This is a genomic window from Streptomyces sp. NPDC057287, from assembly GCF_042667905.1.
Lineage (GTDB): Bacteria > Actinomycetota > Actinomycetes > Streptomycetales > Streptomycetaceae > Streptomyces.
The window spans coordinates 54,359-110,354 of record NZ_JBHUYV010000001.1 but is presented as its reverse complement, the minus strand read 5'-3'; the positions used below and the strand labels follow the sequence as shown (position 1 = coordinate 110,354).

50 protein-coding genes, 3 tRNA genes, 1 pseudogene and 1 riboswitch (2 of these 55 cut by a window edge) are annotated in these 55,996 nt (G+C 70.7%); of the genes and pseudogenes, 24 read left to right on the top strand and 30 right to left on the bottom strand.

Annotation, left to right across the window (positions count from 1 at the left end; all coding sequences use genetic code 11):
- On the bottom strand, nt 1–340 hold the 5' portion of the coding sequence (locus ACFUNE_RS00565; RefSeq protein ID WP_383560632.1) for an FGGY family carbohydrate kinase. 1,109 nt of this gene lie to the left of the window's left edge; only the first 340 of its 1,449 coding nucleotides appear in the window; its start codon is at nt 338–340; the stop codon falls past the left edge of the window.
- Between the two features lie 65 nt (nt 341–405).
- On the bottom strand, nt 406–708 hold the full coding sequence (locus tag ACFUNE_RS00560; protein WP_376368607.1) for a YtxH domain-containing protein: 303 nt from the start codon (nt 706–708) through the stop codon (nt 406–408).
- 181 nt (nt 709–889) lie between these two features.
- Between ACFUNE_RS00560 and ACFUNE_RS00555 the strand changes: the two genes are divergently transcribed.
- The 6 genes from ACFUNE_RS00555 to ACFUNE_RS00530 all read left to right on the top strand — a co-directional run bounded on the left by ACFUNE_RS00555 (nt 890) and on the right by ACFUNE_RS00530 (nt 3,679).
- Nucleotides 890–962 (top strand) — tRNA-Asn (locus ACFUNE_RS00555).
- 5 nt (nt 963–967) lie between these two features.
- Nucleotides 968–1,040 (top strand) — tRNA-Asn (locus tag ACFUNE_RS00550).
- A gap of 210 nt (nt 1,041–1,250) precedes the next feature.
- Nucleotides 1,251–1,324 (top strand) — tRNA-Ile (locus tag ACFUNE_RS00545).
- Between the two features lie 300 nt (nt 1,325–1,624).
- A complete protein-coding gene (locus ACFUNE_RS00540) occupies nt 1,625–1,888 on the top strand; it encodes a hypothetical protein (protein ID WP_383560630.1) in 264 nt (87 codons plus the stop codon).
- A gap of 98 nt (nt 1,889–1,986) precedes the next feature.
- Nucleotides 1,987–2,331 carry a hypothetical protein gene (locus ACFUNE_RS00535; RefSeq protein WP_383560627.1) on the top strand — a complete coding sequence of 115 codons (345 nt, stop codon included), beginning with the start codon at nt 1,987–1,989 and terminating at the stop codon, nt 2,329–2,331.
- Between the two features lie 1,003 nt (nt 2,332–3,334).
- The gene (locus ACFUNE_RS00530) at nt 3,335–3,679 is read left to right on the top strand and encodes a DUF6281 family protein (RefSeq protein ID WP_383560625.1); all 345 of its coding nucleotides are present in this window, start codon (nt 3,335–3,337) and stop codon (nt 3,677–3,679) included.
- Between the two features lie 257 nt (nt 3,680–3,936).
- On the opposite strand, the gene ACFUNE_RS00525 is transcribed toward ACFUNE_RS00530, so the two are convergent.
- Entirely contained in the window at nt 3,937–6,612 is a 2,676-nt protein-coding gene (locus ACFUNE_RS00525; protein WP_383560622.1) for a LamG-like jellyroll fold domain-containing protein, read from the bottom strand.
- A 732-nt stretch (nt 6,613–7,344) separates the two neighbouring features.
- Between ACFUNE_RS00525 and ACFUNE_RS00520 the strand changes: the two genes are divergently transcribed.
- The 3 genes from ACFUNE_RS00520 (at nt 7,345) to ACFUNE_RS00510 (ending at nt 10,279) form a co-directional block, all read left to right on the top strand.
- A complete protein-coding gene (locus ACFUNE_RS00520; protein ID WP_383560620.1) occupies nt 7,345–8,310 on the top strand; it encodes a matrixin family metalloprotease in 966 nt (321 codons plus the stop codon).
- A gap of 27 nt (nt 8,311–8,337) precedes the next feature.
- A complete protein-coding gene (locus ACFUNE_RS00515) occupies nt 8,338–8,724 on the top strand; it encodes a DUF6281 family protein (protein ID WP_383560618.1) in 387 nt (128 codons plus the stop codon).
- Between the two features lie 1,150 nt (nt 8,725–9,874).
- Nucleotides 9,875–10,279 (top strand): FKBP-type peptidyl-prolyl cis-trans isomerase, encoded by a 405-nt coding sequence (locus tag ACFUNE_RS00510; RefSeq protein ID WP_383560615.1) that lies wholly within the window; start codon nt 9,875–9,877, stop codon nt 10,277–10,279.
- Between the two features lie 213 nt (nt 10,280–10,492).
- Here ACFUNE_RS00510 and ACFUNE_RS00505 read toward each other — a convergent pair whose 3' ends face one another.
- The gene (locus tag ACFUNE_RS00505; protein WP_383560613.1) at nt 10,493–11,671 is read right to left on the bottom strand and encodes a glycoside hydrolase family 76 protein; all 1,179 of its coding nucleotides are present in this window, start codon (nt 11,669–11,671) and stop codon (nt 10,493–10,495) included.
- Between the two features lie 241 nt (nt 11,672–11,912).
- Nucleotides 11,913–12,005: riboswitch (TPP riboswitch) on the top strand.
- On the opposite strand from ACFUNE_RS00505, the gene ACFUNE_RS00500 reads away from it, so the two are divergent.
- Entirely contained in the window at nt 11,996–13,411 is a 1,416-nt protein-coding gene (locus ACFUNE_RS00500; protein ID WP_383560610.1) for a purine-cytosine permease family protein, read from the top strand. Its footprint overlaps the riboswitch before it by 10 nt.
- Before the next feature lie 334 nt (nt 13,412–13,745).
- Here ACFUNE_RS00500 and ACFUNE_RS00495 read toward each other — a convergent pair whose 3' ends face one another.
- Nucleotides 13,746–13,874, bottom strand: a complete 129-nt coding sequence (locus ACFUNE_RS00495) for an LPFR motif small protein (protein WP_267883626.1) — start codon at nt 13,872–13,874, stop codon at nt 13,746–13,748.
- Between the two features lie 212 nt (nt 13,875–14,086).
- On the opposite strand from ACFUNE_RS00495, the gene ACFUNE_RS00490 reads away from it, so the two are divergent.
- On the top strand, nt 14,087–15,067 hold the full coding sequence (locus ACFUNE_RS00490) for a TIGR03557 family F420-dependent LLM class oxidoreductase (protein ID WP_383560608.1): 981 nt from the start codon (nt 14,087–14,089) through the stop codon (nt 15,065–15,067).
- Nucleotides 15,068–15,212: 145 nt separating this feature from the next.
- Nucleotides 15,213–15,881, top strand: a complete 669-nt coding sequence (locus tag ACFUNE_RS00485) for an HAD family hydrolase (protein ID WP_383560605.1) — start codon at nt 15,213–15,215, stop codon at nt 15,879–15,881.
- A 115-nt stretch (nt 15,882–15,996) separates the two neighbouring features.
- Here the strand turns inward: ACFUNE_RS00485 and ACFUNE_RS00480 are convergent, their stop codons facing one another.
- The gene (locus tag ACFUNE_RS00480; RefSeq protein WP_383560602.1) at nt 15,997–17,526 is read right to left on the bottom strand and encodes a PQQ-dependent sugar dehydrogenase; all 1,530 of its coding nucleotides are present in this window, start codon (nt 17,524–17,526) and stop codon (nt 15,997–15,999) included.
- 390 nt (nt 17,527–17,916) lie between these two features.
- Between ACFUNE_RS00480 and ACFUNE_RS00475 the strand changes: the two genes are divergently transcribed.
- The 5 genes from ACFUNE_RS00475 (at nt 17,917) to ACFUNE_RS00455 (ending at nt 23,492) form a co-directional block, all read left to right on the top strand.
- Nucleotides 17,917–19,185, top strand: a complete 1,269-nt coding sequence (locus tag ACFUNE_RS00475) for an MFS transporter (protein ID WP_383560600.1) — start codon at nt 17,917–17,919, stop codon at nt 19,183–19,185.
- Between the two features lie 480 nt (nt 19,186–19,665).
- Entirely contained in the window at nt 19,666–20,769 is a 1,104-nt protein-coding gene (locus ACFUNE_RS00470; protein WP_383560597.1) for an LLM class flavin-dependent oxidoreductase, read from the top strand.
- Nucleotides 20,766–21,629, top strand: coding sequence for an ABC transporter permease (locus ACFUNE_RS00465; RefSeq protein WP_383560595.1), 864 nt, complete (start codon nt 20,766–20,768; stop codon nt 21,627–21,629). The genes ACFUNE_RS00470 and ACFUNE_RS00465 overlap by 4 nt, the downstream gene beginning before the upstream one ends.
- A gap of 38 nt (nt 21,630–21,667) precedes the next feature.
- Complete coding sequence (locus tag ACFUNE_RS00460) at nt 21,668–22,702, top strand: ABC transporter substrate-binding protein (RefSeq protein ID WP_383560592.1); 1,035 nt, start codon at nt 21,668–21,670, stop codon at nt 22,700–22,702.
- A complete protein-coding gene (locus ACFUNE_RS00455; RefSeq protein WP_383560590.1) occupies nt 22,689–23,492 on the top strand; it encodes an ABC transporter ATP-binding protein in 804 nt (267 codons plus the stop codon). The genes ACFUNE_RS00460 and ACFUNE_RS00455 overlap by 14 nt, the downstream gene beginning before the upstream one ends.
- Nucleotides 23,493–23,645: 153 nt before the next feature.
- On the opposite strand, the gene ACFUNE_RS00450 is transcribed toward ACFUNE_RS00455, so the two are convergent.
- The 6 genes and pseudogenes from ACFUNE_RS00450 to ACFUNE_RS00425 form a co-directional block, all read right to left on the bottom strand.
- Nucleotides 23,646–24,443 (bottom strand): VOC family protein, encoded by a 798-nt coding sequence (locus tag ACFUNE_RS00450; protein ID WP_383560587.1) that lies wholly within the window; start codon nt 24,441–24,443, stop codon nt 23,646–23,648.
- 82 nt (nt 24,444–24,525) lie between these two features.
- A complete protein-coding gene (locus tag ACFUNE_RS00445; RefSeq protein WP_383560584.1) occupies nt 24,526–25,860 on the bottom strand; it encodes a carboxyl transferase domain-containing protein in 1,335 nt (444 codons plus the stop codon).
- Nucleotides 25,861–25,876: 16 nt separating this feature from the next.
- Nucleotides 25,877–27,346, bottom strand: a complete 1,470-nt coding sequence (locus ACFUNE_RS00440; RefSeq protein WP_383560581.1) for an acyl-CoA synthetase — start codon at nt 27,344–27,346, stop codon at nt 25,877–25,879.
- 24 nt (nt 27,347–27,370) lie between these two features.
- Nucleotides 27,371–28,296: pseudogene (locus ACFUNE_RS00435) on the bottom strand (IS701 family transposase).
- 173 nt (nt 28,297–28,469) lie between these two features.
- Entirely contained in the window at nt 28,470–29,954 is a 1,485-nt protein-coding gene (locus ACFUNE_RS00430; RefSeq protein ID WP_383560578.1) for a hypothetical protein, read from the bottom strand.
- 318 nt (nt 29,955–30,272) lie between these two features.
- Nucleotides 30,273–31,484 carry a nitrate/nitrite transporter gene (locus ACFUNE_RS00425; RefSeq protein WP_383560575.1) on the bottom strand — a complete coding sequence of 404 codons (1,212 nt, stop codon included), beginning with the start codon at nt 31,482–31,484 and terminating at the stop codon, nt 30,273–30,275.
- A gap of 159 nt (nt 31,485–31,643) precedes the next feature.
- On the opposite strand from ACFUNE_RS00425, the gene ACFUNE_RS00420 reads away from it, so the two are divergent.
- Nucleotides 31,644–32,075 (top strand): Lrp/AsnC family transcriptional regulator, encoded by a 432-nt coding sequence (locus ACFUNE_RS00420; protein ID WP_014156425.1) that lies wholly within the window; start codon nt 31,644–31,646, stop codon nt 32,073–32,075.
- On the opposite strand, the gene ACFUNE_RS00415 is transcribed toward ACFUNE_RS00420, so the two are convergent.
- From ACFUNE_RS00415 to ACFUNE_RS00405, 3 genes are all read right to left on the bottom strand, one after another.
- A complete protein-coding gene (locus tag ACFUNE_RS00415) occupies nt 32,053–33,558 on the bottom strand; it encodes a GAF domain-containing protein (RefSeq protein ID WP_383560572.1) in 1,506 nt (501 codons plus the stop codon). The two genes, ACFUNE_RS00420 and ACFUNE_RS00415, sit on opposite strands and share 23 nt — an antisense overlap.
- A gap of 18 nt (nt 33,559–33,576) precedes the next feature.
- On the bottom strand, nt 33,577–34,614 hold the full coding sequence (locus ACFUNE_RS00410) for a rod shape-determining protein (protein WP_383560569.1): 1,038 nt from the start codon (nt 34,612–34,614) through the stop codon (nt 33,577–33,579).
- A 132-nt stretch (nt 34,615–34,746) separates the two neighbouring features.
- A complete protein-coding gene (locus tag ACFUNE_RS00405) occupies nt 34,747–35,319 on the bottom strand; it encodes a hypothetical protein (protein ID WP_383560567.1) in 573 nt (190 codons plus the stop codon).
- A 122-nt stretch (nt 35,320–35,441) separates the two neighbouring features.
- Between ACFUNE_RS00405 and ACFUNE_RS00400 the strand changes: the two genes are divergently transcribed.
- Entirely contained in the window at nt 35,442–36,146 is a 705-nt protein-coding gene (locus ACFUNE_RS00400; RefSeq protein WP_383560565.1) for a hypothetical protein, read from the top strand.
- Nucleotides 36,147–36,194: 48 nt separating this feature from the next.
- Here the strand turns inward: ACFUNE_RS00400 and ACFUNE_RS00395 are convergent, their stop codons facing one another.
- A complete protein-coding gene (locus ACFUNE_RS00395) occupies nt 36,195–36,629 on the bottom strand; it encodes a MarR family winged helix-turn-helix transcriptional regulator (RefSeq protein WP_383560563.1) in 435 nt (144 codons plus the stop codon).
- Nucleotides 36,630–36,742: 113 nt separating this feature from the next.
- On the opposite strand from ACFUNE_RS00395, the gene ACFUNE_RS00390 reads away from it, so the two are divergent.
- Nucleotides 36,743–37,762 carry an NADP-dependent oxidoreductase gene (locus ACFUNE_RS00390; RefSeq protein WP_383560561.1) on the top strand — a complete coding sequence of 340 codons (1,020 nt, stop codon included), beginning with the start codon at nt 36,743–36,745 and terminating at the stop codon, nt 37,760–37,762.
- 164 nt (nt 37,763–37,926) lie between these two features.
- Here ACFUNE_RS00390 and ACFUNE_RS00385 read toward each other — a convergent pair whose 3' ends face one another.
- Nucleotides 37,927–38,400 carry an MSMEG_6728 family protein gene (locus ACFUNE_RS00385; RefSeq protein WP_383560558.1) on the bottom strand — a complete coding sequence of 158 codons (474 nt, stop codon included), beginning with the start codon at nt 38,398–38,400 and terminating at the stop codon, nt 37,927–37,929.
- A gap of 129 nt (nt 38,401–38,529) precedes the next feature.
- Between ACFUNE_RS00385 and ACFUNE_RS00380 the strand changes: the two genes are divergently transcribed.
- Together ACFUNE_RS00380 and ACFUNE_RS00375 are read left to right on the top strand one after the other, a co-directional pair.
- Complete coding sequence (locus tag ACFUNE_RS00380) at nt 38,530–38,958, top strand: organic hydroperoxide resistance protein (RefSeq protein ID WP_383560555.1); 429 nt, start codon at nt 38,530–38,532, stop codon at nt 38,956–38,958.
- Nucleotides 38,959–39,142: 184 nt separating this feature from the next.
- Entirely contained in the window at nt 39,143–40,660 is a 1,518-nt protein-coding gene (locus tag ACFUNE_RS00375) for an alpha-N-arabinofuranosidase (protein ID WP_383560552.1), read from the top strand.
- Between the two features lie 64 nt (nt 40,661–40,724).
- Here ACFUNE_RS00375 and ACFUNE_RS00370 read toward each other — a convergent pair whose 3' ends face one another.
- The 7 genes from ACFUNE_RS00370 to ACFUNE_RS00340 form a co-directional block, all read right to left on the bottom strand.
- Nucleotides 40,725–41,891: an aldose epimerase family protein gene (locus tag ACFUNE_RS00370; protein WP_383560549.1), complete on the bottom strand. Its 1,167-nt coding sequence runs from the start codon at nt 41,889–41,891 to the stop codon at nt 40,725–40,727.
- A 27-nt stretch (nt 41,892–41,918) separates the two neighbouring features.
- Nucleotides 41,919–43,163, bottom strand: coding sequence for a multiple monosaccharide ABC transporter permease (gene mmsB / locus ACFUNE_RS00365; RefSeq protein WP_383560547.1), 1,245 nt, complete (start codon nt 43,161–43,163; stop codon nt 41,919–41,921).
- Nucleotides 43,160–44,710, bottom strand: a complete 1,551-nt coding sequence (gene mmsA / locus ACFUNE_RS00360; protein ID WP_383560544.1) for a multiple monosaccharide ABC transporter ATP-binding protein — start codon at nt 44,708–44,710, stop codon at nt 43,160–43,162. Before mmsA ends, mmsB begins: the two co-directional genes overlap by 4 nt.
- A 32-nt stretch (nt 44,711–44,742) precedes the next feature.
- Entirely contained in the window at nt 44,743–45,852 is a 1,110-nt protein-coding gene (chvE, locus tag ACFUNE_RS00355) for a multiple monosaccharide ABC transporter substrate-binding protein (RefSeq protein WP_383560541.1), read from the bottom strand.
- A gap of 130 nt (nt 45,853–45,982) precedes the next feature.
- On the bottom strand, nt 45,983–46,966 hold the full coding sequence (locus ACFUNE_RS00350) for a hypothetical protein (protein ID WP_383560538.1): 984 nt from the start codon (nt 46,964–46,966) through the stop codon (nt 45,983–45,985).
- 111 nt (nt 46,967–47,077) lie between these two features.
- The gene (locus ACFUNE_RS00345) at nt 47,078–48,097 is read right to left on the bottom strand and encodes a zinc-binding dehydrogenase (RefSeq protein ID WP_383560535.1); all 1,020 of its coding nucleotides are present in this window, start codon (nt 48,095–48,097) and stop codon (nt 47,078–47,080) included.
- Nucleotides 48,094–49,248 carry a mandelate racemase/muconate lactonizing enzyme family protein gene (locus ACFUNE_RS00340; RefSeq protein ID WP_383560533.1) on the bottom strand — a complete coding sequence of 385 codons (1,155 nt, stop codon included), beginning with the start codon at nt 49,246–49,248 and terminating at the stop codon, nt 48,094–48,096. Before ACFUNE_RS00340 ends, ACFUNE_RS00345 begins: the two co-directional genes overlap by 4 nt.
- A gap of 111 nt (nt 49,249–49,359) precedes the next feature.
- On the opposite strand from ACFUNE_RS00340, the gene ACFUNE_RS00335 reads away from it, so the two are divergent.
- The gene (locus ACFUNE_RS00335; RefSeq protein ID WP_383560531.1) at nt 49,360–50,145 is read left to right on the top strand and encodes an EI24 domain-containing protein; all 786 of its coding nucleotides are present in this window, start codon (nt 49,360–49,362) and stop codon (nt 50,143–50,145) included.
- 53 nt (nt 50,146–50,198) lie between these two features.
- Here ACFUNE_RS00335 and ACFUNE_RS00330 read toward each other — a convergent pair whose 3' ends face one another.
- Nucleotides 50,199–51,191 carry an aldose epimerase family protein gene (locus ACFUNE_RS00330; protein WP_383560529.1) on the bottom strand — a complete coding sequence of 331 codons (993 nt, stop codon included), beginning with the start codon at nt 51,189–51,191 and terminating at the stop codon, nt 50,199–50,201.
- A gap of 11 nt (nt 51,192–51,202) precedes the next feature.
- The gene (locus tag ACFUNE_RS00325) at nt 51,203–52,117 is read right to left on the bottom strand and encodes an SGNH/GDSL hydrolase family protein (protein WP_383560527.1); all 915 of its coding nucleotides are present in this window, start codon (nt 52,115–52,117) and stop codon (nt 51,203–51,205) included.
- 362 nt (nt 52,118–52,479) lie between these two features.
- Here ACFUNE_RS00325 and ACFUNE_RS00320 point away from each other — a divergent pair, with 362 nt between their 5' ends.
- Nucleotides 52,480–52,974, top strand: coding sequence for a DUF3145 domain-containing protein (locus ACFUNE_RS00320; protein WP_383560524.1), 495 nt, complete (start codon nt 52,480–52,482; stop codon nt 52,972–52,974).
- A gap of 189 nt (nt 52,975–53,163) precedes the next feature.
- On the opposite strand, the gene fabF is transcribed toward ACFUNE_RS00320, so the two are convergent.
- From fabF to ACFUNE_RS00300, 4 genes are all read right to left on the bottom strand, one after another.
- Nucleotides 53,164–54,426 (bottom strand): beta-ketoacyl-ACP synthase II, encoded by a 1,263-nt coding sequence (gene fabF, locus ACFUNE_RS00315; protein ID WP_383560521.1) that lies wholly within the window; start codon nt 54,424–54,426, stop codon nt 53,164–53,166.
- Nucleotides 54,427–54,505: 79 nt separating this feature from the next.
- On the bottom strand, nt 54,506–54,754 hold the full coding sequence (locus tag ACFUNE_RS00310) for an acyl carrier protein (RefSeq protein ID WP_383560519.1): 249 nt from the start codon (nt 54,752–54,754) through the stop codon (nt 54,506–54,508).
- 63 nt (nt 54,755–54,817) lie between these two features.
- Nucleotides 54,818–55,849 carry a ketoacyl-ACP synthase III gene (locus tag ACFUNE_RS00305; RefSeq protein ID WP_383560518.1) on the bottom strand — a complete coding sequence of 344 codons (1,032 nt, stop codon included), beginning with the start codon at nt 55,847–55,849 and terminating at the stop codon, nt 54,818–54,820.
- Between the two features lie 13 nt (nt 55,850–55,862).
- Nucleotides 55,863–55,996, bottom strand: partial view of an ACP S-malonyltransferase gene (locus ACFUNE_RS00300; RefSeq protein ID WP_383560515.1) — the final stretch only. Its footprint extends 781 nt past the window's final position; 134 of the gene's 915 nt are visible here — the last part of the coding sequence; its start codon lies off the right edge, out of view; its stop codon occupies nt 55,863–55,865.

The following is a 55,996-nucleotide window of genomic DNA, read 5'->3' as shown; positions in this document are numbered from 1 at the left end:
AGGGCTGGCGCCCGCCGAGTCCGTCGATCAGGTCGGCCGCGGCGGCCTGCGCCCGCCGGTCGTTGCCGAGCAGCGCCGGACGTACGAGATTGCCCTGGTGGTCCAGCGGCACCAGCCCGTGCTGCTGCGCGGACACACCGATGGCCTGCACGCCTTCGAGCAGCCCTCCTGAGGCCGCCTCACCGAGTGAGAGCAGCCACGCCTGCGGATCCACCTCGGAGGCCTTGGCCTCGATGGGATGCGCGGCGTACCCCTGCCGCAGTACCGCACCGGTGTCCGAGTCGCAGACGACGATGTGCGTGAAGGCGGATGAACTGTCCAAGCCGGCCACTATGCCCATGGACAAGATTCTGCCGCACGCGGGACCGTTCCCGTACCGGGCGGTACCCGGTACGGGAACGGGCCTCAGGTGTTGGTCGTGCCCCAGTCGTCGCTGCCGTTGTGGCCGCTGCGCTCACGCAGCGAGCGCACCCGGTCGGAGACGGACACGGGGACCTTGTCCCCGACCTTCTCGCTCACCGAGTGGTACGCCTTGCCGGCGAAGTCCCGACTGCCGTGCGCGGCGGACTCCGCCGCGTTCCGCACAGCGGGATTCTCGGCCAGCTGCTGCGCCGCCTTCTTCAGCTGCTCGTAACGCTCGCGCCCGGCTCGCGTGCCGAGCACGTAACCGAGGGCCACTCCGGCGATGAACGTGAGCCGGTACCGCATGGCTGCCACCCTTCCTTCGCTCCGTGCGACATGTGCTGCCCGCCTACCCGCAGACACCCGAGATCACCCCGGGAGATACCGATTGGCGGAGCACCCCCCTGCTTGCGCTAATGTATGTGTCGCAGCGAACGCGCGCCGCTCGGCAGCAGCCAGGCAGGTACGATTCGAGGCAACGCAGCAATCCCCTGTAGCTCAATTGGCAGAGCAGCCGGCTGTTAACCGGCAGGTTACTGGTTCGAGTCCAGTCGGGGGAGCGCGATCCCCTGTAGCTCAATTGGCAGAGCATTCGGCTGTTAACCGGAGGGTTACTGGTTCGAGTCCAGTCGGGGGAGCGAACGGAAGAGGGCCCTTCGGGGCCCTTTTTCGTGTGCCCCGCAGAGGTGGTCCGTGACTCTTTCGGGGTGATTCCGCATCGTCTGGAACCGGGCAGCACGCTGCACTGTCTTCATGGTCACGCGAAGCCGACCATCGCCAGCAGGAGATCGTATGACCGGCTATGCTGCGGCAGACGGCGCGTACACGTGTACGCGCCACGCCGTAACGGGGCGGTAGCTCAGCCGGTTAGAGCAGCGGACTCATAATCCGTCGGCCGTGGGTTCGAGTCCCACCCGCCCCACCGAGCATCCCCAGGCAGAATCGTTCTGACCTGGGGAAACGCGTTTTTCGGGGGCGCATTAGGTGTGGCGTTCGCCTCGCAGAGGTGTGGCGGATACGAGTCCTCGCGCATCGAAGATCAGCTCTGAACGGCTTTGACCTGGGATTTTGTAGCGACGCCCCCGTGGGAGCGTCGTGGAGCGGTCCCACGGCTGCCCGGGAAGGTGATGGGGTGCCCTTGCCCCGTCCGGCGCGGGGGAGACTCGTGTACGAGTGCTGTTGTGCCATACGTATCGGCGGGATCGCGTGGCATACTTCGAGTATGGCAACTCGGAAGATCACGATCACAGTGCCGGATGAGCTGGTCGAATCGATCAAGGGGCGGGTGGATGCCCGGGGAGTGTCTGCCTATATCGCGGCAGCTGCGGCGCATCAGGACGCCATGGACCGGCTCCGCGAGCTGACGGGCCGCCTGGAAGCCGAGTACGGCCCGGTTGCGGCCGAGGAAGAGCGGGCGGCGTTGGAGCGCATCGCGGCCATCGATGACTGGCATGACGAGCAGCGCTCGCCCGACGCCGCGGCGTGAGCCGTTCGAAGCGCGCCAGTGTCCCATCTGCGCGTCGGCGCGCCTTCGTTCTCGACTCCCAAGCGTTGTCGATGACAGTCCAGGGCGACCGTCAGGTGATGGCTTTGGTGAAGGCGGCGCCGCGCCTGGACATCGCCGTCGTCACCAGCGCGCTCACCACGCTGGAGGCGTGGCACCCTCAACAAGGTGCGCGCCAAGGGCTGTGGGAGTGGGCGTTGTCCCGGATTGACGTGGAGCACACGGACGACCGGGTGATCTCCCTGGCTCGCGGCATGTTGAAGACCGCTGGGCTGCACGGGCACAAGTACGCCATCGATGCAGTCTTGGCTGCCGTAGCCGTCAGGACTGCGGAGCGCGGCATCGAGGTCACCGTCTTCACCTCGGATGTCGACGACATGGCCAAGTTCCTGGCGGACCATCCCATTCGAGTGGAAAGGGTCTGACCGCAGGCGTCGGCCCCCTCCGCCCCCGGGTATAGCGGGCCGGCCAACTGCGCGTACGGGTTGTTGACGGTTCTCGGCTCGGTACGGACCTGTGCTGCCCTGGCCGTCCGTGCCCCGGGCCGAGCTCTGGCCACGTATGAACTCGCAGCACTCGCCCCAAGCGCCCTGTCGCCCCGCGGCGGAGCAGCTCCAGCATCGCCAGATCGCCTCCGGTCAGTCTTCTGCGCCCGGTATGGGGGACGGCGAGCTGAGACGTCGTAGGCCATCTCGGCGGGGTCGCGTACGGAGTGCCGACTACGCGGCCGGGCACGAGACGTTCTCAGTCGTCAGCGGCCGACGCGTCATTGCAAGGGGCTTCGTGGGCGGTGCGGACGCGGACCAGTAGTGAGCATTTTCAGCGTGGCCACTGATCGGGTGACAATGGCAGGGCGAGGCCCGCAACGGGCAGGGCTCCCGTGCCCTTGAGTTGTGCGGCAGAGGGCTGGGGCTGTTCAGTACTACGGCAATGTGCGGGACCAGCAGATGCCTGGCCGACCACTCGGTGGGTCTTTGGGGGGCGCCCTGGCGGCTTCTGCTGTGGCCCCCAGCAGAAGGACGTTCCGTGAAAGCCCCCCAGGCCAGGGCCACGTGCCGGGCGGTGTCGCGCCCCACGGCGCCGGGGATCATGCCTGGCTCGTCCTGGCCGCGCCGGCCGGTGCACCAGGGGCAGCGGCCGGCGCCGCCCGGCTGACCCGAGCGTGATCCTGCCGCTCGCCGCCTGCCGCCCGCCGCAGGATCACGCCTCGCTCCGAGGAATGTGCACGGCAGGGGAACCTGATCCGAGGTACCGACGTCGAAGGTCGGAAAACGAGAGCCTCACCGCGGGCACGACCGCATTCCCGTGCTGAACGAGGGTGAGGTCACTCGGCAAGGAGGAGGTGCTCCTCTTCTTTGCAGCACCTACTGAGGGGGGACACACATGAGCTGGACCAGGCGATCCGCCGGCTTGCTAGTGGCGGCGGCCATGGTGACGTCAGTAGCCGCGTGTACGGCCGACAGCGGTGGCGGCGGGGCCTCCTGCGTCGCCCAGTACACCTACCAGGACACGACGTACGAAGACGTGGGCAATGTGAAGTTCACCCCCGGGAAGAAGCTCGGAGTCGCCACCGAGCCACCCTGCGAAGACACCGGCGATCAGGGTGGGGGCGAGGAGCCGGCCGGTGTGACGGGGACTGCCTACGAAGTGGAAGGCATCTCTCCCGAGGTCGCCATCGCTGTGGGGGACACACCGGAGACAGCGAAGTTCTTCGCCGTTCCCTCCGGCTCGGAGTTCCCACCCGAGGTGCAGAAGCTGATCGACGGCTCCTGATCTGCATGCGGAGTTCGGTGTGGTCCTAGGCTGACGCCACACCGGGCCCCGCGGCGGACTGGGCAGCCACGTGAAGGCCGTTCGCAGCCTCGCTAGCCGACGTCGGCACGCCCGGCACGCTCACAGCCGCTGTCGCGGGCGTTCGGGTTGCGGATCCGCCACCGGGGCTGCTCGGTGCCTCCGCGCGAAAAAGGTGCCCCGCTCCCTGTTGAGCGGAGCGGGGCACCTTTCAGCGGTCGAATTCCCTCGGAGAGGGCTCAGTTGAGGGCCGCGACCTCGGTGGCCGTCAGGGTGCGCGGGAAGACGTGGACGTCCGCGACGTTGCCGGGGAAGGCGTCGTACGGGGCGGTGGACGAGGCGGAGTTGACGCAGCCGCCGATGGTCAGGGGCAGGCTGGAGTCGTACTGGGGGGCCGTGTTGCGGGTGGAGTCCTGGAGCACGCCGTTCTGGTAGATGCTCATCAGGCCGCTGGTGGAGTCGCCGCTCACCGGTGCCTTGTAGGTCGCGACGATGTGTGCCCAGGTGCCGACCGGTCCGGAGTTGGCGTCACCCTCGACGCTCACCCAGTCGGTGTCGGATTCGTTGGTGGTCGTGGTCTGGAACATCCAGCCCTTGTTGGTGGGGTCGTAGCCGATGTAGAAGGCCTGGTGCTGGGTGGTGCCCTGGCAGATCGCGGTGGCCGCCACCGCCGACTTGATCTTGACCCAGGCCGAGACCGTGTAGTTGCCGTGGGTGTTGACGGCGGCCTGCTTGCTCTTCAGCAGCCCGGTGCTGCCGTTGAAGGAGGCCGAGCCGGTGAGGGTGGTACCGGTGGGCTTGTCGGTGGTCCAGCTCGCGCCGCCGGAGAGGGTGAACGGGTTGAGGCCGGCGGTGTCGGTACCGGCGGTGCTCAGCTTCCACTCGTTCTCGGGCATGCCGGCCGTCCACCCGGTGGGCACGGTGGCGCTGGCCTTGCCGGCCTGGGCGGCGTCCATCGCGTACGGGTAGACGTGGACGTCGGCGACCTTGCCGGGGAAGGCCTTGTACGGCGTGGTCGCGGTGGCCGAGTTGACGCAACCGCCGACGGTCAGGGGCAGGTTGGAGTCGTACTGCGGCGTGAGGTTGGTGGCCCTGCCCTGGTAGCTGCCGTTCTGGTAGAGCGTCATCAGACCGGTGCCGGAGACGCCGCTGACCGGGGCCTTGTAGGTGGCCACCAGGTGCGCCCAGGTGCCCACCGGGCCGGTGCCGGTGCCGCCCTCGGCGGTCACCCAGTCGTTGTTGCCGTCGTTGGTGGTCGTGGTCTGGAACATCCAGCCCTTGTTGGTGGCGTCGTAGCCGAGGTAGAAGGCCTGGTACTGGCTGGTGCCCTGGCAGATCGCGGTGGCCTCCACCGCTGAGTTGATCTTGACCCAGGCCGAGACCGTGTAGTCCTGCGTGGTCTTGACCGCGCTCGCCTTGCTCTTCAGGAACGCGGTGCTGCCGTTGAAGGAGGCGGCTCCGGAGAGGCTGTAGGGCGCGTCGGCGGCCGCGAAGGTGGGCCCGCCGACCGAGGCCAACGGGTTGGTACCGGCCGTGTCGGTGCCGTTGGTCGCGAGCTTCCACGCGTTCTCACCGGCAGGCGTTCCGGGCTGGGTCGACAGCGCCGCCGCATCGAGCTGGATCCGCGGAGTGGTGGTGCCCGAGTAGGTGATGGGCTTGCCCGTGCTCTTCAGGAGCGTCTCCAGCTCGGCCACCGTCTTGGTGGGGAAGGCCTGGTGGAGCACAGCGAACGCGCCCGCGACGTGAGGGGCGGCCATGGAGGTGCCGCTCAGGTTCTCCCAGGCGTTGTCGCGGACCGAGGAAACGATGTCGCTGCCGGGAGCGAAGACGTCCACCAGCGGGCCACGGTTGCTGAAGTAGGAGATTTCGTCCTGCTTGGTGGTGCTGCCCACCGCGATCGCCGACGAGACGCAGGCGGGCGCGGTGACCCCCGTGGCGGAGCCGCCGTTACCGGCAGAGACGACCGTGGCGACGCCGGCGGCGTAGAGCGCGTCGATGGCCGGCTTGCGGATGTCGGTCTGGCAGGCAGCCGTGTACTGGGCGCTTCCCCCGAGGCTCATGTTGGCTGCCACCACGGGCATCCCGGACTGCTTCATGTCCAGAACCATCTCCAGGGCGGAGAGCTGGGCGCTGGGGAAGCTCAGAACGCAGGGTGCGGCATCGAGGCCGCAGTAGGCCTCCGAGTCGATCCGGCTGAAGACCTGGAGGGCGAAGATGCTCGCACCAGGAGCGACACCGGCCGCCGGGGCGTCGGTGACGTTCTTTCCGTTGCCGGCCGCGATACCGGCGACGTGGGTGCCGTGATCACAGTCGAGGGAAGCGCAGGGGCCGGCCTCCGAGTCGGCCGAGCCGGTGCCTTCCTGCTGGTCGGTGCCGTCCGGGCACAGACTGGTGGCGCCGTAGCCGGCGTCGATGGGGGAGAAGCAGGCTTCGGAGGTCACCCGGCCCGTGAGGAAGGGGTGGTGGGTGGCGACGCCGGTGTCCAGGACAGCGACCACGCTGCCTGCGCCGGTCAGGCCGGCTGCCCGGGTCTTGTCACCGCCGATGAGCGGAACGCTCTCTGTCAGCGTCGCGCGCTCCGGCCGGTCCTCGGCCACGCTCACCACGCCTGGCTGGGCGGCCAACTGGTCCAGGTCCGCCTCGTCCACCCGCATGGTGACCACCGGCAACTTGTGCAGCTCGCCCACCACTTCGCCGACCTGGACCGCGTCCGGAAGATCGGCCCTGGTCCGGGTGGTGACGTTCACCCGCACCTTGTGACCATCGGCGACCCGCTCGCGCAGCGCTTTGTCCACCTTCGCGGTCGGCGACGGAGCCGGACCGCTGGAGTCCAGCGGCTCGGCTTGAGCCGGTGCCATGCCGATCGCCACGACCGTCACGGCCATGGCAACCGTGGACCATATGGTTCTTCTCATCTCGCTCCATCTGCAGCGCGGCCCGTCAGGGGCCGCGAGAAAAGCACAGCAATGGCGAAGCCCCCGCCGCGCTGGACGCGGGTGGAGGGCACGCGTCGCGGCATGAACAGGACGCGCCGGGCGTGAGAGCCGTAGAGGTGCGCGGACGGTGCGGAACGCAGGGCCGCGTAAGAAGTCCGTCTCCCTCCCCCAAGGCTTGGATCTTCACCAGACGCACACAGAGGAAACCAGCCTTGAGTGCACGCCGTCAATGAACCGTGATTCTGTGATCCGGAATATCCGGAAAATGCAGCTCATTACGCCCACTTCGGTCACTTAGCCCATCTCGCCCAATTCGCGAGACCGCCCGACTGCGTGGCTGGCGTGTTCCGTGCGGTACGAAATCGGCCGGACACCGCCTCTACCGGGCGCAATGGGAGATGTGTGCCCCCGTGCCGCCGGACTGCGCCATGTCGCCACCCCCGGAAGGTGGCCGAAAAATGGTCGGCCTGAAACGCAGTACCGCAAGTGATCGCTTGAGCACTAGCTTCTTAGCGAATCCAAAAGGATCTTCACATAATACGGACAAACTGGGGGTAGAGAGTGGCTAGGAACAACCGGAGACTCGCGGGCAGAGGGATTGCGGCATTCGCTCTGGCGGCTTCGATCTCGTTCGTCGGCGGCGGGGCGTACGCCGATGGGGGAGGCCTGGACGGACCGCAGGTCTGCCCGCCCGCCACCGGAGACCTGACCGTGAGCACGCTCCCGGCGGGCACGTCGGTGATCAGCTGCCCCGTGGTCGGCCGTGTGGTCACCTTCGGCGGTACCGGCGTGACGGTGCCCGAACCCAACACCGCCGTAGGCGTGGACACGTTGACCACCGACGGCGAGTCGCAGGGCTTCAGCCTGGAGGTGTCGGCCGACGGCGTCGTCTCCTACAACCTGACCGACTCGAGTCCGGACGCGCCCACCGGCATCGACGCCACCGACAGTCTCGGGAACCCCAGCACGACCACGGACGACGTGTCCGACGAGCCGGACAGCGTCGACCCGGATGCGCTCGACTCCTCCTCAGGGGTCGAGCCCGAACTCCCGGACCTGGACTCCCCCAGCGCCACGGGCGCGTGCAGTGACGGCTCCTACTCCACGAACGACCTCAAGGAGTACGGCACCTACAACTGGTACATCGGTGACGGAGGCATGCCGGGCGGTCTCTCCCGCAGCAGCGCCCAGGCCGCCTTCGCCGACGCCGTGAACAACATCACCGGAAGCTACAACAACTGCGGCTACGGCGACTCGGTCTCCGCGAGCTCGCACTACTCGGGCACCACCACCTACGAGGCCGACATCAACAGCAGTTCCTCGTGCACCTCCCGCGACGGTAAGAGCACCTGGGACGCCGGCAACCTCAAGAGCGGTGTCGTCGCCACGACCTGCTGGTGGTCCTGGCCCACCCCGGGAGTCAAGAACGACCTTCGTGAAGCCGACGTCCGGTTCAACACCACCGACTACAACTTCACGAACTCGCCGACCAGTAGCTGCTCGAACCTGTACGACATCCGCTCCGTCGGAACGCACGAGGCCGGGCACGTCTTCGGGATGGGCCACGTCTCCTCGGCTCACTCGAACCTCACGATGACCACCAACTCCATCCGTTGCTCGACGATAGCGAGGACTCTGGGCAAGGGAGACGTTCTCGGCCTTCGCAGCATCTACTGAGCAGGACGCGTCAGTCGAGGAGATGAAGTGAACTGCGCTCGCCGTGCCTCCGGAGTCGCGCTCACGGCGGTCATGCTGATGTCGGTGACCGCGTGTTCCTCGGGCAGCGACAGCGACGGAGGCTCGGCGTCATGTGCCTACCGCGTAGCTTACGAGGGGCGGGTGTACCGGGAAGTCTCGAAGACGGACGGCACGGCAGGGCAGAAGCTCGGCTCCGCGACAGTCCCTCCCTGCGACGAGAACAGCGGTGGTGACAAGGTCGAGCAGGAAGTCGTGACGGTCTACGCGGTCAACGGTGTCTCTTCCGAGATCGCTGTCGCGGTCGGGGACGGTTCCGGCGGGAGAAGGGTTGTCGCCGCGTACTCCGGCATGGAGGTTCCCTCCGAGATCAAGAAGCTGATCGACGACAACTGAGTTCCCGATTCCTTGGGCAGGGCCTTCTGACAGGCCGGGATCACCATCCCGGCCGAAGCTTCACCAGGAGGCCCTGCCTTCGCCTTCGTCCGGCCACTGATCGACGCTGCGGGCTCCCTGGGCGTCGGACATTCTTTAACGGCTCGGTGACGTGAAGATGGATTCGTCGGCCGACCGATGCCGTGCAGGAGTTCAAGGCGACCAGCGGGACAGGAGAGGGCGGCACTCCGGGCGAACCTGCCTCATGTCGAATCCGGGAATCATTGTGAGAACGAATTGACGTGAGAGAGATCGCTCCGGATGTCCCGAAGATGCGGAGGAGGCTTGCCGGTTCTTCTCATCCGCCGTGCATGATCGGTCGTCGTGTTATGCGGGGGTGCCCTGTCGGTCGGTGCCCGGGAAGGGGGGAGCGGTCTTCTCGTGATCGGCATTCGAGGCTGTTGAGGATGGGTGGGCACACCGAGGGAGATCGGCGCGAGATTTCTTTCGCTGGTATGCCGCAATCAAACCGAAAAGCGCTCCCGGAGCGATGAGGACAGCAGTCCACACGGCTATTTTTGGGCCGCCGCCACCCATCGTGATGAGCCAGATTGTCCACGCACTCAGAGCAGTCAGTGCTGCTGCGACTCCCCAGAGAAAAACTCGGACCAAAAGTCGACCTGCTCTGGCCGCGAAACCGATGAATATCGAATTGTCCGGCACCATGAAAGTCCGCCCACCCCTAAGAATCGATACTTCTCAAAGGTAAGGTCCCACCTTCCCGGCAGAGGGCCGGAGTTGAGTGACGTTAGTCACTTCGAATGGCGTGCGATTGAGGCTTGGCGGCCTGCATGGGGGAGAAAAAGGAGTGAGGTTCCCTCCTGTGCCTCCTATGCCTCCGATTCCTCTTACCGAACCTGCGCATGGCCACGGATCCCGCGAGGGGGAAACAGGATTCCCCTCCGGAGCGGAGCCCTCGCGCAGTATGCACGTATCGGGATCGTCCCGCCCGTCCCACCGGGCATCCCCGGGTAGAGTTGTCCTGACCTGGGGAAACCTGTTTTCTGAGGGCATTTTGTGTGTGGCGGACGGCGCACGGAGGCGGGCATTCGTCCTCGACCCCCGAGCGCTGTCCGTGCGGAGGATTTCGGTGGCGAGCGAGGGGACCGTGATGAGCGAACCGATGAAGCCGGAGGTCGAGGTTCCGGAGGGTGATGTGCCCACCGAGCTGACGATCCGGGACCTCGTGGTCGGGGACGGACCCGAGGCGCAACCGGGCAGGGTCGTCCAGGTTCACTACGTGGGGGTCACGTTCGCGTCCGGAAGGGAGTTCGACTCCTCCTGGGAGCGGGACCGGCCCTTCAAGTTCGCTGTGGGCGGTGGCAAAGTCATCAAGGGCTGGGACCGGGGAGTGCGGGGAATGAAGGTCGGCGGCCGACGCGAGATCATCGTTCCCCCGCGTCTCGGCTACGGCAAGCAGTCGCCCTCCACTCTGATCCCGGCGGGCTCGACACTGGTCTTCGTCGTCGACCTGCTCACGGTCGTGGGCGGCCCGCCGGAGCGAGGCCCGGCCTGACCGGCCGGCCGGACCGGGCGCATCCGAGAGGCCCGTCGGTCCACACGTGAGTACGGCATCACGCCGGGAACCTCTCGGCGCGCAGCGGGGACCCGAGCTGAGCGGGGATCACTTCACAGAGGTCGGGGCCCTGTCCGTGGCTGGAGGGGAAGCGTGCTCGGGGCTGCGGGCCGCACCGTGGTGCGGCGCAGGGCAACCCCGCGTCGGCCGGAGTCAGTAGAGCGTCCGCCAAGCGCCGCGCGGCCAGGCCAGTACCGCGAAGACCTGTGCCGCGGCGGCCTGCTCGATGACCTGGGTGGTCCCGCTGTCGTCGAAACGCATCAGGCCGGTGGAGCTGTCCCGTCGCTCGGACCAGATGTGGTCCGCGTAGTCGGCCATCGCCCGCCGGTAGACGGATCCGCCGGTCACCGACTCCAGGAGCAGCAGGTTCTTGAAGAAGATCGAGTTGAAGAAGACGGGCTGGGTGTGCAGCCTGCCCTCGGTCACGTAGTGCGTGTACGCGGCCTCGGCCGTACGCCGGGCCTGGTTCAGGTATGCCCGGTCGTCGGTCGCCCCGTACAGCAGGACGCCTACGCCGACCGGGACGCCCTGGTTGTAGGACCAGATGGTCCGGTCGACCGTGCCCGTCAGGTCGAGGCTGTCGTGGTAGAGGCCCTCGGGGGTCCGCAGATGGGCGTTGGTCCAGTCGTAGAAACGCCTGGAGGACTCCAGGTAGCGGGACCTGCCGGTGATCTGGTGGAGCCGCAGGCCGAGTTGGGCGCCGGGCATGTTGGAGACGGTGTTACGGCTGTGACTCCAGTCGGCCTGGGTCCAGAACACTCCGCCGGGGGCGGGGTGGTCCGGGTCGGTGTCCCAGCCCGACTCGACCAGCGTGAAGATCTCCTTCGCGCGGTGGAGCGCGGCCCGGTCGCCGGTCTGCAGGTGGAGCTGGGCCTTGGCCAGTCCCACCCACTCGTTGTCGTCGTAGAACATGTCGCCACCGCCACCGTGCGGCGCGACCGGGTAGGAGTCGTAGCCGGGGAGGCCGGTGGTGCCGCCCGCCGCGTTCCAGTACAGCTCCTGCGCCCGGGCGCGGACGGCCAGGGCCGGTGCGTAGCGGTGGTCCACGAAGGCCAGGTCGAGGGCGGCCACGTGGACCTGGGAGAGCGGCCATTCGTAGGAGTACGGACGGTCGTCGGGGGCGGCCGGGTACTGCTCGCGTACGAGCCCGGTGCCGTCCGCCGTGTCGAAGTACTCCTTCAGGGCGTCGTAGGTGCTGCGCGCACGCGAGAGGGAGCGGGAAGAGGACGGGGCACCGGCGGGGGCCACTGCGGACGCTTCGGTGGTGGTCGCGGCGGCCAGCGCGGCGAGAGAGGCACCGAGGACCTGACGGCGTGAGGGGGACCAGCGCATACGGGGCTCTCCTGTTCGAGGCGCGGAGTGCGGGACCTGACAACGTTGTCACGAGGGTGCGGAGGCGTCAACGGCCAGGACGGACAAGGGCGGTGAGTGATGTGCATGGCCCCGGCCCGCGCGCCGGTCACCCTCGGCCCGCGCGCCGGTCACCCTCGGCCCGCGCGCCGGTCACCCCGCGGCCCGCGCGCCGGTCACCCCGCGGCCGGGCCCGGTCGGCCGCCCGGTTATCCTGGCCGCCGAACCGGACACGGGGTGCCCCGCAGGGGCTGAGAACACACCCGTCGAACCTGAACCAGTTAGTACTGGCGGAGGGATGTCTTCATGCCGTTGCCGTATACCCCCGACGACCGTGCGGTCGCGAAGCAGGCAGTTCCTGCCCCACGTCCCGCTTTCGGGGGCCGCATGCCCGCAGCCCCCGGCGATCTGCGGATCGAGACGCACGGGATAGCCCCCGTTCCGGAGGACCGGCGTTACGGCCGCGCCGGCAGGCTGTTCACCGTCTGGTTCGCCCCCAACCTCACCATGACGGGTGTCTTCACCGGCACCGTGGGCATCGCCCTGGGCCTGGACTTCGCCACTGCGCTCGTCGCCGTCGTGCTGGGCACGCTCGTGGGGGCGGTGCCCACCGCCTTCCTCGGGACCTGGGGAAGCCGGACCGGGGTCGGTCAACTCCCGCTCGCACGGTTGGCGTTCGGCAGGGGCGTCGTGCTGCCCGGAGCTTTGCAGTGGCTGTCCTCGATCGCCTGGGACGCGCTGATCGGCCTGTTCGGAGGGGACGCGCTGGCCCAGCTGTTCGGCTGGCCCTTCTGGCTCGGCGTGCTGGTCATGATGGCCGCCCAGGGTGCGCTCGGCGTGCTGGGGTACGAGGCGATCCACCGGCTCCAGACGGTGATGACGTTCGCCCTCGCCGCTGCCTTCGCCGTGCTCGCCGTCAAACTGCTGGACGGCGTCCAGCCCACTGCCTCCGGCACCGTGCACGGCGGCGACCGGGCGGGCGCGTTCGTCCTGACGTGCACGATCGCCCTGAGCCTGGCGCTGTCGTGGGCCCCCTACGCCAGCGACTTCAGCCGCTATCTGCCGCCCACCACGTCACGGCCGCGCATGTTCTGGTGCACGCTGCTGGGCATCAGCGTCTCCTTCGTGGCGGTCCAGACGCTCGGCCTGTGGGGCGCGTCCGTCCTCACCGACCAGACCGCGCGCGGGATCGACACCCTTCTGGGCGGGGGAGCGCTCGGGGCGTTCGGTCTGCTCGCCGTGGCGCTCGCCGCGCTGTGCAGCAACGCCATGAACGACTACAGCGGTTCCCTGGCGCTGCAGACGATGGGGGTGCGCCTGCCACGCCCCGTCGCCGCCGCCCTCGCCGCGGCGCTCGGTTTCCCGCTCGTGCTGTGGATGCACGCGGCCGACACCACGGCGCGCTTCCAGAACGTGCTGCTCCTGGTCGGCTACTGGATTCCCGGCTTCGTCGCGATCGTGGCCGTGGACTGGACGGTGCGGGCCAGGGCCCGCGGAGGCGCACCGATCGACCTCGCCGCCGAGAGCGGCCGCGACCGGCCGTGGTGGCCGGCGCTCACCGCCTTCGTGGCCGCCTTTGCCGCGGCGGTGCCGTTCATGAGCACCGGCCTGTACGTGGGCCCGGTGGCGGAGGCCCTGCACGGAGCCGACCTCGCCTATGGGGTGGCGTTCCTCGTGGCCCTGGCGCTCTACGCCCCGCTGCGGCTGCGCCACCGCTCCTGACGGGTTCGCGGCCACCGCTGACGGGGAGCGCGGTCCCAGGCATTCGCGCATGTGGCTGCCCCGGGCGGGCCCCGGAACACGGCCCCGTCCGGATGCCTCCACGTGCTGACGAGGCGTGGAGAGGAGATCGTGGGGCCATGGTCCGCACCGCGGTCGTCCTGGCCGGCCCGACAGCCGAGTTCCGCGCTCCTCCGACGGAGCGCGCACGCCCATCCGGCGGAAGCGGCAGCGGCGGGAGCGGAGGACGCCTGCCGGGGCCGGGAGGCCCTTCGTACGCACGAAGCCCCGGCAGGCTCGGGGAGGCTGCCGGGGCGATCGTCAGAGGGAGAGATGGTCAGTGGTGGCCGTGCGCGGTGTCGGAGGCTCCGCCGAAGAGCCGCGCGACGGCGCGGAAAGGCAGGGTGACGACGGTGGCGATGGCCCCGCCGATGGATCGGAGAACGTCTGCGATCGCCTTCAGCATGTGTTTCCTCCCTCTCGATGCCACCGCGGCGCTGGGAGGCCGCGATGTGCTGTTGACAAGCGCGTGCCCGCTCGTCCCGGGAGGAAACTCATCGCCGTTCACGGGGTCCGTGCACGTCGCCGACGGCGCAGCCGGTACTCCCGGGTGAGGACCACCTGGCGCAGGCACGGGTAGGCGGACGGAACGCCCTGGACACGAGAAGTGAGGAACGCATGGAAATCGGATACAAGCTCGCTGCCGAAGCGTTCGGCCCGGCGGAACTCGTACGGCAGGCGGTCCTCGCAGAGCAGGCGGGCTTCGACTTCGTCGAGATCAGCGATCACTATCACCCCTGGCTCGACAACCAGGGGCATTCACCCTTCGCCTGGACGGTGCTGGGAAGCATCGCGGCCAAGACCTCCAGGATCGGGCTGGCGACCGGTGTCACGTGCCCCACCGTCCGCTACCACCCGGCGATCATCGCTCAGGCGGCGGCAACCCTCGCGCTGCTGTCGGAGGGCCGCTTCGTCCTGGGCGTGGGCTCGGGCGAGCGCCTGAACGAGCACGTCGTCGGGCACGGCTTCCCCGACACGGTCCTCACACGGCACGAGATGCTCAGGGAGGCCCTGGAGATCATCCGGCTGCTCTGGAGCGGTGGATACCGGTCCTACGAGGGCAAGCAACTGCGCCTGGAGGATGCCCGCGTGTTCGACCTTCCCGACGAGCTGCCCCTGATCGCGGTGGCCGCCAGCGGCAAGGTGTCGACACGGATCGCCGCGGAACTGGGCGACGGGCTGTTCGCCACCGAGGACAAGCCGGAGATCGTCCAGGACTACCGTGCCGCGGGTGGTGACGGGCCGCGCTACGCGGAGGTGCCGATGGCCTGGGCCCCCGACGAGCACACCGCGGCGCAGGCCGCCCTGGAGACGTCACGCTGGGCCGTGACCGGGTGGAAGGTCATGAGTGAGCTGCCCAATCCGGTCAACTTCGAGGCGGCGACCACGACGGTCCGCGAGCAGGACATCCTGGAGAAGTTCGCGTGCGGCCCCGACCCCGCCCGCTACACCGAGGTCGCACAGAAGTTCGTCGACGCCGGGTTCGACCGGCTCGTCATGCAGAACGCGGGCCCGGATCCCGATGGCTTCATGGAGTTCTACAGCCGCGACCTCGACGAACGCCTGAGGCGGCTGAGCCCGGACACCGCACACGCCTGAAGCGGGCCGATGCGGGCAGGGCAGGCAGGGCGGGCCGGTCCGTGTCGCGCGATCGGGCCGCCGCCCCGTCGGGCGACAGGTCCGGCGGCCCTGGAGCCGGCCGGCCGCCGGGGACGAAGGACGAGTGCGAAGGAAGGAGGCGAACATGCCAGGCGCAGCGATCTTCGATGTGGACGGCACGCTGACGGACACCAACCACCTGCATGTGGTCGCGTGGTGGGAGGCGTTCCGGCAGGCCGGGCACGCCGTGACCATGGCGGACATCCACCGTGCGATCGGCCTGGGTTCCGGGGATCTGATAGAGCGGCTGCTCGGAGCCCGACGCGACGAGGAACAGGACGCCGCCATCAGCTCCGCACACACGGTGCTCTACGGAACGTACTTCGACCGCCTCCCCGCTTTCGAGGGCGCGGGCGATCTGCTGCGCACCCTGGCCAGGAGCGATTGGCGGGTCGTGCTGGCCACGTCGGCGAGTGGTCCGGAGCTGGAGGCCCTGCGCCGGGCCGTGGACGCGGACGACGCGATCTGGAGAACGGCGAGCTCTGACGACGTCGCCGAGGGCAAGCCCTCCCCGGAACCCGTGAGGCTGGCTTGTGAGCTGGCCGGTGTCGGTCCCGGACAGGCGGTGTTCGTGGGCGACTCCGTGTGGGACATGAAGGCGGCTGCCCGGGCCGGCGTGCGTTCGGTGGCGTTGCTGTCGGGCGGTATTCCCCGCGCCGATCTGGAGCAGGCCGGCGCCGGCCAGGTGTATCAGGACGCGGCCGATCTGCTCGCCCGCCTCCACGACAGCCCCTTCGGGCCGGCGGCCCTCTGACCCGCACGGCGTGCCGGCCGAGCAGCCACCGCCCGGGACGCGACAGGGCGAGTGCCCTGCCGGTGAACCGGGCGGCGGCCGCCGGCGCGGGCGTGCCCTCAGCGTGCCGGCGGCGTCATTCGCCGACGGCGCAGGCGTCCCCGTTGAGCATGAAGCGCGGTGGCGATGAGGCGTCACCGGTGTGGCCGGCGAGATAGCCGAGGGTGACGCTCGCGCCGGGAGCGATCACGGCGTTGTGCGCGGCGTTCGTCGCCGCGATCGTGTTGCTCCCCTGGGTCAGGTCGGTGTTCCAGTCGGAGATGACGGTCTGCCCGAGGGGCAGCGGGAATTCGAGCGTCCAGCCGTTCACGGGCGTGCTGCCCGTGTTGGTGACGGTGAGGTCGACCGTGGTGCCCGTGCCCCAGGCCTTCACGGCACGGTCCACGCGGCAGGTGGGTTCCTCCCTGGTGAACGACACGCGGTGCAGGCCGCCGGGCAGATCGTTGACCACGTAGAACTCCCCGTCGGCGGTCGCACCGATCGACGTCACCTGGGTGGGCATCTCCCCGATCTCGGCCTGTTCGTAGCCGCCGTCGCCGTCGGGACGCAGCGCCCAGACGGTGGACGAGCAGTAGTCGGTGGCGATGTACGTGCCGCCGACCAGGTCCGCGTACTTCTCGCCCCGGTAGACGTGGCCGCCGATGACCGAGCAGCCGCCGGTGTACGGGGAGTAGGTGAAGACGGGCTCGGTGTACGTCGCGCCCGGCACGCAGTCGCCGCCCGCGAACTTCTCCAGGCCCTCGTAGCAGGACCAGCCGAGGTTCAGTCCTCCCCGCCCGGGAGCGAGGTGGTCGACTTCCTCCCAACGGCCCTGCCCGACGTCGCCGATCCACATCGAGCCGTCGGCGCTGTCGAAGGAGAAGCGCCACGGGTTGCGCAGACCGTACAGCCAGATCTCCTCGCGGGCGCCGGGGGTGCCCACGAAGGGGTTGTCGTCGGGGACGCAGTAGGCGAGGGAGCCGCAGCTCCGGCTCACGTCGATGCGCATGATCTTGCCCAGCAGGGTGTCCAGCCGCTGCGCGGAGCGGAGGGGGTCCGCGGAGCCGCCGCCGTCGCCGATGCTCCAGTACAGATCGCCGTCCGGGCCGAACGCGAGCTGGCCGCCGTTGTGGTTGCTGTTCTCGGCGTGTGGCTGCGAGAGCAGGACCTCGAGGCGGGACTCGTCGAGCCGGTAGCGGGCGAGAGTGACCGCACCGTCGGGCAGTGCGGTGTACGCCAGGTACAGGTCCTGACTGTCGGCGAAGTCGGGCGGGAGGGCGATGCCGAGCAGGCCGCGCTCGTTGCCCGATTCGTCCACGGCCGATGAGATGTCGACGACCGGGGCCGGGGCCAGGCCGGTGTCCGGACGGTAGACGCGGACGGTGCCGGACTTCTGGGTGATGAAGAGTCGGTCCGTCCCGTCGTCGGGGGCGGCGATCGCGGTGGGCCGTTTCAGCCCGGAGGCGACCTGGGTGGTGGTCGCGTGGAGCGACGGCAGCGGCGCGGGTGAGGCGGCCTCCGCCGTTGCCGCCCGGGACGGCAGCGCGTCGGCTTCGGCGGGTGACGAGAGGGGCGCGGTCAGCAGGAGGGCCAGCAGAAGGGGCCCGGTCCATCGGCGTCTTGGCATGGTGTCTCCAGGGGGATCGGACGCTTGCGCAGCGGTGGCCGGCACCCGGTGCAGGCTCCATGGAGAACAGGCGAGGCCAGGCCGCGGCAGGGCGTGGGAGCGCTCCCGTGACCCAGGCTGCGCGCCGGGGGCCGAGGCGGCAACGCGTGATTGCGCCACGTTCGCCCCGTGTGGCGCAAACGATGCGACAGTCACCGCAGAAACAGCAGGACTGTCCTGTCAGCGACCCCGGCGGCATGAAGATACGGGCGACACCGGCGGCCCCGACAGCACCGCAGAGGCGGGCGAGACGGTGTCAGCGGCGGCAGCGGCGACACCGGAGACGCCGGCGGAACCGGCGAGAACCGCGCCCCACCGGCTCCCGGCCGAGGCGGGTCGCTACCATCCCCTGTGACCGAAACAGCCGAACCACGTGTATCCCGCATGCGCATACTCGCCGACCTGACGCCGCTGCGTACCTCCCCCGACTACCGGCGGCTCTGGTTCGGGAACACCGTGTCCTGGATCGGGCAGGGCATGACGGCGCTGGCCGTTTCCCTCCAGGTCTACGACATCACCGGCTCCGCCTTCTCCGTCGGGCTGATCGGTCTCTGTTCCCTCGTCCCGCTGGTGCTCCTCGGGCTCTACAGCGGGGCCGTCGCCGACACCGTCGACCGGCGCAAGCTGGGGCTCATCAGCGCCACAGGATCGTTCCTGCTCTCCCTGGTGCTGGCGGCTGTCACCTTCGCCGGGGTCCAGCACGTCGGGCTGTTGTACGCGGTCGTCGCCCTCCAGGCCGTGTGCTTCTCGCTCAACTCGCCCGCCCGCAGCTCGATGATCGCCCGTCTGCTCCCGGCCGAACAGCTCCCCGCCGCCAACGCGCTCAGCGCCATGACCTCCACCACCGGCGGGCTGGTCGGCCCGATGCTCGGCGGTCTGATCGTCGGCTGGTGGGGCTACAAGGCGGCGTACACCGTCGACGCCGTCACCTTCACCGCCTCGCTGTACGCGATGTGGCGGCTGCCGTCGATGCTGCCCGGCCGGGGCGAGGGGGAGAAGGCGGCCAAGCGGGCCTCCGTCCTGGACGGTCTGCGCTTCCTCGGGACCAGGCCCAATCTGCGGATGACCTTCTTCAGCGACCTGAGCGCCATGGTTCTCGCCCACCCGCGCGCCCTGTTCCCCGTGGTCGCCGTGGTCTGGTTCGGCGGCGACGCCAAGACCACCGGGCTGCTGGTCGCAGCCCCCGCGCTGGGCGCCCTGCTCGGCAGCGTGTTCTCCGGGTGGCTGGGGCGGATCCACCGGCACGGGCTCGCCGTCCTCGTCGCCGTGGCGTGCTGGGGCGGGGCCATCGCCCTGTTCGGGCTGACCCGGCAGCTGTGGCCGGGGCTGATCCTGCTCGCGCTCGCCGGATGCGCGGACTCCATCTCGATGGTCTTCCGCAACACCATGCTCCAGGCGGCCGTACCGGACGAGATGCGCGGCCGGCTCCAGGGCGTGTTCATCGTCGTCGTGGCGGGCGGCCCCAGGCTCGGCGACCTCGTGGCCGGCTCGGTGGCCGACCTGACGTCCCCGGCCGTGGCGGTGACCGGCGGCGGGCTCGCCTGCGTCCTGGTGGTGTGCCTGCTGGGGCTGCGCTGGCGGGCCTTCGCCCGGTACGACGCGCGCGACCCCCAGCCATAGCAGTTCCCCGGCCCGGGGAGCCCCAGCCGTAGAGATCCTCAGCCGTGAACCGTGGAGAACCCCAGCCGCAGAGTTCCCCGGTCCGAGGAGCCCCCGGCCGCGGAGAACCCCGGTCCGAGGAGCCCCCGGCCGCAGAGAACCTCAGGCGCAGAGACCCACCTCCCGTCCATTCCTTGATACGACGTTGTCCGGCATGCGGGCAGCGCTTGTCGCCGTGCCCATGGCGCCGCGAGGATGCCCGCATGGCCCCCGCTCTTGTGTCGCGTCGTCACGTGGATCTCCTGCGTGTCTCGACCATGCTCTGTCGGGCCTGCTCCTGCTGTCCGTCCTGTTGCTGACGTGACGCCCCGCCGGATCTGACGCCGGCTTCCCGACGCCCTCGCGTCCCCGATCCACCCCCGGACACCCCGGCCTGCCGGTGCACCCGTGCATCCGTACGCCCGCGGTGTGTTCCCCGTTGCCGTCCCCCGAGGATCCGCCATGCCCGAAGACCCGCTCCTGCTCCACTGGTTCCTGCCCACGGGCGGCGACGGCCGCGATCCCGGCGGGGTCACCGCCGTGCAGGGGAGGACCGGCGCGGCCACCCGCCGGCCCGCCGGCATCGGCTACCTGACGCAGGTGGCGCGCGCCGCCGAACAGGCCGGTTTCCACTCGTTGCTGACCCCCGTGGGGCTCGGCTGCGTCGACCCCTGGATCCTCACCGCGGCGCTCACCCAGCACACCGACCGCATCGGGTTCCTGGTCGCCTTCCGCTCGGGCTTCGCCAGTCCCACCCTGCTGGCCCAGCAGGCCGACGCCTTCCGGCGGTTCGCCGGGGGCAGGCTCCGTCTCAACGTCGTCACCGGCGGGGACCCGGTCGAACAGCGTGCGTACGGGGACCACTTGGCGCACGACCAGCGCTATGCCCGCACCGACGAGGTGATGGCAGTCCTGCGTGACCTCCTCGAAGGAAAGCGTGTCGACCACACGGGGGAGCATCTGCGCATCGAGGGCGCCCAGCTCCACGAACCGGCCCTCCAGCACCCCGTGCCCCTCTACTTCGGCGGTGCCTCCCCGGCGGCCGAAGCCGTCGCCGCGCGCCGGGCCGACGTGCAGCTGCTCTGGGGCGAGCCCCCCGCCGCCCTCGCGCAGCGCATCGACCGCCTCCGCGCCGCCGCCCCCGCGCTCCGCTACGGCCTGCGGCTGCACATCATCAGCCGGGACACCTCGGCCGAGGCCTGGGCCGAGGCGGACCGCATCCTCTCGGGCATCGACCCGGAGGCCGTCCGGGCCAGCCAGGAACGATTCGCGCGCATGGACTCCACCGGGCAGGCCCGCATGGCCGCGCTCCACGGCGGCTCCGCGGACGCCGCGAAGCTGGAGGTCGCCCCGAACCTCTGGGCGGGCATCGGGCTCGTACGGGAGGGGGCCGGCACCGCGCTCGTCGGCTCGCACGACGAGGTCGCGCAGCGGCTGTACGAGTACCAGCGCCTGGGCATATCCGAGTTCATCCTCTCCGGCTATCCGCACCTGGAGGAGGCCTACCGGGTGGGTGAGGAAGTCGCCCCCCGGCTGCGCGCGCTCGTCGCGGGGGCCGGAGCATGACCGTCGTCGAGCGGACTGCCGCCCCCGCGCCTGCCGGGACCGGCCCCGTACGGGTGCGCCGCGTCCCGCCCCGCATCGCCGCCCTGCGCTGGGTGGGGCTGCGCGCGGTCGCCCTCGCCGTCCTGATCGCCGCCTGGCAGGCCGTCGTGGCCGCCGAGGTCTGGCCGCGGGTGCTCGTGCCGTCGCCGGGGGAGGTCTGGCACCAGTTCGTCCTCGCCTCCACGGTCCACGACGGGGTGCGCGGCTACAGCGGGTACCTGCTGATCGAGCACCTGGGGGTCAGCCTCCGGCGCATCGGCATCGGCGCGGGCTACGCGATGCTCGCGGGCATCCCCCTCGGGCTGCTCATCGGCGTCGTCAAGCCGCTCGCCGTCGTTCTCGAACCGGCCGTCACCTTCCTGCGCACGCTGCCCCCGCTCGCCTACTTCTCGCTGCTCGTCATCTGGTTCGGCATCGACGAGTCGCCGAAGATCTGGCTCCTCGTCATCGCGGCCCTGCCTCCGATCGCCGCAGCCACCGCCGCCGCCGTGCGCACGGTGCCGGGCGAACTCGTCGAGGCGGCCCGGGCGCTCGGCGCGGGCCCCGTGTCCCTGCTGCTCTCGGTGCGGCTGCCCGCCGCGCTGCCGGAGATCCTCACCGGGGTACGGATCGCCGTCGGCATCGCGTACACCTGCGTCGTCGCTGCCGAGACCATCAACGGGGTCCCCGGCATCGGCGGCATGATCCGCGACGCCCAGCGCTACAACCAGACCGCCGTCGTCATCGCCGGCCTCATCGCCATCGGCCTCTCCGGCATCCTCCTCGACGCCCTGCTCAAGGGCGCCGAACGCGCGCTCGTGCCGTGGCGCGGCCGGTCCTGAACCCCATGTCCCCTTTTCCCCTCCCCTTGGAGCACGTCATGTCCGTGGCCATCCGCCGCCGCGCCGCCCTGCTGACCGCCGCCCTCACCGTGCTCACCCTCGCGGGCTGCGGCGACGGCGGCTCCGACGGCGGGGGTGACGGCAGGACCGCCGTCCGCATCGCCTACCAGGCCATACCCAACGCCGATCTTGTCGTGAAGAACCAGAAGCTGTTGGAGAAGGCGCTTCCCGACGCCGACGTCAGCTGGGTGAAGTTCGACTCGGGCGGCGACGTCAACACCGCGGTCATCTCCGGGGCCGTCGACCTGGGGCTCGCCGGTTCCAGCCCCGTCACCAAGGGACTGTCCGCGCCGCTCGACATCCCCTACAAGGTCCTCTGGATCCACGACGTCATCGGCGACAACGAGGCGCTGGTCGCCAGGAAGGGCATCGGCTCCGTCGAGGAGCTGAAGGGGAAGAAGGTCGCAGCCCCCTTCGGTTCCACCACCCACTTCTCGCTGCTCGCCGCGCTCGACCAGGCCGGTGTGAAGCCGGCGGACGTGAACATCGTGGACCTCCAGCCGCAGGACGCGCTCGCCGCCTGGACCCGGGGCGACATCGACGCCGCGTACGTCTGGACGCCGACGCTCAGCGAGATCCAGAAGACCGGCACGACGCTGGTCACCAGCCGCGAACTCGCCGAGAAGGGGAAGGTCACCGCGGACCTGGGCATCGTCACGGACTCCTTCGCGAAGAAGCACCCCGACATCGTCACCACCTGGCTGAAGACGCAGGACGAGGCCGTCGAGCAGACCAGGTCCGACCCGGAGAAGGCCGCCGCGTCCATCGGCGCCGAGCTCAACATCCCGCCGGCCGAGGCGAAGAAGCAGCTGGCGCAGCTCGTGCTGCTGACGGCGAAGGAGCAGCAGGGGCCGGAGTACCTCGGCACGGCGGGAGCCCCCGGGAAGTTCGCGCGGTACCTGCACGAGGCGGCCGTCTTCCTCAAGGGGCAGAAGGCCGTGGACTCCGTCCCCGGGCAGGCGGCGTTCGAGAAGGCGCTCGCGGTGGAGGAGCTGGCCCGTGCCGCAGGTTGACCCCCATGACACCGCCGACATCGCCCTGCACGGGATCACCGTGCGCTACGGGAAGGCCAGGGAGCCCGTCACCGCGGTGGAGAACGTCTCGCTGACGGCCGCACCGGGGGAGTTCGTCGTGCTGGTCGGCCCGTCGGGCTGCGGCAAGACGACCCTCCTGCGGATCGCCGCAGGCTTCGTGACGGCCGCGGAGGGCACCGCGACGGTACGAGGAGGGGCGCCCGTGCCCGGCCGTGCGACGGGCGTCGTCTTCCAGCAGCCGAGACTGTTCCCGTGGCGCACGGCCGGAGGCAACATCGGGTTCGCCCTGGCCCGGCACGGCGTTCCGCGTGAGCGCAGGGCGGAGCGTACGGAGGAACTGCTCGCGCGGGTGGGGCTGGCCGGGATGGCGGGCCGCCGCACCTGGGAGCTCTCCGGCGGGCAGCAGCAGCGGGTGGCCATCGCGCGGGCGCTGGCGGGGGAGCCCCGGGTGCTCCTGATGGACGAGCCGTTCGCCGCGCTGGACGCGCTCACCAGGGAGCGGCTCCAGGAGGAGGTGCGCACCCTGGCGGTGACCTCCGGGACCACGGTGCTCTTCGTGACGCACTCGGCGGAGGAGGCCGTCCTGCTGGGCTCCCGCGTCCTGGTCATGGCGGCGAACCCGGGCAGGATCGTGGCCGAGCTGGAAGTGGGCCTGGAGCGCGGGGAGGAGACGGATGTGGCCGCTCTGCGCGGCACGCCCGCCTTCTCCCGGCTGCGCGGGGAGCTGGCGGCGGTGATGCGGGAAGCGGCGCTGACCCCGTCCGGCTGACGGGCCGGGCGGAGCCGTCTCCCGCAACGGCGGCTCCCGGGCCGGCGTCTCCCGCACCGGCGTCACCAGGGCCGGCGCCTCCCGCACCGGCGGCTCCCGGGCCCTCGGGGGGCGGGAGCCGCGGCCGGGGGCCCGGTGGGTGGGGAGGACCGGTCAGGGAGCGGGGGTGACCTTCGGCATCTCGCCTCCGGTCGTCGTGGGATCGAACAGCGAGAACACCGCGCCCTGCGGGTCCGTCAGGGTGGCGAACCGTCCGAACGGGATGGTCATCGGGCCGAAACGGAGCTCCGCGCCGAGCGACTTCGCCTTCTCCACCGCGGCGTCGCAGTCCGCCACGGTGAAGTACACGTTCATGTGGGCCGGTACCTGGGGAGAGAATTCCGCCCCCATCCTCATCCGGCCGAGGACCGGGTCGGCGCCGAGGTCGTAGAGGGCGAAGTCGATGGCTTCGTCGTCGAGTTGCTTCACCCCGTATCCGAAGACGGCCGCGAAGAAGTGGTCCGCCTTCTCCGGCTCCCGTGTGTAGACCTCCGCCCAGGCGAAGGCACCGGGCACGGTCCGCGCCTCGAAGCCCTCGTGGCGGCCGGCCTGCCACACCCCGAAGGCCGTCCCGCCGGGGTCGGTGGCCAGCACCATCGTCCCGAAGTCGCCGACCTGCATCGGCTCCACCATCACCTCGCCGCCGCACGCGCGGATCTTCGCGGTGGTGGCGGCGGCGTCCGGCGACGCGAGGTAGAGACACCAGGCGTTCGGCGCGTCCTGGCCGGGCATGGGAGGCGACAGGGCGGCGACCGCCTTGCCGTCCACATGGGCCTGCGTGTACGAGCCGTACTCGGGCATCGACTCGCCGTACGACCAGCCCAGGAGCTCACCGTAGAAACGTTTCGCCCCCTCCAGATCACCGAACGTCCCATCGGCCCAGCACGGAGTGCCCTCGGGTTCTGCGGCCATGGCTCGGACCTCTCTTCACTCGACGGATGGTCCTTCTTGTCACGCTAGCCAAGGGTCGCCCGGGCGGCGCGCCGAGCGCGCCTCAGATCTCCGGCCCGGCGGGGCCGACGACCGAGCGGGCGATCCCCAGCTCCACCAGGTCCTGCGGGCGCAGCCGGAGCTGGTCGGCGGTCGACCGCACCTCGTCCGGACCCCGTTTGAGGATGGCCGCCGCCAGTTCCGGCGCGATCACCGAGAAATAACTGTCCGCGGTGACATGGGTGTTGTCCGGAGCGGCCAGGGCCAGCGCGCCGCCGGAGCCGCCCTCGCCGATCACGAGGGTCGTCACGGGGACCCGTGCGGCGGCGACCGCCGCGAAGGCGTCGGCGATGGCCGCGCCCGCGCCCGCCCGCTCCGCCTCGGCGTCGTTGGCCGCGCCGGGGGTGTCGATCAGGGTCAGCACGGGGAGGCCGAGACGGTCCGCGAGCCGGATCACCCGGGCCGCCGTGCGGTAGCCCGCCGGGCGGGTCGCGGTGCCGCACTGGGCGGCGTACGCCACCGGCCGCCCCTCGCGCAGGCCCACCCCGCAGAGCAGCCCCGGATCCCTGCCGCCGCAGCGGTCGCCGCTCAGCGGCAGCCGGTGCTCGAAGTACGCGTCCAGATAGGCCGCGGCCCGTGGCCGCGCCACCGCCCGGGCCTGTTCCACCGCCTCCCAGCCGGTCGCCGGCAGCCCCGCGGCCGACAGTGCGCCCGGCACCGGGGCCGCCTGCGGCGGACCGGCGACCGTCAGCGCGGTCAGCCAGCGGGCCAGCGTCCCGGGCAGTTCGTCCGGCGGGACGACCGCGTCGACCTGGCCCGCCGCCAACTGCCCCTCGGCGGTGTACGCGTGAGGATCTGCGTCGCTCGGCCGCACCCGGGAACCCGCGAAGCCGATCTGCGCCCCCGGCAGGGCCAGCACGACGTCGGCGCCCGCCCCGACGGTGGCCCAGCCGCCCCCGGTGGTGGGATCCCGCAGTACGGCGATCTGCGGCAGGCCGCCGGCCCGCAGCAGCGCCGACGCCCGGGCCACCCGCTGGAGCTGTATCAGCGCGATCATGCCCTCCTGCATCCGGCTGCCACCGGTGGCGACGAGCGAGACGAGCGGCAGCCTCCGCTCGCCCGCCAGGGCGTACGCGGCCTCCAGCCGGTCCCCGGTGTGACCGCCCAACGAGCCGCCCAGGAAGCCGAACTCGAACGAGACGAGGACGCACTCCCGGCCGCCGACCACGGCGGTCCCGTACAGGACGGACTCCTCCTCGCCGGTCCGGGCCGAGGCGCGCTCCCTCGATTCCGCGTAGCCGCTCCAGCCGAGCGGGCCGTCCGGAGGGGTCGGGCGATCGGCGGGACGGTGTTCCGTGAAACTGTCCGCGACGGCGGAGACGGCCTGTCGTGCGGACATGCGGTCGCAGCGGGCGTCAGACACCGAGCGACCTCTTCATGATCTTGCCCAGCTCGTTCCGGGGCAGCACGTCGAGGTAGCGGACGACACGAGGGCGCTTGTGCGGCGCCAGCAGGTCCGCCACATGGTCCGCCAACTCGCGCTCCCCGGGCGGTGATCCGGGATCGGCCGGCACCACCCAGGCGACGATCCGCTCGCCCAGGTCCGCATCCGGCTCCCCGGTGACGGCCGCCTCGCGCACGCCGGGATGGTCCAGCAGGGCGTTCTCGATCTCGCCCGCGCCGATCTTGTAGCCGCCGCTCTTGATGAGGTCGGTGGCCTTGCGCCCGACGATCCTCACGTAGCCGTCGGGGTCCAGCGTCGCCATGTCGCCCGTGCGGAAGAAGCCGTCCTCGGTGAAGGCGGCCGCCGTGGCGTCGGGGCGGTTCAGGTATCCGGTGAAGAGGTTCGGGCCGCGCACCTGGATCTCCCCGATGGACGTGGTGTCCGTGAGCACGGTGCCGTCCTCCTCGACGAGCCTGAGCTCCACGCCCGACAGGGGCGGGCCGACCGTCCCGGGGCGCGGCGCGCCGTCGGCCCGTACGCCGGTGTTCATCAGGGTCTCCGTCATCCCGTACCGCTCGATGACCCGGCGGCCTGTGGCCTTCTCGATCCGCTCGTGGTCGTGGACCGGCAGGGCGGCCGAGCCGGACACCAGCAGCCGGGCGTCCGCCAGCGCCTTCGCGAGGTTCCCCGGCCCGGCCGGATCGGCCAGGGCGCCGGCCAGCCGGTGGTACATGGTGGGCACGCCGAACAGCATCGTTCCCCCGGAGAGCAGCTCGCGGGCCACTCCCTCCGCCGAGAACCGGCCGAGGTGGCGCACGGAGCCGCCCCGGCGCAACGGTCCGAGAACACCCAGGATCAGCCCGTGCACGTGGAACAGCGGCAGCGCGTGGACGAGGATGTCCTCGCCGGTCCAGCGCCAGGCGTCCTCCAGCGCGTCCAGCGACGCGGCGATCGCCCGGCGGGGGAGGACGGCGCCCTTGGGCGGGCCGGTCGTGCCCGACGTGTAGACGACCAGGGCGGGGGACTCCGGCGGGGGCTCGGGGAATCCGGCCTCCGCGTGAACGGCCGCCGTGGGGGTGGCGGTGGCGACGTCCAGGCGCTCCAGGCCGCGCAGGGCGGGCGGCAGCTCGTCGTCCGCCCCGGCCAGCACCACCGACGGCTCGCTGTCGGCGACGATGTGTGCGAGCTCCCGGTCCCCGGTCTTCGGGTTGAGCGGGACGGCGGGAACCCCCGCCCGCAGTGCCGCCACGACGGCGACCACCGTCTCCGGGGTGGACGTGGCCCAGACGGCGACGCGTCCCGCGCCCGCGACGCGGGCGGCGAGGGAGGCTGAGGCATCAGCCAACTGTGCGTAGGTCAGGACGTGTTCGCCGAAACGGACGGCCTCGGGGGAGTCCGTCCGGCCGGACGCTCCGCGCAGCGCGGGCAGAAGAGAGGTCACCCGTTGAAGCCTAGTAGTGCTTCGTCAGGTTCTTCGTCTGGTCGGTTGCGGGGTAGGGGTCGGTTGCAGGTGGTGCAGGTGCCGGTCCAGCTCTTCAGCAGGTCCTGGTGGAGGTCCAGGACCTGGTAGAGGGTCAGGCCGGTGTGGGTACTTTTGGGTCGAGCCGCCTGAGGGTGAAGCGGCCAGGGACTGCTTGCCTGCCGTCCGTAGGGTCAGGACCGCGAACCGTGAGGTCATGGTGCCTTTGCTGCCCTGTCGCCAGGCCACCTCGGTGAAGTGGCCGGCGGCAGCGGCCTCGGCCGCATGGAGAAAGAGAGCTCGTGGCACCGCCCGGTAGCGAGCCGGCGTCGGCGGACCCAGACCTCCGTAATCCGGCTGGTACGGCTCGGTGTTCAGCTCGTGGGCGACTTCCTTCCCGGTCAGTGCCGGCACATAGGACAGGCCGCTTTCCTGAAGGCCCGGACGGAAGGGGGTGCTGACGCCGTAACCCGCGTCAGCGACCACGACCGGGGCTTTCAGCCCCACTCGGCCACGTTGCCCAGCAGCCCGAGCGCGAGGCACCGTTTCTCCTGATGAACGGTGCCGTCGGGGATGCCTGCCCGGCGGCAGCGGCCCGGCTCGTCCGTCCACTCCCGGGGCAGATACAACTACGACGCCGTATCGGTGGCGGCGCGGACACTGACCGCGACCTGGCAGTTCGCCCGCTTCCCCAGGGCTCCGCAGTACTGGCGGGCGACCCCGGCCCACGCCCGGCCGCACTTGGGAGACGACACGTCGTCGATCACCCACACCTGTGGTGTGGTCGCCTCGGACAGTCTCCGGGCGATCCGCCGCCGCACCGGCAACGGATCCCACGGCGACCGGTTCACGAACTGCTGCAGGGCCTGCGTGTTCCCGTCCGGCATCCGTTCGGCCATCGGCTGGATCGACTTACGCCGACCGTCCAGCATCAGACCCCGCAGACAACACGCACCCCACCCCCGGTTGATCGCGCCGCGGCAACTACCCGAGCACATCACCCACGAACTCTGCCAACTCACCCCGGAGCTGCTCGACATCCCTCAGTTCCACACGCGAAAAATGCCCGCCACCAGGGAAGATCACTCAAGGTGACGAAGCGCTACTAGTTGGACACGTAGGGGCTCGGCAGGGCGGCGCCGAAGTACCCCTTCGCATTGCGCACGGTGATTCCGGCACTCTGGCCGCACAGGTTGACCGAACCGCTCAGGACCGGCCCGGAGGCCGAGCCGCGGGCGGTCCACAGGCAACCGTCGCTGTTCTCGGTGGGGACGCCGACCACCGTCTCGGCCTTGCCGTCCTTGGTGAGGTCGGCGAGGTGGACGGTCGCGCCGAACCGGTCGCCGGCCTCCGCGGCGCCGGGTACGTCAGCCGTGTTCTGGGTGTAGCCGATCGCCTTGGCCGTGGTCAGGCCGGAGGCGGAACCGCGCAGCAGAACAGCCGTGCCTGCCGACCCGAGGGTGCCGACCGCCTCATCGGGGGAGCCGACGAGGACGTCGGCGTACCCGTCGGCATCGACGTCCCCGACGCTGAGTGACTGTCCGAACAGGTCGCCGTCCTCAGCGGTTCCCGGGACTCCGGGCGTGTCCTGGTGGAAGACCTGCGGCTGCTGGTCGACGCGGATGCCCTGCGCGCTGCCGTGGAGGACCTGGATCTCGCCACCTCGGTGCGCCGCGCCGGTCGCGTTCATGACGGAGTCGTCATTCCCGACACCGGTGACGAGGTCGCCGTACCCGTCGCCGTTGATGTCGCCGATCTGACCGGCGTGGCCGTCGGCGTGGGGAAGCTTGGTGGGCCACGTGGCGAGATAGTCGTCGGTCGGAGGGCCGTTGTCGACGTACACGCCTCCGCGGACGTCGTCGTCCGCGGGCCCGGGCAGCCAGAAGCGCTCCGCTTCACCGTCACCGTTCACGTCGCCCATCACCACGCCACGGGAGTCGCCGAAGCGACCGTCCAGGTAGGAGGAGGCAGGCTTGCCGGCACGAGTGAAGGGGCCGCTGAAGGAGGCGCCGTCGCAACGCGATCCGATGGTCACCTCCGGGGCGCCGTCCCCGTCCATGTCGCCTGCGGCCAGGGAATGCCCGAAACCGCAGTACGTGCGCCCATCCCCGTACCCGGCCGGGGGCGAGAGGGTCGCACCGCCCGTCAGCCCGCTGGGCCCGCCCCATACGACGGTCGCGGAACCCCGGGCCTCCTTGTCGCCGACCTGCTCCCTCGGGGTTCCGACGATCAGATCCGCGTACCCGTCCCGATCCAGATCGGAGCTGGTCACCGTCGTGCCGAAGGCATCCCACTCCTCGGGGTCGCCGGGGACCCCGGAGGTCGCCTGCGTGATCACCGTCCGGCGCGTGGCGCTCACCGAGGAGGCCGACCCGTACAGGACGACGACGGCGCCGGCTTCCTCCACGCTGCCGTTGGCGGCGTGGGGTGCGCCGACAGCCAGGTCGCGGTATCCATCACCGTTGAAGTCGTCCTGGACGGCTGCGGTGTTGGCCCCCTTGTGAGGGGCGGCGGCGAGGGCCGTCGCCGGGCTCAGGGCGAGGACGAGGAGAGGGGCGAGCACGGCGGCGGCCGTGGCTGCTCTGCGCAACGGAACTCCTTGGCGGAGGGATAGGGCGTGCGAGGACCGCGAAACGACTGGAGCGACACACACTGGAGCCTCAGTCGCCTCATTAGACACACGCGAAGTCCACGAGGTTGTGCACGATGCCGTATGTGTTGATCACGAGCGTTGTTGACACGGGAGCCCTGATCGGCATGCCTGTCACGATGGTTGCCATCGCAGCTCTCGACGTTGTTGTTGTCGAGCGGCTGAGCTCGCGGGAGCGCTAGCTGGCCAGGTCCTCTCGTTCGGATCATGCCGGGCTCGCCTGCCCCGACCATGACGGGCTCGTGCCCTGGGCCCGGATCAGCCGTCGCGTCGGATGGTCCGCATCCTGCCGTAGGAGTACACGGCTCCCGCCAGCGCCAGGTCGGAGAGCAGCATGAATCCGATCGAGTACGAGTCCTTCGCGCTGTAGATCGCGCCCATGACCAGCGGCGGCACGAATCCGCCGAGCCCGCCCATGGCGCCGACGATGCCGGTCACACTGCCCACCTTGGCCTGCGGGGTCACCTGCGAGACGAGGGCGAAGACACTGCCGCTCGCGGTGCCCAGGCCCGCGGCCATGCAGAGCAGTGCGATGGTGCCGATCGGATCCAGCCCCGGGTCGAAGGCCTGGACGATGGCCATCAGCGCCGCCAGCAGCAGTGCCCCGGCCGTGACCAGGGCGGGGTGGACCCGGTCCGACAGCCAGCCGCCGATCGGCCGGAAGACGACGGTGACCAGCGCGAACCCGGCCGCCTTGGTGCCCGCCTCGGTGGGCGACATCTCGTACCAGGTCTTCAGATACGTCGGCAGGTACACGCCGAAGGCGACGATGCCGCCGAACCCGATCGCGTAGAGCGCGGACAGCTCCCAGGTCACCCGCAGCCGGCCCGCCTGGCCCAGCCGGTGACCCAGGGAGTCCGTGGGGATCGTGCGTCCGGGGTGGTCGGTGATCAGGACCGCCGCGAGAAGCGAGTAGACCAGGAGCGCCCCGGCGACGATCCAGAACGGCAGGTTCTCGCTGTGCTTGGCGATCCGGGGCGTGAAGTAGCCGGACAGCGCGACGCCGCCCATGCCCATGCCGAACACACCGAGCGCGAGGCCCCGTTTCGCGGGCGGGAACCACGAGTTGACCAGCGGGATACCGATCGCGAACGTCGTGCCGCCGAGGCCGAGCAGGAAGCCGACGGCGAGCATCGCCCCGTAGGAGTCCTTCGCGGGGATGAGCAGCAGCACCGGGACGATCGTCAGGGCCGAGACGACGGGGAACATCAGCCGGGCGCCGAACCTGTCGGTCAGGGCGCCCGCCGGGATGCGGCCGAGCGAGCCCACCAGCACGGGGACCGCCACCAGGAGCGACTGCTGGAAGGAGCTCAGTCCGAGCCGCTCCTTGAAGTCACCCGACAAGGGCGAGATCAGGTTCCATGCCCAGAAGGTGAGGGTGAACCCGATCGTCGCCATGATCAGGTTCCGGTAGGCGGCGGCGGATTGCTTCCGGTCCGGGGCGGGGGCCTGCTGGGCGGTTGTGTCCACCCCGCAAGTCAAGGGTGGCGGGCACCGCGGGGCACGGTGGGCTGGGCCATCCGGGTAGGCCGTCGGACGGCAGGCGCCCCATGGGCGGAGTGCCTCCGCGGTACCCCCGGGCGGGCCGCTCGACCGCCGTTTCCCGCCCCGGGCTGCGACAATCCCGTTATGGACCGGTTGGACAGAGAGATCCTCGGGATTCTCCAGGAGGACGCCCGGATCTCGTACCGCGATCTCGGCGTACGCGTGGGGCTCAGCGCCAACGCAGCGGGTGACCGTGTGCGCCGCATGCGCCGTGACGGGGTGATCCGCGGCTTCACGGTCATCGTCGACCCGGCCGCCGACACCCGTTCGGGCCTCGTCGTCTTCATCGACGTCTCGCTGCGCCTCGACACGACGAACGAGGAGTTCGAACGCTCGGTGCTCACCCTGCCCGGCATCACCGAGGTGGTGCACGTGACGGGTGGCCACGACTACCTCGTACGCGCCACGGCGGCGGATCCCGGTTCCCTGGACACGCTGTTGCGCCGGCTGAAGAAGGACGCGGGCGTCGCGCACTCCAACACCCGCATCGCGCTCAGAGCGGCGCCTGCCAGGTGACCGTCGGCGACCGGGTGCCGTCCTCGGCGTGCCCGTCGTCCGCGACCACGAGCCGCACCGCCGCACGCCCGTCGGGCAGCCGCGCCGTCGCGTCCACCTCCACCTCGACGGCCGACACCCCCTCCCGCCGGTGCGCGGCCGCGAGCGCACCGCGCAGCACGTCGAGCAGCTCGCCGTCCACCGGCTGTGCCACCAGGGAGTCCACGGCGCCGGTGAACTGCACGGACGGCTGGAAGCCGAGCACGGCCGCCGCGCCCCCCGTCTCGCGCAGGACCCGGCCGCGGAAGGTCGTGGGGGCCTCGGCTGGCGGCTGCTGCAGCGCGAAGATCGCGGTCCTGACCTCCTGGATGGTGGAGTCCAGCTCGTCCACCGCCTTCGCGAGCAGTTCGGCGGTCCCGGTGTCGCCCGCCAGGTCCTTGCGCCGGGTCGACTCCAGCATCATCTCCGTCGCGAACAGCCGCTGTACGACGAGGTCGTGCAGGTCACGGGCGATCCGGTCCCGGTCCTCGTAGACCGCGAGCTGCTCCCGGTACTGCTGCGCGTCGGCCATCACCAGGGCCAGTGCCGCCTGGGAGGCGAACTGGGACGCGAGCAGCCTGTCCGTCGCCGTGTACGGGGCCTCGCCGCGCCGCCGGGGCAGGGCGAGCGTGCCGATGAGCCTGCCCCCGCTCTGGAGGGGCAGCATCATGCTGGGGCCGAACCGCGACCGTACCGGGGTCGTCATCCGTTCGTCCGTCGCTGAGTCCTCGATGAGGACGTCCTCGCCGCCCAGCAGCTGGACCAGGACGGGGGAGCCCGGTGCGATGGCGGTGCCGACGAGGCCGGCCGGATCGTCGGGGGTGGAGGCGGCGACGATCTCCATCCCGCCGTCGGGGGTCGGCTGGAGGATCACCCCGGCCGCCGCACCGGCCAGCACCCTGGCCCGCTCGGCGACGGTCGTCAGGGCGTCCGTCGTGCCCGCACCGGTCAGCAGCGCCCGGGTGATGGCCGCCGCCCCCTCGATCCAGTGCTCCCGCTGCCGCGCCGCCTCGTACAGATGGGCGCCGCCGATCGCCGCGGCGGCCTGGGAGGCGAGGAGCCGCAGCAGCGCAAGCTCCGTGTCGGTGAAGCGCCCCGGCTCCTCCGCGGTGAGGCAGAGGCTGCCGAGCACTTCGGTGTGCACCCGGACCGGTGCTCCCAGGAAGGAGCGCATGGGGAGGGGCGGGGCCTCCACGCCGTACGGATGACGGCCGTGCGCCAGATCGTCGACGCGCACCGCCTGCGCGTCGTCGACGAGGGTGCCCAGGAATCCCGTACGGCCGTCCAGGAGCGGTCGGGCGGCGCGCCGCTCACCGTCGGACATGCCGGTGGTGAAGAGGTCGGTGACATGGCGTTCCGCCCCGTCGAGGAGGGCCAGGGCGCCGTAGCGCGCCCCGGCCAGCGCCGTGGCGGTGTCCACGATGTGCTGCAGGGTGGTCCGCAGGTCGAGACCCGTCCCGGCCACCGGGGAGCCCCGCGGCACTCAGCCGGCGAGCGGGGCGAGGACCAGCGGCTGGACCGTGCCGTCCAGCATCGCGCCGAGGCCCAGCACCGAGCACACGTCGGGCCGCTCGGCGATGTGCACCGGTACGCCCGTCGCGTCGCGCAGCATCTGGTCGAGCCCCGGCAGCAGAGCGCTGCCGCCGACCATCATGATCCCGGAGTCCGCGATGTCGGCCACCAGGTCCGGCGGGCATTCCCGCAGCACCTTGCCGAGTCCGTCGAGCACCGCGGTCAGCGGGGTGTGGATCGCCTGGCGCACGGCGGCGGTGTCGACCTGTACGGAACGGGCCAGACCCGTGGCCACGTCACGGCCGTGGATCTCCGTCACCGCGGGGCCGTTGAGCGTCAGACCGTTGCCCCGGAGGGCCAGTTGCAGAGGGCGCACGGACTGGCTGGGCAGCATCAGCTCGTGGTGCTGGCGCAGGTGCTGGATGACCGCGTGGTCGATGGCCTCGCCGCCGATGGGGATGCGTACGGCCGTCACGATCGAGCCGAGCGAGAGCACGGCGATCTGGGTGGTGGCCGCCCCGCACACCATGATCATGGTGGCGGTCGGCTGCTCCACCGGCAGCCCGCAGCCGACGGCCGCGGCGATGAGGGTGTCGACCAGCTCCACCCGCCGCGCGCCGAGCCCCACGAGGGTTTCGACGGTCGCCCGCTGGGCCAGCGGATCGGCGTCGTGCGGGGTGCAGGCGGCGGCCCGCAGCCGGGGCTTCCGGCGGAGCTGGCGGCGGAGCTTCTCGCCGAGCAGATGACGCAGCATGCGCTGCGCCATGTCGATGTCGACGACGGTTCCGCCGGAGACCGGGCGGGCCACCCGGATGTACGCGGGCGTACGGCCGGTCATCTGTTCGGCGAGCGCGCCGACGGCGATGAGCGAGCCGGTGCGCGTGTTCACGGCGGCGACACTGGGCTCGTCGACGACGAGCCCCACTCCCTTGATGTACACACGGGTCCTCGCGGCCCCGAGATCGACGGCGACATGGCAACGGCGCAACTGTTCGAGACTGACGGTCACGGCAGGGTCTCCCGAGAGCGCTGACGGGGGTACCGGCGGCAGCCGGCTCTCCTGGCATCGTCGCGCCGGGGAGGGAGGGGCGCGCGCTGGGTGAGCCGTAGGGGGGACCCCGAGCTGACGGCGCGACAGATCTCAGGCGCCGCCGGGAAGCAGCCGCTGGAACAGCCCCCAGGTGAACTCGGCGACGCGGGGCCGGCCGCCCGCCGGGTCGGTGAAGCCCAGCGCCCAGCGGGTCGGTGCGCTGCCCTCCATGGGCCGGGCCGGGGCGAAGGCCCTGGCCACCTCGTCCACGGTGCAGGACCACGGGCTCAGGTCGGCGGCCGTACGCAGTTCGAGGCGCGCCGCGCCCGGGGCGCGCACCAGCCATTCGTTCCACACGGCACCGCCGGGACCCGCCATCACCTCGAACCGCAGGTCCGGCCAGAGCGGCAGCCGCCACAGCAGGGCGTCGCACTCCAGGTCGCCGACCCGGCGGCGTACGGACGACTCGGGCTCCCCCAGGACCGAGCGGTAGCGGCGCAGCGCGCCCCGGCCCCGCGGCGCGCGCGACATGGCCTGCCAGCGGCGGTTCGCCTCCCGCATCTCGGCGAGGGAGGCGCTCAGTTCGTGCCGGGCGTCCTCGACGAGGTCCGGCTGGTGGTCGGCCATCCGGCGCAGCAGGACGAGCTGGAACTGAAGCGGCCCGAACGGGGCGGGAGCGGTCATGGAACCCATCCTGCCGCGTACCGCGGGGACCGGGCGGCGCGCCCGGAGTCCCGCATTCCACACAGGATCCTCACCTGCGCGCCTTCCTGTGCCCTTCCTCGCGCGTCTAGTCTGCGGGCGCCATGGATTACTGCCACCCGTGCCAACGGCACCTCAACGGGGCGCTGGCCTGCGCCGGTTGCGGGACCCCCGCCGACGCGCTGGCCCCCTATGCCCTCGCGGACCACTCCGGCCGTGACGCGGAGCCCGCCGCCCGGGCCCCGGAAACGTCCGGGGCCTCCGGTCACCGCCGCCGTGCCCGGGGCGCCGCCGGGAGGCGCGGCCGCCGTACGCACAGGCGGCGGGGCCGCGCGCTGCTGCTGACGGCGGCGGGTGTGGTGCTGGCGCTCGGGGCGCTGAGCCTGGCCGAGCTGGCCATGGAGCCCGGGGGAGACAGCGGTGCGGCGGACTACGTGAGCGAGGCCACGTCCGCCGCCACCGAGCCCGTGCCGACCGCCCCGTCGAGCACGGAGCCCGAGGGCCCCGGACCGGTGGACGCCCCCACCGTCGTGCCGGTCACCGACGCGCACTCCGCGACCGCGACGGACGGCCCGGCCCGCACGACGGCGCCCGCGGCGCCGCAGCCGCCGGCCGCCCCGGCGGACACCCCGCCGCCCGCGCCCACGTCCGCGCCCGCGGAGCCGGACGACACCGATCCGCCGGCCGGGCCCACCGGCTCCGGGAGGCCGACCGCGGACCCGACGTCCCCGGAGCCCTCGGACGACCCCGCCCCCGCCCCCACCCCGTCGCCCTCCGAGACCTGCGAGTGGTGGATCTTCTGCTTCTGAGGGTGTAACCCTCCGGCGCCCAGGCCCCCTGGCCCAGCCTCCTCGTCCTCAGCCCTCGTCCTCGCCGAGCATCCGGCGGAGCAGGTCGCGCAGGACCGTCCGCTCCGCCTCCGACAGCTCCGCGAGCGGCTCCCGGGCGAAGTCCAGCGCGTCCCGCAGCTGCCGGGCCGTCCGGATGCCCTCCTCGGTCGGGGCGGCGAGCTTCACCCGCCGGTCGGCCGGGTCCGGGCGGCGTTCCACCAGGCCGCGGAGCTCCAGCCGGTCGACTATCCCGGTGATGTTGGACGGTTCGCACTTCAGTTTCCGGGCAACCTTGCGCATGGGCATCGGCTCCAGTGAGAGCAGCCCGAGGACCCTGGCCTGCGCGCCGGTCAGTGCGTGCGTGGCCGCGGCCCGGTCGTACTCCTCGTGGTAGCGCGCCACGACTCCGCCGATGAGCTGGATGACGTCGAGGGTGAGCGGGTCCGCGCGAGGAGTGGCCATGACACCCAGCGTACCGAATTACTTGACAAGGTGAAATATCTCGACGCATGGTTGTTTCATGTCCTGAAGCTTCTGGCTTCGCCCCCGGCACGACATCGAGGAGACCCGAGCCCATGTCCGCACTTCCCACGTCCAGCCGCGAATGGCACCTCGTAGCCCGCCCGCACGGCTGGCCCGAGGCCACGGATTTCGCGCTGCGCGAGGCGCCGGTGACCGCTCCCGGTGAGGGCCGCGTCCTCGTCCGCAACCTCCACTTCTCGGTCGACCCCTACATGCGCGGCCGGATGAACGACGTGAAGTCCTACACCCCGCCCTTCAAGCTCGACCACCCCATGGACGGCGGCGCGGTCGGCGAGGTCGTCGCGTCGAACGCCGAGGGCTTCGCCGTGGGCGACCACGTCCTGCACGGCCTCGGCTGGCGTGAGTACGCCGACGTGCCCGCCAAGCACGCGGTCAAGGTCGACGGCTCGATCGCCCCGCTCTCCGCCTACCTCGGCGTGCTCGGCATGCCCGGGCTCACGGCCTACGCCGGCCTCTTCGAGGTCGCCTCCTTCAAGGAGGGCGACGCCGTCTTCGTCTCCGGCGCGGCCGGTGCGGTCGGCAGCCAGGTCGGCCAGATGGCGAAGATCAAGGGTGCCTCCAGGGTCATCGGCTCGGCCGGCTCCGACGAGAAGGTCAAGCTCCTCGTCGAGGAGTACGGCTTCGACGCGGCCTTCAACTACAAGAACGGCCCCGTCCGGGAGCAGCTCGCCGAGGCCGCCCCCGACGGCATCGACGTCTACTTCGACAACGTGGGCGGTGACCACCTGGAGGCCGCGATCTCCTCGCTCAACGTCCACGGCCGCGCCACCATCTGCGGGATGATCGCCCAGTACAACGCCACCGAGCCCACCCCGGGCCCGCGCAACCTCGCCCTCGTCATCGGCAAGCGGCTGCGCCTGCAGGGCATCCTGGTCGGCGATCACGCCGCGCTCCAGCCGCAGTTCGTCAAGGACGTCGCGGGCTGGCTGGCCTCCGGCGAGCTCAAGTTCCGCGAGACGAAGGTCGAGGGCATCGAGAACGGCTACGACGCCTTCGTCGGCCTGCTGCGCGGCGAGAACACCGGCAAGATGATCGTCTCGCTGGACGCCTGACCGGTCCCCGGCCCACGTCGGGACCACCGGCCCCACACCGATACGGCCACACGGCCACGGCTGCGCGCATGCAGCCGTGGCCGGACGTCTGCCGGGCGCGTGCGGCAGGCGCCGCCGTGCCGGAGGCGGCCGCAGCAGCCGGCGGGGCGCGTAGTCCGGCCCGGTCATGCCCGCCCGTCGCGGTCCGAGGAAGGCCACACGTACGGCACGTCGGGCGGCACGTCCGGGAACAGCGGGCCGTAGTACTCCGGATCCTTGCGCACCAGCGCGGAGCGATGGCTGCGGTGGAACGCCTCGTCGCCGAGCCACGGGGGCAGTTCGGCCGCAGAGGCCAGCTCCGCGGCCGGCCGGACGGGCGTGCGCCCGAGTGACGTGGTGAGGTCCTCGCGGAGCGTCGCCGCGCAGGTGTCCGCCCTGCCCCCGGCGGTCCACGCGGCGCACACGTCCAGGCCGTAGCGCACGAGGGCCTCCTCGTACCCCGTCCACATGCGGACCGCCGGGTGGTGCCGCCAGCCGTAGCCGGGGACGGTGAGCCCTCGCAGGACCTGGACCGCCTCGACCCGCTGCTTGCCCAGCCGCCGCGGGTCCAGCGCGAGGGCGCTGCGCCGGAAATCGGCGTACGGCAGGAAAGTCTGCATGGTTCCTGCCTACCGGAGTTTCGTATGACGGGCGATCGGAGTGTCCAGGGAGTCCACCCGATAGGCTCGGCCCAGGCCGTCGCGGTCGTGGGCGCGAGTCGCGGCGCATCAGCAGGAGGAATCACCGGTATGACCATCCAGCACATAGACGTGGCCTACACCGCCGTCGCCACCGCCGAGAACGGCCGTGACGGCCGTGTCTCCACCGACGACGGCAACCTCGACGTCGTCGTCAACCCGCCGAAGGCGATGGGCGGCAGCGGTGCGGGCACCAACCCCGAGCAGCTCTTCGCGGCGGGCTACAGCGCCTGCTTCCAGGGCGCGCTCGGTGTGGTCGCCCGTCAGGAGAAGGCCGACATCTCCGGTTCGACGGTGACCGCGTCGGTCTCCATCGGCAAGACCGAGGCGGGCGGCTTCGGCCTGGAGGTCGCGATCAGCGCCTCCATCCCGAACGTCGACGCCGCCACCGCCCAGGCGCTGATCGAGAAGGCGCACCAGGTGTGCCCGTACTCGAACGCCACCCGGGGCAACATCAAGGTCGAGCTGTCCGTCGGCTGACCCGAGCCTGATCACGTACGTCCGAGGGCCGCATCCCGTCACACGGGGTGCGGCCCTCGGTCGTGCCCGGCCACCGGTACGCGCGAAAGGGCGCGCAAGGGCATTGACGGCCACGGAGGTGGAACTCTACGGTCCCGTTCGAGGTTACGAGCAGCATTCGAAATATCGAACGAGTAAGGAAGCCATGACCCGTACCGCGCGCTTCACCCTCGACCCCGCCTTCACCGTCGGGGACGTCGATCCCCGGCTCTTCGGGTCCTTCGTCGAGCACCTCGGCCGCTGCGTCTACGACGGCATCTTCGAGCCGGGCCACCCGGCGGCGGACGAGGCCGGACTGCGCACCGACGTCCTGGATCTCGTCCGCGAACTCGGCGTCACAGCCATCCGCTACCCGGGCGGCAACTTCGTCTCCGGCTACCGCTGGGAGGACAGCGTCGGCCCCGCCGACGAGCGCCCCCGCCGTCTCGACCTCGCCTGGCGGTCCACCGAGACGAATCGTTTCGGCCTGTCCGAGTACATCGACTTCCTCCGGAAGGTCGGTCCGCAGGCCGAACCGATGCTCGCGGTCAACCTCGGTACCCGCGGCGTCCAGGAGGCCATCCAGCTCCAGGAGTACGCCAACCACCCGTCCGGCACCGAACTCTCGGACCTCCGCGTCGGCCACGGCGACAAGGACCCCTTCGGGATCAGGCTGTGGTGCCTGGGCAACGAGATGGACGGCCCCTGGCAGACCGGCCACAAGACCGCCGAGGAGTACGGGCGGCTCGCGGCCGAGACGGCCCGCGCGATGCGCCAGATCGACCCGTCCGTCCAGCTCGTCGCCTGCGGGTCCTCCAGCCGCGCCATGCCGACCTTCGCCGCCTGGGAGGCGACGGTCCTGGCCGAGACCTACGACCTCGTCGACTACGTCTCGCTGCACGCCTACTACGAGGAGACCGACGGCGACCGCGACTCCTTCCTGGCCTCGGCCGTCGACATGGAGTCCTTCATCGAGAGCGTCGTCGCGACCTGTGACCACGTGGGGGCGCGCCTCAAGTCCGCCAAGAGGATCAACCTCTCCTTCGACGAGTGGAACGTCTGGTACCAGAAGCGCTTCCAGCAGGAGACGGAGGAGAACCCGCTCGACTGGCCCGAGGCGCCCCGGCTGCTGGAGGACAACTACACCGTCACCGACGCCGTCGTCTTCGGCAGCCTGCTCATCGCCCTGCTGCGCCACGCCGACCGGGTGACCGTCGCCTGCCTCGCCCAGCTGGTCAACGTCATCGCGCCGATCATGACCGAGCCAGGCGGGCCCGCCTGGCGGCAGACCACCTTCTTCCCCTTCGCCCAGGCCGCGCGGTACGGCAGGGGCCAGGTCCTGGACGTACGGGTGGACTCGCCGACGCACGGGACGGCGAAGTACGGTGAGACGGACCTGCTGCACGCCACGGCCGTGCGGGACCCGGAGACGGGCGCCGTCACGGTCTTCGCCGTCAACCGCAGCCAGGACGCGGCGCTGCCGCTCGAAGTCGCCCTGGCGGGGCTGGACCTGGGCCGGGTGGCCGAGCACCGGGTCGTCGCGGACGCCGACCCCGAGGCCCGCAACACCCTGGCCGAGCCCGAGCGGGTCGTGCCGCACGCGGCCGAGGGCACCGAGCTGGCCGGCGGGACGCTCAAGGCCGTGCTGGAGCCGCTGTCCTGGAACATGATCCGGCTGGTCTGACACACGTACGGCGCCCTCCCCACGACCGGGGGGAGGGCGCCGTACGTCTGCCGGGAGAGCCTGTTCAGCGTGCCGAGAAGGCGTGCACCGTCGTGGAGCGGAAGGTGTCGCCCGGACGCAGCACCGTCGACGGGAACGACGGCTGGTTGGGGGAGTCCGGGAAGTGCTGGGACTCCAGGCAGAACGCGTCGCCCTGGCGGTAGACCCGTCCCGAGGTGCCGGTCAGGGTGCCGTCGAGGAAGTTCCCCGTGTAGACCTGCATGCCGGGCTCCGTCGTGTACATCTTCATCACCCGGCCGGAGCCGGGGTCCGTCACGGTCAGCGCGTACTCCGGGCGGGCCGTGATCCCCTTGTCCAGCACGTAGTTGTGGTCGATCCCCTTCCCGAAGCCGACCTGCTCGTGCGGGGTGCGGACGGCTTCCCCGACGGCCCGGGACCGCCGGAAGTCGAACGGCGTACGTGCCACCGTGGCCAGCTCGCCCGTCGGGATGAGCGTGGCGCCGACCGGGGTGTAGCGCGCCGCCGCCAGCTCCAGCAGATGCCCGTCGACGCTGCCGCTGCCCTCGCCCGCCAGGTTGAAGTAGGTGTGGCTGGTGAGGTTGAGGACGGTGGCCCGGTCCGTGGTCGCCGTGTAGTCGATACGCCACTCGCCCCGGGAGGTGAGGGTGTAGACCACCCGGACCGCGAGGGCGCCCGGATAGCCGGCCTCGCCGTCCGGGCTGGTCCGGGTCAGGACCAGGCCGACGTCCCCGCGCCCGGTGAACGGCTCCACCTGCCAGACCCGCTTGTCGAAGCCCTGGTCGCCGCCGTGCAGGCTGTTGGGACCGTCGTTGACGGGCAGCTGGTGCGTGGCGCCGTCGAGGGTGAAGCGCCCTTCGGCGATGCGGTTGCCGTACCGCCCGATCAGACCGCCGAAGTACGGGGACTTGGCCACGTAGTCCGGCAGGTTGTCGAAGCCGAGCGAGACGTTCGCCGCCCGGCCCCTGCGGTCGGGGGTCTCCAGGGACTGGACGACGCCGCCCCAGGAGAGGACCTTCAGCCGGGTCCCGCCGTTGGCGAGGGTCCAGCGGTGCACCTTGGTCCCGTCGGCGAGTGTGCCGAAGAGCTCCCTGGACGGGGTGCGACCGGAGGCCGCGGCGTGCGCGGACGGGACGCCCGCCGTCGCGGCCAGCCCGGCGGCGGCCGTGGCCGCCAGGACGGTGCGTCTGCTGGTTCCGGTGGTGAAGGCCATGAACAACTCCTGTCGCGAGAAGGGGTGTTACGAACCGACCTTGCGCTTGTTCCAGACGTCGAAGCCGACGGCGGCCAGCAGCACCGCACCCTTGATGACCTGCTGCCAGTCGGTGCCGATGCCGACGAGGTTCATACCGTTGTTCAGCACGCCCAGGACCAGGCCGCCGATGATCGCGCCGAGGACCGTGCCGACGCCGCCGCTCATCGACGCGCCGCCGATGAACGAGGCCGCGATGGCCTCGAGCTCGAAGTTGAGGCCCGCCTTGGGCGAGGCCGCGTTGAAGCGGGCGGCGAAGACCAGGCCCGCCAGGGCCGCGAGCATGCCCATGTTCAGGAAGACCAGGAAGGTGACCTTCTTGTCCTTCACACCCGACAGCTTGGCCGCGGGCAGGTTGCCGCCGATGGCGTAGATGTGGCGGCCGATGATCGCGTTGCGCATCAGGTAGCCGAATCCGACGACCAGCACACCGAGGATGAGCAGCACGACCGGGGCGCCCTTGTAGCTGGCGAGGAGCATCGTGACGGTGAGGACGGCCGCGACCAGGGCGACCAGCTTCAGCAGGAACAGCTTGACCGGCGGCACGTCGAGGGCGAACTCCTGCTGCCGCTTGCGGTCGCGGACCTCCTGGAGCACCACGAAGGCGATCAGGGCGAAGCCCAGCAGCAGGGTGAGGTTGTGGTAGTTGGTGGTGGGGCCGACCTCGGGAAGGAAGCCGTTGGCTATCTCCTGCAGGTCCTTCGGGAAGGGGCCGAGGGTCTGGCCCTTCAGGAAGATCTCCGTCAGACCGCGGAAGAGCAGCATGCCCGCCAGGGTCACGATGAACGACGGTATGCCGAGATAGGCGATGAAGAAGCCCTGCACCGAGCCCGCGACGGCGCCGATGGCCAGGCACAGCACCACGGCGAGCGGCCAGGGCAGATCGTGTTCGACCATCAGCACGGCGGCCATCGCGCCGATGAACGCGGTCAGCGAGCCGACCGAGAGGTCGATGTGGCCCGCGATGATGACGAGCATCATGCCGATCGCGAGGATCAGGATGTAGCTGTTCTGCAGCACCAGGTTGGAGACGTTGCGCGGAAGCAGCAGGTCGCCGTCCGTCCACACCGCGAACAGCACCACGATCAGGCCGAGGGCCATCAGCATGCCGTACTGGCGCATGTTGCGGCGCATGCCGCCGAGCATCAGCTGGAGCAGGCCCTCGCCGGAGGCCGGTCCGCCCTTGCCGGCCGGCGCGGGGGCCGGGGTCCTGTCGGTCACGTCCGTGCTCATCGGTTTACCTCTTTGTCCTTCGTCATCTGACGCATCAGTGCTTCCTGCGAGGCCTCGGCCCGCGAGAACTCACCCGTCAGCCGTCCCGCGGCCATGGTGTAGATGCGGTCGCACATACCGAGCAGCTCCGGCAGCTCGGAGGAAATGAAGACGACCGCCTTGCCCTGGGCGGCCAGTTGGTCGATGACCGTGTAGATCTCGTACTTGGCGCCGACGTCGATGCCGCGCGTGGGCTCGTCCAGGATCAGCACCTCGGGGCCCGCGAAGATCCACTTGCTGAGGACGACCTTCTGCTGGTTGCCGCCGGACAGCTTGCCCACCGGCTCGAAGACGGTCGGCGCCTTGATGTTCATCGACTTGCGGAAGCCCTCGGCGACCTGCCGCTCCCCGTGCTCGTCGACCAGCCCCCGCTTGGAGACCTTGCCCAGGGCGGTCAGCGAGATGTTCCGGTTGATGGTGTCGATGAGGTTGAGGCCGTAGTGCTTGCGGTCCTCGGTGGCGTACGCGATGCCGTGCTTCACCGCCTCGGGGACGGTCTTCGTACGGATCTCGGCGCCGTCCCTGAGGACGGTGCCGCCCGCGTACCGGCCGTAGGAGCGTCCGAAGACGCTCATGGCCAGCTCGGTGCGGCCGGCGCCCATGAGGCCGGCGATACCGACGATCTCGCCGCGCCGCACCTCGATCGACACGTCGTCGACGACCTTGCGCTGCTGGTCGATCGGGTGGTGCACCGTCCAGTTGCGGATCTCCAGGGCGGGCGCGGCCCCCTCCTCCGGGTGGTGCGGGGTCCGGTCCGGGAAGCGGTTCTCCAGATCGCGGCCGACCATCCCGCTGATGATCCGGTCCTCGGTCGTCTCCGTGGCCTTGACGTCGAGCGTCTCGATGGAGCGCCCGTCGCGGATGATCGTGACCGAGTCGGCGACCCGGCGGATCTCGTTCAGCTTGTGCGAGATGATGATCGAGGTCATGCCCTGGTCCTTCAGCTGAAGGATCAGATCGAGGAGTTTGCCGCTGTCCTCGTCGTTGAGCGCCGCCGTCGGCTCGTCGAGGATGAGCAGTTTCACCTTCTTCGACAGTGCCTTGGCGATCTCCACCAGCTGCTGCTTGCCCACGCCGATGTCGGCGACACGGGTCTCCGGGTGCTCGTCGAGGCCGACCCGGCGGAGCAGTTCCCCGGCGTGCCTGAGGGTGTCGTTCCAGTTGATCAGTCCGCGCTTGGCGTGCTCGTTGCCGAGGAAGATGTTCTCGGCGATGGAGAGGTACGGCACCAGCGCCAGCTCCTGGTGGATGATCACGATGCCGTGCTGTTCGCTCGCCCGGATGTCCTTGAACCGGCAGGTCTCGCTCTCGAAGAGGACGTCCCCTTCGTAGCTGCCGTGCGGATGGACGCCGGAGAGCACCTTCATCAGGGTCGACTTGCCGGCGCCGTTCTCTCCGCAGATGGCGTGGACCTCGCCCTGACGGACGGTCAGAGTGACGTCCGACAGCGCTTTCACACCGGGAAAGGTCTTGACGATCGAGCGCATTTCCAGGACGGGTCCCGCCATGGTCTTGCCTTCCAATCCTTGAGGGAGCCCGGTTACTTGAGGTCGTTCTCGCTGTAGGTGCCGCCGTCGACGAGGATCTCCTTGTAGTTGGCCTTGTCGACGCTGACCGGCTGCAGCAGGAAGGCGGGGACGGTCTTGGCGCCGTTGTCGTACGTCTTGCTGTCGTTGACCTCGGGCTTCTTGTCGTTCAGGACCGCGTCGACCATGTTCGAGGCGACCTTGGCGAGCTCGCGCAGGTCCTTGTAGACGGTCTGCGTCTGCTCACCGGTGATGATCGACTTCACCGAGGCGACCTCGGCGTCCTGGCCCGTGACGATCGGCATCGGCTTGGCCTTGGTGCCGTAGCCGTCCGACTTCAGTGCGGAGAGGATGCCGATGGAGATGCCGTCGTACGGCGAGAGCACGGCGTCGACCCGGTCGCTGCGGTAGCTGGACGTCAGCAGGTCGTCCATGCGCTTCTGGGCGGTGCCGCCGTCCCAGCGCAGGGTGGTGACCTGGTTGAGGGCGGTCTGCTTGGACTTGACGACCAGCTCGCCCTTGTCCACGTACGGCTTCAGGACGTTCCAGGCGCCCTGGAAGAAGTACTTGGTGTTGTTGTCGTCGTTGGAGCCGGCGAACAGCTCGATGGAGAAGGGGCCCTTCTTGCCGTCCTCCAGGCCGAGCTTGTCCACGATGTACGAGCCCTGCAGCTCGCCGACCTTCTCGTTGTCGAACGAGGCGTAGTAGTCGACGTTCTCGGAGCCCAGGATCAGCCGGTCGTAGGAGATCACCGGGATGTCGGCGTCCTTGGCCTGCTGCAGCACGTTGTCGAGGGACTTGTTGTCGATCGCCGCGACGATCAGGGCGTCCACGCCCTGCGTGATCATGTTCTCGATCTGCGAGACCTGCTGGTCCGGGTCGTCCTCGCCGTAGACGAGCTTGGTCTTGTAGCCCTTGCCCTTCAGTTCCTTCACGACGTTGGCACCGTCGGAGATCCAGCGCTCGGAGGACTTGGTCGGCATCGCGACGCCGATGGTGGCGCCGTCGGAGCCACCCTTGTCCTCCTCGCTGCCGCCTTCGCTGTTCTGGCCGCATGCGGTCAGGGCGAGGGCGAGGGAGGCGGCGGAGGCCACGGCGGCAAGTGCGGCTCTGCGATTGCGCATTGTCATCATCCTTGATGTGGGTCAGGACTCGGTCCGGTGGCGCCGAAAGGCTTGGGGCGGCTCGACCGAGAGCAGATGTGTGGGATTGTGCGCGGCTCTGTCTTTTTTTGGGGGGTCTGTTTCCGGAACGTTATGACGAGATGCCGAACCGGTTGAGCGGGCCCGGCAGTCGGCTGCCGAGCGCGGCCATGCCCCCGTCCGCCCCGTGCCGCGCGAGCAGGTCCAGTGCCAGTCGGCCGCGTCGCACCCGCTCCTTGGCGGTGGACAGGGCCAGCTCCCGCAGGTGCTGGCCGTACGGGTAGATCCCGGGCGACTTGGAGAGGCCGAACTTCAGGTACAGCGGCGCACCGCGCCGGATCAGTTCGGCCACCTCGTACATCCGCACATAGCCTCCGAGGTCGTCGGGGGCCTCGATGTAGAGGTCCATCGGCGCCCGGGAGACCTTGCGGATCTCGGTGAGCTGGGCGAGCGTCAGGTCCGACGGGATGTTGATCGAGTCGGCGCCGAGCTGCTCGAACACGGCGTACGAGGCCGGGTTCACCGGCCCGATGAGCGCCGACACCTTGAAGGTGGTGTCCGCGGGCAGGACGCCCTGCGCGCGAAGCCGGTGCAGGGTCCACAGCACACCCTCGTCGGCCACGAGCAGGCACTTCACTCCCAGCCCGGTGGCGCGCAGGGCGTCCTCGACGCAACCGGCCAGGGCGTCGTGGCCCCGGGCGCGCAGCCCGGCGCCGCCGGAGTCCGTGCGGACCGAGGCGCCGGTGTCCCAGGTGCCGCGCGGCCCCGTGAACAGGCAGAGTTCGATGTCCCGTTCGGCGCAGCCCTCCACCATCTCGGTGATCTCCGCGTCGGTCAGCATCCAGATGCCGCTGCCCTGGCTGATCCGGTGGACCGGGACGTCGAGCCTCGCGGACTCCTTGAGTACGACACCGAGGGCCTCCGGACCTTCCACGGACGGCACCTCGGTGCGCCAGCTCCCACCCTCGGGGAAGGAGTGCGGGGAGGCGTCGGCCGGGGACAGGGGTGCCGGGCCGAGGCCGAGCGCGGTGAGTGCGGCGTCACCGGGGCGGCGGGCGCCGGCGTCGCCGGGGGAAGAGGCAGGGACGTCGTTCACGACTGGTCCTTCATGTTCGGTATTTCGGACGACATTCGGATCGTTGGGGGCACGCCGGTACGGAGGCGGTCAGGTCGCCGCCGCACCGGCGTACGGATCAGGGCGGGCCCGTCACGGCCGCAGCAGCACCTTCCCGGTCTCCGGGTCCCCGGATCCCACCAGCGCCACGGCCTCGCCGAACCGCTCCAGCGGGAACTCGTGGGTGATCAGCGGCGCCGGATCGAGCAGCCCGGCCGTGAACGCCCGCACCGCGTAGGACCAGGCCGCCGAAGGCGCCCCGAAGACGCTGCGCACGGTGAGCTGGCTCAGGGACAGATGCACCGGGTCGATGCCCACGGCCCCCGGGGTGAACATCCCGGTCAGCACCACCCGCCCGCCACGACGCGCCAGCAGGCACGCGTCCGCCGCGGTGGAAGGCGCTCCGGCCGTCTCCACCACCAGGTCGTACCGGCCCCGCACCTCCTCGGACTCCTTGGGCGTGCGGACCTCGCCCGCCCCGAAGTCCAGGGCCGGCGCGGCGCGGCCCTGCCTCGGGTCGATCACGGTGAGCTCCGCCGGCGACACCGCGGCCAGCAGCTGCACCGCGAGGAGGCCGAGCGTGCCCGCTCCCACCACGGCGATCCGCTCACCCGGTTCGGGTGCCCCCGCCCGCACCGCCGCCGAGATCACCGCGGCCGGCTCCAGCAGGGCCGCCGCCCGCAGGTCGGCGTCGTCGGCCAGGAGGTGCAGCAGCCGCGCCGGGACCAGCAGGTGATCGGCGAACGCCCCGGGCCGGGTGAACCCCGTCTCGTCGTAACCCGCCGTGCACAGGGAGGTCTCCCCGTACCTGCACCGCTCGCAGCGCCCGCACGCCCGGAAGCCCTCGGCGACCGTGCGGCGCCCGGTCAGTACGGGGTCGACACCCTCGCCCACGGCGTCGACGGTGCCCGACCACTCGTGCCCCGGCACCACGGGGTAGCGCACATAGGCGGGGTCACGATGGCCGTCGTAGACCTCGCGGTCGCTCATGCAGATACCGGCCGCGGCGACCCGCACCCTGACCTCGCCGGGGCCCGGCTCCGGGAGCGGCCCCTCGGTCAGCCGGTGGCTGCCGGGCCGCTCGATGGTCAACGAGCGGGAGAGGGACATCACTTGGGCTGCCTCTTCTCCCAGCCGTCCGCCCACAGGTCGAAGCGCGCCTGCTGCTGCGGGAACTCCGCCGCCGCGTCCACGTCCAGTTCCACGCCGAGCCCGGGCGCGTCGGAGAGCTCGAAGCAGCCGGTGGCGGGGTCGACGGCCGGGGCGCCCTTGACGACCTTCTTGATGTCCGCGTCCGCGAAGTCGTTGAAGTGTTCGAGGATCTTGAAGTTCGGGGTGCAGCCCGCGACCTGGAGGCTGGCCGCGGTCAGCACCGAGCCGCCCACGTTGTGCGGGGCGATCAGCGTGTAGTGGGTCTCGGCGGTGGCCGCGAGCTTGCGGGTCTCCAGGATGCCGCCGATGTGGCCGACGTCCGGCTGGATGATGTCGACGGCCTGCGACTCGAAGAGCTCGCGGAACTCGATCCGGTCGTGGATGCGTTCGCCCGTCGCGATGGGCAGGTCGACCTTCTCCGCGACCTTGCTCAGCGCCTTGAGGTTCTCCGGCGGCACCGGCTCCTCCAGCCAGGCGGGCTTGAACGGCGCCATCTCGCGGGCGATCCGCACCGCCGTCGACGGGCTGAACCGACCGTGCATCTCCAGCATCAGCTCGGTGTCGGGGCCGATGGCGTCCCGAACGGCCTCGATCAGGGAGACGGCGTAGCGGGTCTCCTCCTGGCCCAGCTCGAAGTGGCCCGTACCGAAGGGGTCGATCTTCAGCGCCCGGTAGCCGCGCTCGACGACTCCCTGCGCCGCCTTGTGGTACGCCTCCGGGGTGCGCTCCGTGGTGTACCAGCCGTTGGCGTAGGCCTTGACCCGGTCGGTGACCTTCCCGCCGAGCAGCTGCCAGACGGGGACGCCGAGCGCCTTGCCCTTGATGTCCCAGCAGGCCATCTCGATGACCGCGATGCCGGACATCACGATCTCCCCGGCCCGCCCGTAGTCGCCGTACTTCATCCGGCGGACGAGGTCCTCGATCGCGAACGGGTCGGAGCCGTCGATGTGGTTCGCCGACGCCTCCCGCAGGTATCCGAGCAGCGCGTCCGTGCGGCCCAGCATCCGGGTCTCGCCGACCCCGGTGAGACCCTCGTCGGTATGCACCTGGACGTAGGTGAGGTTGCGCCACGGCGTGCCGACGACGTGCGTGCTGATTCCGGTGATGCGCACGGGTGTTGCCTCTCCACGGTGTTCGGTATTTCGTCACTCGTTCGAAATGCTGGCGTGACCGTAATTCGGGCCCGGGGACGTGTCAATGCCTCGCGCACGTAGGCTGAGGCCATGAGTGATCTCGGGGCGGGTTTCGGTTACTTGATCAAGGGACAGCGCTGGGCCTTCGGGCACGGCCGCTGGTTCGGCTTCGGCCTGCTGCCCGCGCTGATCACACTCGTCGTCTACGCGGGCGCGCTCGTCGGCCTGGGCTACGGCGCCGACGACTTCGTCGGCTGGGCCACCCCGTTCGCCGACGACTGGTCCTCGCCCTGGCTGGGCCTCCTGCGCAACACCCTGACCGTCCTGGTCTTCGTGTTCGGGATATTCCTCGCGGTCATCACCTTCACCGCGGTGACCCTGCTGGTCGGCCAGCCGTTCTACGAGTCGCTCTCCGAGGCGGTCGACCGCAGCGAGGGCGGCGAGGTGCCCGAGTCGGGCCTGCCGCTCTGGCGCGAACTCTGGATCTCCGCCCGCGACTCCGTCCGCATCCTGCTCCGCGTCGCGCTCTACGGGGTGCTGCTCTTCGCCCTCGGCTTCATCCCCGTCGTCGGGCAGACCGTGGTCCCCGTCCTCGGCTTCTGTGTGTCCGGCTACTTCCTCTCCGAGGAGCTCACCGCCGTCGCCCTCCAGCGCCGGGGCATGGTCCTGAAGGACAGGCTCGCGCTGCTGCGCGGCCGCCGCATGATGGTCCTGGGCTTCGGCGTCCCGCTCGCGCTGGCCTTCCTCGTCCCGTTCGTCGCGGTGCTCCTGATGCCGGGCGCCGTCGCCGGCGCCACGCTGCTGGCCCGCGAGCTCACGGCGCCCCCCGCGACGGACCCGCGGCCGACGTCGCCGTACACCCTGCAGAAGGACTGAGCCGTCGCGGGCCCCGCGGAGATCAGCCCCCCCCGCGGGCCCCGCGGAGGGGATCAGCGCACCGAGAACCCGTACACCGTAGTGGAGGCGAACTCCTCGCCGGGCCGCAGCACCGTGCTCGGGAACTCCGGGCGGTTCGGGGAGTCCGGGAAGTGCTGCGTCTCCAGCGCGATCCCCGCGCACGGCACGAAGGGGTCCCCGCCGAAGTGGTCGGCCGTGTACAGCTGGAGCCCCGGCTCCGTCGTGCGGACCGTGAGCAGACGCCCCGACGCCGGGTCGTACAGCTCGGCGACAGGCTCCTCGCCGGTCTCCTCCAGCACGTAGTTGGTGTCGTAACCGGGGCCCACCGGCTTCTGCTCCCGGAAGTCGAACCGGGTCCCCTCCACCGGAACGAACGCTCCTGTGGGGATCGACTCCTCGTCCCCCGGGGTGATCCGCCCGGCCGCCAGCCGCAGCTCGTGTCCCAGCGCGCTCCCGCTGTCCGCCCCGGCCAGATTCCAGTACGTGTGGTTCGTCAGGTTCACCACGGTCGGCGCGTCCGCCGTCGCCCGGTAGGCGATCCGCAGCGCTCCGTCCTCGTCCAGGGTGTACGCCACCGACACCGCGAGCCGCCCCGGGAAGCCCTCCTCGCCGTCCTCGGCGACCAGGGAGAGCCGTACACCGTCCGGCACCTCCTCGGCATCCCACACGCGCTTGTCGAAGCCGCGCTCGCCGCCGTGCAGGGTGTTGCGCCCCTCGTTCCGTGTCACCCGGTGCGTGCGCCCGTCCAGGTCGAAGGACCCGCCCGCGATCCGGTTCGCGTACCGGCCGACCACGGCGCCGAAGTACGGGCCCGTGTGCGTCTCGTACCCCTTGACGTCCGGCAGCCCCAGGGCCACCTCGGTGCGGGCGCCGTCCCGTCCGGGCACCACGACGGACTGCACCACGGCGCCGTACGTCAGCACGCGGACCCGGGTGCCCTCGCGTTCCAGGGTCCAGCGACGGACCGGTGTCCCGTCCGTGAGCGTGGAGAAGTCTTCGCTGTCTACCGCTGTACCCGTCGTCACGATCAAGGACCTTACGCCGGAGGCCCGGCAGCCGTGACGTTGCGGTAAGCGATCTCCGCCAGCCTGGCCTGGCCGTTGCGCCCCGGATGGAACCAGTCCCACTCGCTCAGCTGTTCACCGGTGAAGCGGTAGTCGAACACCGCCCCGCCGTCGTAGCGGCAGCGCTCGTCCCGCGCGCAGACGTCCCGCAGCACCTCGTTGTAGGCGACGACCCGCTCCAGCACCGCGTCGCGCCGAGCGACCGCCGCGGCACCCATGTCGTCGGCGTCGCCCAGCATCGACCGGCAGATCCCCAGCTTCCAGATCTGCTTGCCCAGCGGATTCTCCCGCCCGGTCGACCAGAGCCGCTTGAGATCCGGCACGCTCGACACGTACACCTGGGACTTCGGGGCCGAAGCGCGCAGCTGTCTCATCGACGCCTCGAACGAGGCCCGGAAGTCCGGCACCGGGGTCATCAGCCGCACCGAGTCCCGGCAGGCGTCGTTCGCGCCGATCATCACCGTGACCAGCTCCGGCCCGTCCTGTGCCGCGAGCGCCATCTGCTCCGGGAGCTGCGCCATCCTGGCGCCCGACACGGCGTGGTTCCAGCTGTGCGAGGCCGCCTTCGACGCCCCCAGGAGGCGCACGGCGAGGCTCCGCACCCCGTGGTCGCTGCCGGTGGCCCAGGACACCTCCGGGCAGTCGGCCAGCACCGAGCAGGCGTCGAAGCCCCGCGTGATCGAGTCCCCGACCGCCGCGACCGACGCGGGGCTCGCGTCCCACGCCGGTGTCGGCGAGGGGGAGGGGCTCCGGGTGCCGGCGGTGCTCCGTGAGCCGGGATCCCCGTCGGAGGAGCAGCCGGTGAGCGTCACGGAGCCGACGAGCGCGACCGCCACCAGAGTGGCCGCGGCGCCCCGGACACGGCGGCGTGACGCACGCTCAGGCATCCCTGTCTCCCCTTCGGTCACACGGGTGATTGTGCCCCTGGCACAACCGGACAGCCCCAGGTGGCGGGCCCTCGCGCCCTCGCGGGTGAATGCTGAGCGAATCATGGGCCCGGGACCGACGGTACGTCACACAGCCGGCCCCGGCGCACGGTAGCTTTTCCCCGTCGAACCAGTGGCGCCCGACCGGCCCGCCGACGAATCAGTGGGTCCGGTAAGTTAACTCACGTCACATACTGTCCCTTTTCAGGAGATTCACTCCCGATGCTGTTTACTGATGACAACCTCGGTAGCCGGCCGGGAAGAGACGGTACGGGCGCGAGGCCGCAGGGGAAGGCGAACCTCGTCCCACACTGGAGGTCCCGGTGACGACACGTGGAGTTCTGTACGTTCATTCCGCACCGCGCGCGCTGTGCCCGCACATCGAATGGGCGGTAGCGGGTGTTCTCGGTGTGCGGGTCCAGCTGGACTGGATCAGACAGCCGGCCGCTCCCGGCACCTGGCGGTCCGAATTCTCATGGAAGGGCCGGGCGGGTACGGCCTCGGAGCTGGCCTCGGCCCTCCGCGGCTGGGACCTGCTGCGCTTCGAGGTGACGGCGGAGCCGTGCCCCACGGCGGAGGGGGAGCGCTACAGCTCCACGCCGGGTCTCGGCATCTTCCACGCCGTCACCGGCATGCACGGCGACATCCTGGTCCCCGAGGACCGGCTGCGGGCGGCGCTGGCGCGCTCCCTGCGCGGCGAGACGGACCTGGAGGCCGAGGTCGCCAAGCTCCTGGGCAAGCCGTGGGACGACGAGCTGGAGTCCTTCCGCCACGCGGGAGAGGGCGCACCGGTGCGGTGGCTCCACCAGGTGGTGTGACGGGAGGCGGCCCGGGGACGCGCGGCGGGCCCAGCTGAAACGTTTCCTTCGGCTGCCCTCCGGACGTCGGTCCGGGGCCCCGGCAGCGCGTCGCCCGGGCCCCGTGCGGGCCCACCGCCGACGGCACCGCACGCAGCGCGGAGGCCCGCCTCCCGGGTGGGAAGCGGGCCTCGCGGAAAGGACAGCGGGTCAGACCGAGCGGAACGCCAGCACCACGTTGTGGCCGCCGAAGCCGAACGAGTTGTTGATCGCCGCGATCGAGCCCTCGGGCAGCGTCCTGGGCTCACCCCGTACGACGTCCGCCTCGACGGCCTCGTCGAGGTCGTCGATGTTGATCGTCGGCGGCGCCTTCCGGTGGTGCAGCGCCAGCACGGTCGCCACGGTCTCGATACCGCCCGCACCGCCCAGCAGGTGGCCCGTCATCGACTTGGTGGCCGAGATCGCCACGTGGTCCAGGTCGTCGCCGAGCACCGCACGCAGTGCCTTGATCTCCGCGATGTCGCCCTGCGGCGTGGACGTGGCGTGCGCGTTCAGGTGCACGACCTCCGACGGCTTCAGGTCCGTCGAGTCCAGCAGGTTCTGCATCGCCGCGGCGATCCCGCGCCCGGTGGGCTCGGGCTGCGCGATGTGGTGGGCGTCGGCGGACAGGCCCTGGCCCAGCACCTCGCAGTAGACCCTGGCGCCACGCGCGGCGGCGTGCTCCGCGGACTCCAGGATCACGACGCCGGCGCCTTCGCCGAGGACGAAGCCGTCCCGGGCCGTGTCGTACGGACGCGAGGCCTTCTCGGGCTCGTCGTTGCTCTTGGACATCGCCATCATGTTGGCGAACGCGGCGATCGGCAGCGGGTGGATGGCCGCCTCGGTGCCACCGGCGACGACCACATCGGCACGGCCGGTGCGGATCATCTCGACGGCGTACCCGATGGCCTCGGCACCCGACGCGCAGGCGGAGACCGGGGTGTGGACGCCGGCCTGGGCGTTGACCTCCAGACCGACGTTGGCCGCCGGGCCGTTGGGCATGAGCATGGGAACGGTGTGCGGGGAGACGCGGCGTACGCCCTTCTCCTTCAGCACGTCGTACTGGTCGAGCAGGGTGATCACGCCGCCGATGCCGGAGGCGATGACCGATCCCAGACGCTCGGACTGGATCTTCTCGTCCTCACCGGCCTTACCGGTGAAGCCGGCGTCCGCCCAGGCCTCGCGGGCCGCGATCAGCGCGAACTGCGCGGAGCGGTCCAGCTTGCGGGCGAGCGGACGGGGCAGTACCTCGCCGGGGTCGACGGCCGCGAGGGCGGCGATCCGGACGGGCAGTTCGGCGAAACGTTCGCCCTCGAGAGGCTTGACGCCGGAACGGCCGGCCATCAGACCTTCCCAGGTCGATGCGGAGTCGCCACCCAGCGGAGTGGTTGCGCCGATACCGGTGACGACCACGGTGCGATTGGTCGGGCTCACTGGAAAATCTTCTCCACGTGTAGAGGGTCGTGAATCAGCGGCGCCACCGCCGGGTGGCGACACACAGGACGGGCTGGGATCAGCCCTGGTGCTTCAGGATGTAGTCGGCGGCGTCGCCGACCGTCTTGAGGTTCTTGACGTCCTCGTCGGGGATCTTGACGTCGAAGCGCTCTTCGGCGGCGACGACGACCTCGACCATGGACAGCGAGTCGACGTCCAGGTCGTCGGTGAAGGACTTGTTCAGCTCGACGTCCTCGACCGGGATACCGGCGATCTCGTTGACGATCTCGGCGAGACCGGCGACGATCTCTTCCTGAGTGGCGGCCATGTTGGCGCTCCTTCGATATGTTTCTGCAGGGTTCGGGCGTGCGGACCGAAAGGTCCGGTGTGCCTAGGGGAGGGTAACGACCGACGCGGCGTAGACGAGACCCGCCCCGAAGCCGATGATGAGCGCCGTGTCGCCGCTCTTGGCCTGACCGGTCGCCAGGAGCCGCTCCATTGCGAGCGGAATCGAGGCGGCCGACGTGTTGCCGGTGGTTTCCACGTCACGGGCGACCGTGACGTGCTCCGGCAGCTTGAGCGTCTTCACCATCGAGTCGATGATCCGCATGTTGGCCTGGTGCGGAATGAAGACATCCAGGTCTTCCGGGGAGATCCCGGCCACTTCCAGCGCCTGCTGGGCGACCTTCGCCATCTCGAAGACGGCCCAGCGGAAGACCGCCTGGCCCTCCTGCGTGATGGCCGGGAACTTGACCTCGCCCCGCTCGTTGAGCGGAAGGTTCGAGACGTCGCCGACGTGCAAGTCGTTCCACGAGACGGTCTGCTTGATCGTCTCGGACTTGTCGCCCTCGGATCCCCACACCGTGGGGCCGATGGCCGGCTCCTGGGACGGGCCCACGACGACCGCGCCCGCGCCGTCACCGAAGAGGAAGGCCGTCGCGCGGTCCTCCAGGTCGGTGAGGTCGCTGAGCCGCTCCACGCCGATGACGAGCACGTACTCCGCGGAACCCTCGACGATCATGCCCTTGGCGAGCGTGAGGCCGTAGCCGAAGCCCGCGCAGCCGGCCGAGATGTCGAAGGCCGCGGGCTTGCCCGCGCCGATCCTGTGCGCGATGTCGGTCGCGACGGCAGGGGTCTGCTTGAAGTGCGAGACGGTGGAGACGATGACTCCGCCGATCTGCTCGGGAGTGATCCCGGCGTCCGCGATCGCCTTGCCCGACGCCTCCACGGACATCATGGACACGGTCTCCTCGTCGGAGGCCCAGTGGCGGGTGGCGATACCGGAGCGGGAGCGGATCCACTCGTCGGACGAGTCGATCGTCTCGAGGATCACCTCGTTCGGCACGACACGGACCGGGCGGTAGCCGCCCACACCCATGATCCGTGCGTACGGGGCGCCCTTGCTGGGCTTGATCTTCGACATGCTCTCGGGCTCCTTAGGCGCCTGCGTGCTCGGAGATGAGCGCGCGGGCCGCGTCGAGGTCGTCGGGGGTCTTGAGCGCGAGGGTCTTCACACCGGGGAGCGCGCGCTTGGCGAGCCCGACCAGGGTGCCACCGGGGGCGGCCTCGA

Excerpts from the sequence above, each read along its gene's own strand:
- ACFUNE_RS00560 (WP_376368607.1), bottom strand. The coding sequence starts at position 708 with ATGCGGTACCGGCTCACGTTCATCGCCGGAGTGGCCCTCGGTTACGTG.
- ACFUNE_RS00540 (WP_383560630.1), top strand. The coding sequence starts at position 1,625 with ATGGCAACTCGGAAGATCACGATCACAGTGCCGGATGAGCTGGTCGAA.
- ACFUNE_RS00535 (WP_383560627.1), top strand. The coding sequence starts at position 1,987 with ATGGCTTTGGTGAAGGCGGCGCCGCGCCTGGACATCGCCGTCGTCACC.
- ACFUNE_RS00530 (WP_383560625.1), top strand. The coding sequence starts at position 3,335 with ATGGTGACGTCAGTAGCCGCGTGTACGGCCGACAGCGGTGGCGGCGGG.
- ACFUNE_RS00525 (WP_383560622.1), bottom strand. The coding sequence starts at position 6,612 with ATGAGAAGAACCATATGGTCCACGGTTGCCATGGCCGTGACGGTCGTG.
- ACFUNE_RS00510 (WP_383560615.1), top strand. The coding sequence starts at position 9,875 with ATGAGCGAACCGATGAAGCCGGAGGTCGAGGTTCCGGAGGGTGATGTG.
- ACFUNE_RS00505 (WP_383560613.1), bottom strand. The coding sequence starts at position 11,671 with ATGCGCTGGTCCCCCTCACGCCGTCAGGTCCTCGGTGCCTCTCTCGCC.
- ACFUNE_RS00500 (WP_383560610.1), top strand. The coding sequence starts at position 11,996 with ATGCCGTTGCCGTATACCCCCGACGACCGTGCGGTCGCGAAGCAGGCA.
- ACFUNE_RS00495 (WP_267883626.1), bottom strand. The coding sequence starts at position 13,874 with ATGCTGAAGGCGATCGCAGACGTTCTCCGATCCATCGGCGGGGCCATC.
- ACFUNE_RS00490 (WP_383560608.1), top strand. The coding sequence starts at position 14,087 with ATGGAAATCGGATACAAGCTCGCTGCCGAAGCGTTCGGCCCGGCGGAA.
- ACFUNE_RS00485 (WP_383560605.1), top strand. The coding sequence starts at position 15,213 with ATGCCAGGCGCAGCGATCTTCGATGTGGACGGCACGCTGACGGACACC.
- ACFUNE_RS00480 (WP_383560602.1), bottom strand. The coding sequence starts at position 17,526 with ATGCCAAGACGCCGATGGACCGGGCCCCTTCTGCTGGCCCTCCTGCTG.
- ACFUNE_RS00470 (WP_383560597.1), top strand. The coding sequence starts at position 19,666 with ATGCCCGAAGACCCGCTCCTGCTCCACTGGTTCCTGCCCACGGGCGGC.
- ACFUNE_RS00465 (WP_383560595.1), top strand. The coding sequence starts at position 20,766 with ATGACCGTCGTCGAGCGGACTGCCGCCCCCGCGCCTGCCGGGACCGGC.
- ACFUNE_RS00460 (WP_383560592.1), top strand. The coding sequence starts at position 21,668 with ATGTCCGTGGCCATCCGCCGCCGCGCCGCCCTGCTGACCGCCGCCCTC.
- ACFUNE_RS00450 (WP_383560587.1), bottom strand. The coding sequence starts at position 24,443 with ATGGCCGCAGAACCCGAGGGCACTCCGTGCTGGGCCGATGGGACGTTC.
- ACFUNE_RS00445 (WP_383560584.1), bottom strand. The coding sequence starts at position 25,860 with ATGTCCGCACGACAGGCCGTCTCCGCCGTCGCGGACAGTTTCACGGAA.
- ACFUNE_RS00420 (WP_014156425.1), top strand. The coding sequence starts at position 31,644 with ATGGACCGGTTGGACAGAGAGATCCTCGGGATTCTCCAGGAGGACGCC.
- ACFUNE_RS00405 (WP_383560567.1), bottom strand. The coding sequence starts at position 35,319 with ATGACCGCTCCCGCCCCGTTCGGGCCGCTTCAGTTCCAGCTCGTCCTG.
- ACFUNE_RS00400 (WP_383560565.1), top strand. The coding sequence starts at position 35,442 with ATGGATTACTGCCACCCGTGCCAACGGCACCTCAACGGGGCGCTGGCC.
- ACFUNE_RS00395 (WP_383560563.1), bottom strand. The coding sequence starts at position 36,629 with ATGGCCACTCCTCGCGCGGACCCGCTCACCCTCGACGTCATCCAGCTC.
- ACFUNE_RS00390 (WP_383560561.1), top strand. The coding sequence starts at position 36,743 with ATGTCCGCACTTCCCACGTCCAGCCGCGAATGGCACCTCGTAGCCCGC.
- ACFUNE_RS00385 (WP_383560558.1), bottom strand. The coding sequence starts at position 38,400 with ATGCAGACTTTCCTGCCGTACGCCGATTTCCGGCGCAGCGCCCTCGCG.
- ACFUNE_RS00380 (WP_383560555.1), top strand. The coding sequence starts at position 38,530 with ATGACCATCCAGCACATAGACGTGGCCTACACCGCCGTCGCCACCGCC.
- ACFUNE_RS00375 (WP_383560552.1), top strand. The coding sequence starts at position 39,143 with ATGACCCGTACCGCGCGCTTCACCCTCGACCCCGCCTTCACCGTCGGG.
- ACFUNE_RS00370 (WP_383560549.1), bottom strand. The coding sequence starts at position 41,891 with ATGGCCTTCACCACCGGAACCAGCAGACGCACCGTCCTGGCGGCCACG.
- mmsB (WP_383560547.1), bottom strand. The coding sequence starts at position 43,163 with ATGAGCACGGACGTGACCGACAGGACCCCGGCCCCCGCGCCGGCCGGC.
- mmsA (WP_383560544.1), bottom strand. The coding sequence starts at position 44,710 with ATGGCGGGACCCGTCCTGGAAATGCGCTCGATCGTCAAGACCTTTCCC.
- chvE (WP_383560541.1), bottom strand. The coding sequence starts at position 45,852 with ATGCGCAATCGCAGAGCCGCACTTGCCGCCGTGGCCTCCGCCGCCTCC.
- ACFUNE_RS00335 (WP_383560531.1), top strand. The coding sequence starts at position 49,360 with ATGAGTGATCTCGGGGCGGGTTTCGGTTACTTGATCAAGGGACAGCGC.
- ACFUNE_RS00325 (WP_383560527.1), bottom strand. The coding sequence starts at position 52,117 with ATGCCTGAGCGTGCGTCACGCCGCCGTGTCCGGGGCGCCGCGGCCACT.
- ACFUNE_RS00310 (WP_383560519.1), bottom strand. The coding sequence starts at position 54,754 with ATGGCCGCCACTCAGGAAGAGATCGTCGCCGGTCTCGCCGAGATCGTC.
- ACFUNE_RS00305 (WP_383560518.1), bottom strand. The coding sequence starts at position 55,849 with ATGTCGAAGATCAAGCCCAGCAAGGGCGCCCCGTACGCACGGATCATG.